Source organism: Flavobacterium fluviatile, from assembly GCF_010645065.1.
Taxonomy (GTDB): Bacteria; Bacteroidota; Bacteroidia; order Flavobacteriales; family Flavobacteriaceae; genus Flavobacterium; species Flavobacterium fluviatile.
On sequence record NZ_JAADZW010000023.1, the window covers coordinates 1 to 50,956 of the forward strand.

The window sequence follows — 50,956 nt, forward strand, 5'->3', positions numbered from 1 at the left end:
ATCGCAAGAAGTTTCCTCTCGGTCATACAAATATAAAAAAAATAGTAAAATAAATTAGGAACTAAAGATAGTACCTATGGCACTCGTTTTCAAAAGAACGTTCTTTCTTTTTTGTCATTTCGACCGGAGGGAGAAATCACACTAGAAGCTCCATAAAGTATGGTTCCAATCTTTGTCGAATCCCGAGTGTGATTTCTCCCTCCGGTCGAAATGACAAGATTGAGAAAAAATAGTGTAATTCATGCAATTTGTAGCAAGAACCTGAAACGTGAAACAAATAAAAACTTAAGAATAAACCTGAAACAAAAAAATATAAAATGAAAAACATAGCCATCATCATGGGCGGATATTCAAGCGAATATAAAATCTCTCTAATCAGCGGAAACGTAGTAAAACAATATCTTGACAAAACAAAATACAACGGATTCCGAATTCATATTTTCAAAGAAAAATGGGTTTATGTTGACGAAAATGAAGCTGAATTTCCAATTGACAGAAACGATTTTTCCGTAACCGTAAACGGCGATAAAATCAAATTTGACTGTGTTTTTAATGCTATTCACGGTTCTCCGGGCGAAGACGGACTTATGCAGGCGTATTTCGAATTACTCGGAATTCCGCAGACTTCATGCGATTATTATCAGGCAGCCGTAACCTTCAACAAACGTGATTTATTATCGGTTTTAAAACCATACGGAATCAAAACGGCTATCTCATATTACCTAAACAAAGGAGAAGAGATCAATACAGCCGAAATCGTCAAAAAGGTTGGTTTACCTTGTTTCGTAAAACCAAACAAAGCCGGATCAAGTTTTGGAATCTCAAAAGTAAAAACCGAAGCCGAATTGCCAATTGCCATTGAAGTAGCGTACAAAGAAGACAACGAAATCATCATCGAAAGTTTCCTTGACGGAACTGAGGTTTCTGTTGGCGTTATCAATTATAAAGGAGAAATCATCGTTTTACCCATTACAGAAATCGTCTCAGACAATGATTTCTTTGATTACGAAGCCAAATACGAAGGAAAATCACAGGAAATTACACCTGCGAGAATTTCAGACGAACTGACACAGAAAATTGGCGAAACAGCCAAACGCGCTTATGAGGTGTTGAAAATGAAAGGGTTCTCAAGAAGCGAATTCATTATCGTAAACAACGAACCGCACATGCTGGAAATGAATACCATCCCGGGATTAACAACCGAAAGCTTAATTCCACAGCAGGCAAAAGCAGCCGGAATAACCCTTGAAGATTTATTTACCAATGCAATTGAGCTGGCGCTGGCTTAAAAAGATGCTAAGATACTGAGGTGCTAAGATTCTAAGATTTTAGCACCTTTGTTTTTTTAATAGTCTTAATTCTAACTAAAACAAACAATATTGTCATTCCAACGAAGAAGTACACGAGTGATAGCGAACTGGCGAAGCAATCTCTACGATTATATTCGCTAAAGATTGAAATACTTTATAGAGCTTCTCACGAAGATTCCACCTTCGTCGGAATGACAAATCAAGAAAATTTAGGTTTCAGAGTGAAAAACTTAGTAACTTAGTTCCTCAGAACCTTAGCACCTCAACAAATGAAAGAAATATTTGAATGGGATAGATTGTTATTTAACGAACTGCCGGGAGTTTTCCTTCTGGAAGTAATCTTTCGTTCCTCCGTAATGTTCATAATTTTATTACTGACACTAAAACTGGCAGGAAAAAGAGGCGTAAAACAATTGTCTATTTTTGAAACTGTAATAATTATTGCGCTGGGCTCTGCTGCAGGAGACCCTATGTTTTATGAAGATGTAGGCATTGTACCGGCGATAACGGTTTTTGGAGTTATCATGATTTTGTACCGGACTGTCACCTGGCTAACCGGAAAAAGCAAAAAATTTGAAGAATTCATAGAAGGCAAAACCGAATGCCTTATTCAGGACGGAAAATTTTCTTTATCCTCTTTTGCAAAAGAAACGCTGGCACAGGATGAATTTTTTTCGGAACTCAGAGTACAATCCATCGAACATTTGGGACAGGTGAAACATGCTTTTATAGAACCCAGCGGTGAAATAAGTGTTTTTTATTATCCGGATGAAGAAGTTGGATACGGACTGCCGATTTTACCTGCTTTGTTTTCTAAAAAAAGTAAAATTATTCCAACTGACGGTACCTATTCCTGCAGCTTCTGTGGACATACTGAGAAACAAAAAGCAGGGACTGCAAAATGCAAAGTTTGTCAAAAAGAGGAATGGGTTGAATCCATAAATACAAAAAGGATAACGTAAAGAAATTTCAATACTTAAAATACCAAATTCCAAAGCTGCTGCTTTAAAAAAACTTAGAAGCTTAGTACCTCAAAACCTTAGAAAATTTAAAAAATGAAAAAAGCTATATTTCCGGGGTCGTTTGATCCTATTACTCTTGGACACGAAGATATTATCAAAAGAGGAATCCCTTTATTTGATGAAATCATAATAGCTATTGGTGTTAATGCCGAAAAAAAATACATGTTTTCACTGGAAGAAAGAAAACGCTTTATAGAGGAAACTTTTAAAAACGAACCTAAAGTTTCGGTGATTACTTACGAAGGCCTGACCATCGATCTGGCAAAAAAACTAAAAGCCAATTTTATTTTAAGAGGTTTGCGCAACCCAGCCGATTTTGAATTTGAAAAAGCCATCGCACATACTAACAGAAAACTATCTAAAATAGAAACCGTGTTTTTATTAACTGCGGCAGGTACTTCATTTATCAGTTCTAGTATTGTTCGTGATGTATTACGCCACGGCGGCGAATATGAAATGCTGGTTCCGGAGGCAGTGAGGGTGAAGAAATAAAATTCAATAATTTAAAAGATTATTACAATGAAAACTCATAAACGAACTGAAAACCAAACTAAAATTCTTGAAGGAATGGACAAAGTTTATGAAAAACTAATAGATTTCAAAAAGAAAATGAATAGCGAATTAGTTGTTCTAAAAGACGGTAAAATAGTACGTATTAAACCTTGATTTTGAACCAAACATAAATTTGTAACCCAGTCAAATTATAAGTAATTTCGGCGTTTCAAATAAAATCAAACCATGAGCATCGAAAGAGAATTAAGGAAACGCAGCGGATCTAAATGTGAACTTTGCGGCGCAGAAGAAAACCTGAAAGTATATACCATTTTACCCACTCAAAAAGGCGGAATTGACGAAAGTATATTAGCCTGCAATACCTGTATTGACCAAATTGAAAATCCGGACAAAGTTGATTTAAATCACTGGAGATGCCTTAACGACAGTATGTGGAATGAAAACATTCCGGTTCAGGTTGTGGCCTGGAGAATGTTAAGCCGTATGCGTGCTGCCGGCTGGCCTCAGGAATTACTGGACATGATGTACTTAGACGAAGATACTCTTACGTGGGCACAGGCAACCGGAGAAGGTGAAGATGACGAAAACAAACTGGTTCATCGTGATAGCAACGGCGTTGTTTTACAGCACGGAGATTCGGTAGTTTTAATTAAAGATCTGAAGGTAAAAGGATCAAGCATGGTTGCCAAACAAGGCACTGCTGTTCGCAATATTCGCTTAGATCATGAAAACGCTGAATATATTGAAGGAAAAGTCGATGGTCAGCAGATTGTTATTATTACACAATACGTTAAGAAGATATAATCTAAAAAAGTCACAGTTTTATTGCATTAACAAAACTGTGACTTAAAAATTAATTAACCTTATTTAATTTTACATTTTTGGCAACAATACGGTGTCAACTACATGAATAACACCATTTGATTGGTTGACATCTGCAATAGTAACTTTCGATTTGTTTCCGCTTTCATCAGAGATGTACAAATCTTTCCCGTCCATCCAGGCAGTTAAAGTTCCGCCGCTAACTGTTTTAAGAGTTGCTTTTCCCTTACCCATTTTTATTGCTTTTGCAATATCCAAAGCATTCATTTTTCCAGCTACAACGTGATAGGTTAATATTGTTTGTAGTGTTTTGATATTTTCCGGTTTTAATAATGTTTCAACAGTTCCAGCTGGAAGTTTGTCAAATGCAGCATTTGTGGGAGCAAAAACCGTAAAAGGTCCTTTTCCTTGTAATGTTTCTACCAATCCTGCCGCTTTTACTGCAGCAACCAATGTCGTATGATCTTTTGAGTTAACGGCATTTTCGACAATATTCTTATTTGGATACATGGCAGCTCCGCCAACCATTACTGTTTTTTGTGCAAATGATGCAAATCCGAATCCCAAAGCTAAAACTGCTGCTGCTAAAAATTTTGTAGTTTTCATAATGAATGTTTTAAGTTATAGATTCATTTACGCTTTAAGTCTTAATTTGGTTTTAGGATTGCTGAAATTAAAAATTAATAAAAAAAAGAGTTCGTAGTAAAGCGCTAGATTACAAACAACTACCTTTTATAAAAGGAAGAAAATTTAAACTTAATTTAAAATCAGGACCATTTCGTAAGATAAATTTACTACTAAGGGAACATTCTCTTTTATTGATTTTGCCTAATTTAATATGAAGACCTTAAAAATGATAATTTAACAAGTTATCAGAAAAATTGTATAAAATATCTTCATATCATAAAATGTACTTTTAATCTGTCCAATAAAGGTGGGCTATGATAAAAATACTAAAACTAAAAACTTATTGATATGGAATTTGATAATCAATTTTATTCGTCTGACGAATATACGAGCGATATGACACATTATGAAGAACAGCTGATATTAAATTACGATGATTACTTAGATGTCGCTTTTGAAGCAGAACTTACAGCCAGTAACCATTACAACTTAGAGCTTGGCGACCTGGAAGAATACCTTGAGGATGATCTGCATTCTGAATACGATGAAAATGACTGGGAAGAACTGGAATCTATTGGACTCGACGGTGAATTTGATAAGAATGAGGAAGAACCAGGAAGTTTTCTAATGAAGAACTAAAACTGAGTTGTTGTTGATAATAAAACATAAAAAAGTCCCCTTTTAAACATAAGGGAACTTTGTGTTTTATAATTTAACGCCAACCAAGTTCCGGGGCAACATATTTTAGTATAGCTGAGAGCACATGAATATTATAGTCAACGCCTAATGTGTTGGGTATTGTCAGCAATAATGTATCGGCTTCCTGAATAGCTTCATCCTGAGCTAATTCTGCGATGAGTTTATCCGGCTCAGCTGCATAACTTTTACCAAAGATTGCCCGTTTATCTCTTTCAATATTACCAAAGCTATCTGAGCCTTTACCCTGATCTGCAAAATAGTATCTGTCCTGGTCGTTGACCAGTGCAAAAATGGAACGGCTTACTGAAACCCTTGCTTCACGCTGATGTCCGGCTTTTTTCCAGGCTTCTTTGTATAACCGGATCTGCTCTGCCTGCTGGATATGGAAAGGTTTGCCATTTTCATCATACTTCAGGGTAGAACTTTGCAAATGCATTCCGTTTTCAGCCGCCCAGACAGCTGTAGCATTGGATGCAGCCCCCCACCAGATTCGCTCTCGGAGTCCTTCTGAATGTGGCTCCAGCCGCAATAAGCCCGGCGGATTTGGAAACATCGGATACGGATTGGGTTCAGCAAATCCTTCACCGTTGAGCCTTTTTAAAAATTCCAGCGCTTTTTTGCGCCCCATATCAGCATCTGTTTCACCCTTTACAGGTTCGTACCCAAATTCGCGCCAGCCATCAATCACCTGTTCCGGCGATCCCCTGCTGATTCCTAATTGTAAACGTCCTCCTGAAATTAAGTCGGCAGCACCGGCATCTTCCACCATATACAACGGATTCTCATACCGCATATCAATCACTCCTGTCCCAATCTCTATTTTGCTTGTTTTAGCACCAATAGCCGAAAGTAAAGGAAAAGGCGATGCCAGCTGGGTGGCAAAATGATGAACCCGGAAATAAGCACCATCCAAACCAATTTCCTCTGCAGCAACGGCCAAATCAATGGACTGAAGAAGCGTATCGCCTGCCGTACGGGTTTTATAAGAAGGATGATTCGCCCAATGCCCAAACGATAAAAATCCTATTTTCTTCATAGATAGCATTATTAGTAATTACTATTCCAAATATACGCATCATTATTGAGTAAGATTTCAATCGATAGACCGAAATTATCATCACCTTTGTTCATAAATAGTATATCTAAAAATCCTTTTAACTCTTCTGTTAATATTTATCTTTTTTTTAATAACTTTAAATCAAAATAGATTCATTATGGAAAATCTGCCTAAAAAAATAAGAAGCAAAAAGTTAAGTGCAAGAGTTGATTTGACTGCAATGGTCAGCGTTTCTTTTTTACTGATTATATTTTTTATGGTTGTTGGCGAATTGTCAAAGCCAAAGGCTATTGATTTAGCATTGCCCGATAATGGAGATATAACTTGTGGTTGGCATGGTAGCTGTGGCGAAAATAGATCTTTTACAATTTTATTAGGTGATGATGATAAATTGATTTATTATATGGGGATTTTAAGTTATCCAATAATTCCTGCTAAAGAAATTGAATATGGTAAAGAAGGAATTCGTAAAGAATTATTAAATAAAAATAAACAGATTCAGGAATATACAGGGAGCTCAAAAAATGGTTTAACAGTAATTATAAAACCCAGCAAAAAATGCAACTTCAAAAATTTAGTTGACATTCTGGATGAAATGGCAATTACTAAAATTCAAACTTATGCAATCGTAAATGATTTCACTCCCGAAGAAACTAAATTATTAGCAGACAACTAAAATTCAAAAGCAATGGAAATCAATAGAAAAGTCAGAAGCAGAAAACTAAATACAAGAGTTGACTTAACCGCCATGGTCAGCATTTCTTTTTTATTGATTATATTTTTTATGGTTGCGGCTGAATTGGCCAAACCGAAAATTATGGACTTTGGACACGGGGACAGTGGTTGTGGTCCTAAACCTGAATGCAACAAACCAGATGAAAACCGTATTTTAACCGTATTACTTGACGATAACGACAAGATGATTACTTATATGGGATTAATACATTCTCCTGTCCAGAATCCTAAACAAGTCAAATATGGAAGAGACGGAATACGTAGAGAGCTATTAAACATTGACAGAAAAGTTCATGAATATTCTGCCAGAATGGGAAAACCTGAAATAGGTGTTACAGTCATCATCAAACCCAGCAAAAAATCTAATTACGGCAATCTGGTTGATATTCTTGAAGAAATGAATATAACAGGAATTAATTCTTATGCTATTGTAGATTATTACACACCTGAAGAAACAAAATTACTTGCTTCAAATTAAATTCATTGTGAAAACGGTTGCCTAGCCCAGATAGAAGGGAAAATCCTTTTGTGCCGGAGTTCGGCATAAAAGATTTGGAATGATAGCTGGACACGAGCGATAGCGAATTGACGAAGTAAATAGCTTCTAAAACATAATAAAGAAATTTCAAATTCCAACTATGAGTTATCGACTTCGCTCCAACTTAGAAACTTGAAACCTTAAACAAAAAGACATAAAAAAAAGTCCCACACCACTGTGGAACTCTTTATATGGTTGTAGAGATGCACTGCAGTGCATCTCTACAACTAAGAATTATTTTTTCTCAGTTTTTTCCATTTTAGCTTTAAGAGCAGCCAATACATCATTGTTATCACCTAAAGTCGCAGCTGGTGCATTAGTAGTAGAGTTAGATGAAGTATTTTCAGCAGCAGCTTTTACATTTTTCTCTTCTTCTTCTCTGAAGATAGCAGTGTGAGAAGCAACTACTCTTTTGAATTCTTTGTTGAACTCGATTACTTTGAAATCAGCTGTATCACCTTTTTTCAATTTCTTTCCGTCTTCTTTTTCAAGGTGACGAGTAGGAATGAAAGCAACGATATCATCTCCGAATTCTACAGTAGCTCCTTTGTCAACGATTTCAGAAATTTCACCATTGTGGATAGTTCCTACAGCGAAAGAATCTTCGTATTGATCCCAAGGATTAGCAGTAGTTTGTTTGTGACCTAAAGATAATTTACGTCCTTCAACATCTAATTCTAATACTACAACATCAAGTTTTTCACCAACGTTTACAAACTCAGATGGGTGTTTGATTTTCTTAGTCCAGGATAAGTCAGAGATGTAGATTAATCCATCAATTCCTTCTTCTAATTCTACGAAAATACCAAAGTTTGTAAAGTTTCTAACGATACCTGTATGTTTAGAACCTACCGGGTATTTAGAAGTAATATCAGTCCATGGATCCTGAGTTAATTGCTTGATACCTAATGACATCTTACGATCTTCTCTGTCAAGAGTTAAGATAACTGCTTCAACAACATCTCCAACTTTCACGAAGTCCTGAGCAGAACGTAAGTGAGTTGACCATGACATTTCAGAAACGTGGATTAAACCTTCAACACCTTCAGCAACTTCGATAAATGCACCGTAATCAGCGATTACAACTACTTTACCTTTCACTTTATCACCAACAGTTAAATTAGCATCTAAAGCATCCCATGGGTGAGCGTTTAATTGTTTCAATCCTAATTGAATTCTTGTTTTCTCGTCATCGAAATCAAGGATTACAACGTTTAATTTTTGGTCTAATTCAAGAACTTCACTTGGGTGGTTGATTCTGCTCCAAGAAAGGTCAGTAATGTGAATTAATCCGTCAACACCACCTAAGTCAATGAACACACCATAAGAAGTAATGTTTTTAACAACACCTTCTAATACTTGTCCTTTTTGTAATTGACCGATGATTTCTTTTTTCTGTACCTCGATATCAGCTTCGATAAGCGCTTTGTGAGATACAACAACGTTTTTGAATTCGTGGTTGATTTTTACCACTTTGAATTCCATCATTTTGTTTACATATACATCGTAGTCTCTAATTGGCTTAACGTCAATTTGAGATCCTGGTAAGAACGCCTCGATACCGAATACGTCAACGATCATACCTCCTTTAGTTCTGCATTTAACAAAACCGTTAACGATTTCTCCGGTTTCATTAGCTGCAATAACTCTATCCCAAGACTTGATAGTACGTGCTTTTCTGTGAGATAATACTAACTGACCTGTTTTATCCTCACGGATGTCGATTAATACTTCTACTTTGTCACCTACTTTTAAGTTTGGGTTGTAACGGAATTCGTTTAAAGAAATAACACCTTCAGATTTAGCATTGATATCAACGATAACGTCTCTATCTGTAATTCTAACAACAACACCTTCAACTACTTCTTCCTGATCTGTAGCGATGAAAGTTTTTGATACTAGTTCTTCAAACTCTTGTAAGTTTTTCTCATCTACTGCGTCGATTCCTTCCTGGAAGTTGTGCCAGTTAAAATTTGCTAAAAACTCTTCTTGTGATTTTAATTGTTCAGACATGCTGATAAAAAATTTGTATTCTGTTTTCCTCGTGTTTCATAAAGCGGTAAAAAAACAGAAGTTGTTTTACTTAATTGTTTGATTCCTAATGGAAACGCTGACCGCCAAAAGGACTGCAAAATTAATACATTTATTTGTAACAGCCAACAAAAAAACACATGATTATCAGTTAATGGCTCTGAAGCAGGCATTTTTAGGGTTTTCAAGACCAAAAGTCCCGCTATTCGTTGCACACGAGCGATAGCGAACTGACGAAGTAATCTTTTATGCCGAACCCCGGCACAAAAGGATTTTCACTTCTATCGGGGCTAGGTTAGGAAATTCATATTTCCATAAGAACCAACAAACCCGACATGTTATGAAAACTTGTCGGGTCTAAACTTTACAATACCCCTAACCAGGTGTCAGGCTGAGCGGAGTCGAAGCCGTTTCTCGCCTAAAAGCCTTCGACTCCGCTCAGGATGACATCTTAACTTTAACTTACGAATTAAACCAACCCGCCACCAATTCATCTTCAAAAGAATTTGCATTTTTATGAACAAACTCATTCGTGTTTTTATCATACTCATAATCCAGTTTCCAGCTTTCGTGGTTTTCAGCCAATTCTTTAATACTTTGGCACACATAAGCAATTTCTTCATTAGTTGTCGTTGGGTGAATCGACATTCTGATCCAGCCCGGTTTTTTTATCAAATCGCCAATTGTAATTTCATCAACCAGTTTGCTTGAGGTTTCCTGATCCACGTGCAGCAAAAAGTGTCCATAAGTTCCGGCACAACTGCAGCCTCCTCTGGTCTGAATTCCGAATTTGTCATTCAGTAATTTTACACCTAAATTAAAATGCAAATCTTCAATAAAAAACGAAATAACACCCAAACGCTCCTGATGCTGTCCCGCCAGAATCTTGATATTTGAAATTGGATTCAGTTCATTAAAAATAAAATCTACAATTTCATGCTCGCGCTGCAGGATATTTTCAATTCCCATTTCTTCTTTTAATTCGATTGCAAGAGCCGTTTTAATCACTTGGAGAAAACCCGGAGTTCCACCATCTTCGCGGTCTTCGATATTATCGATATATTTATGCTCTCCCCACGGATTGGTCCAGCTAACGGTTCCTCCGCCCGGACAATCGGGAATCATATTATTGTATAATTTTTTATTGAAAATCAAAACTCCTGACGTTCCGGGACCTCCCAAAAATTTATGCGGCGAAAAGAAAATTGCATCCAGATACGCTTCTGGATCTTCAGGATGCATATTAATTTCTACATAAGGCCCTGAACAGGCAAAATCTACAAAACAGACACCGTTATACAGGTGCATCAGTTTTGCTGCTTCGTGAAAAGGTGTTTTTAATCCGGTTACATTAGAACATGCTGTAATCGACGCAATTTTTATCGTTCTGTCTTTATATTTTTCTAATAACTCTTTTAAATTGTCAAGGCTAAAAAGTCCCTTTTCAGTTTCAGAACACGGAATAATTTCAACATCTGCAATTGTTTCCAGCCACGAAGTCTGATTGGAATGATGCTCCATGTGCGAAATAAAAACAATTGGTTTTTTCTCAGCCGGAATATTGGTAAAAGCTTTCAGGTTTTCAGGCACTTTCAAACCTAAAATTCGCTGAAATTTATTGATAACTCCTGTCATTCCGGTACCATCTGTAATCAAAACATCATCAGAACTGGCATTTGTGTGACGTTTGATGATGTGGCGTGCATGGTGATACGCTTTGGTCATAGCAGTACCCGAAACAGTGGTTTCGGTATGGGTATTGGCTACAAAAGGGCCAAATTCATTTAAAAGCTTTTCTTCAATCGGGCGATACAATCTTCCACTGGCCGTCCAGTCGGTGTAAATAATTTGTTTTTTTCCATAAGGTGAATCAAATTCCTGATGAATTCCAACTATATTCTCTCTGAAACGTTCAAAATATAACTCTAATGAAGCGCTTTTAGCGGTAGTTTCCATTTGTACTTTTTTATTTGCGCACAAATATATTCCTTTTTTATAAAATTGTTAATTCATCAATAATAAACTTCAGATTTTAACTTATGCAATATTATAATTACAAAAACGTTTGGTTTTTAATTAATTTAATAATATTTCCTATATAACAAGTAGAGTAACTGGAAATTGTTAAATGCTAAAAAGTTTCTCCTGCATTAAGATAAAACCCTTCCGATTTTCGGCCCCAGGCATAATCAAAAATCAAATTTGTTTTAGTTGCCTTATCAATCAACAAACGCAGTCCAACTCCAGCAGCAGGCTGTATAGAATTAAAAAGGCGTACACTTTTATCGTCATTGCTTGCGGTAATAAAATTTGTAAACACCACGCCGCTCAAAAGCTGATTACATGTAATAGGAAATCTGAATTCTGTTGACAAATAAACCAGTCCCGGTCCGCGAAACAAACCTTGAGTATATCCTTCTCCGCTCCTGCTGCGCTGATCCCACCCCAATGCCGGCAAATTCAGATACGGAACTTTACCGTTTACAACAAACTGACCATAAGCCCAAAGTGCCAGTATATATCGTTTATGGGGATTAAAAAGCGGTATGAAATGACGGTATTCTCCATACAAAACACCGCTGTAATCCTGATTTTTAAAAAATACCGGATTTAAGCGATAGTTTAAGTTCGCATACCAACCTCTACTTGCATTTACCTGATTATCCCTGGAATCGTAAACTGCATTAAAATTAAATCCGTTTATAAAATATTCTGTATTGTCAAAATTGTATTTTTTACTGTAATTATAATGCTCAGTAAATTGCTCATTTTCAACATCGAGATTATAATCATTTATTGAAGAATACCAGTCAAAATTCAAACCTCCTCCCAAATAAAAATCCTTACTCACTCTCCAGGATGCCGTTTGATGAAATTTAAAATAATTATAATCCATCGGCTCGGCAATAGAGCTAATCTCAAAATCGGCATCTACAGTATGTCCCGGAATAATTCCTGTACCTAAACCATAATTGGGCTGCGAAAAAATATAAAACCTGTAGTCTCCGCTAAGGAAGATCTTGTTATTATTGAGTAAAATATTATTTTTAACGTTAATCATCCATTGCTTTTTGGTGGTATAAATGATTCCCACATTTGCTATAGAGTATTTATCTTCTGCGAGTTTTCCTTTAAAAGTATATTGAGCAACGGCCCCAAACATAAATCCCGTCGCAGGTTGAGAACCAATGACAGGAATCAGCAGAAAAAAATTATTCCTGACCGGTTTCATCACGAAAACGGAATCTTTCTTTTTAAAAATTTCAAATATCGTTTTTGGAGGACATAAAGTATCGGCATTTTCACTTTGGGCAGTCAAAATAGCGGAACTAAAAAGTAAACACCAAAAAGCGATCGAAACTATTTTGCGATATTTATTTTTAAAATAAGACAAATGGGATTGAGTTTAATGGTTATTTTCAGAAAATCATTCTTACAGTAAATATAACTATATATCACTCATTAACAAGAATATAACACAGAAAAAATCATTAGAAGCTTTTGAAATTTATACATCGTGCCTTATTCAGCTTTTATTTATAATTCAATTAACTTTTCTGGTGACCGGAATCCGTATAATTAGTTTTAAATTTGATAAAGCCATAATTTAATTCAAATTTTAGAAGTCAAAATCATAAAATATGAAAAATCAATCAATTGCAACCTTTGGTGGCGGCTGTTTCTGGTGCATAGAAGCCGTAATTCAACGTTTAAAAGGTGTAGAAACCATAAAGTCCGGATATTCTGACGGACAAATAAAAAATCCTGCTTACAGAGAAGTTTGCACCGGACGAACCGGTCATGCTGAAGTGGTACAGGTTATTTTTAATCCTGATGTCATATCATATCATGACCTGATTACCATTTTTATGACCAGCCATGATCCTACAACCTTAAACCGACAAGGCGCAGACAGCGGAACTCAATACCGTTCTATTATTTTATATCATGATGAAACGCAAAAAGAAATTGTAGAAAAGGTTTTTGAAGAATTAAAACCGGTTTATGCAAGCCCAATTGTAACACAGCTAAAACCTTTTCAGGTATTTTACGAAGCCGAAGAAGATCATCAAAATTATTACAATGATAATCCTGAAGCAGGTTATTGCCGTATGGTAATTGACCCAAAAGTGTACAAATTAAAAAAAATGTACGCTGACAAATTAATTGAATAATATTTCATGAAGAGCTTAAAAATAAATAATCGTTTTACTGCCGAATTACCGGCTGACCCTGATGAAACCAATGAAATCCGTCAGGTTTCAAAGGCGCTTTTTTCGTATGTTTATCCAACAAAACCATCCAATCCTAAACTAATTCATGCTTCAGAAGAAGTAGCTGAATTAGTCGGGATTTCAGCAGATGAAATCCAGTCCGAAGAGTTTTTAAATGTTTTTTCGGGAAAAGAAATTCTGCCGCAGACACATCCGTATGCCATGTGTTACGCAGGACATCAGTTTGGTAACTGGGCAGGACAATTAGGAGATGGCCGTGCAATCAATTTAACCGAAGTTGAACACAATAATCAGTTTTACACTTTACAGTTAAAAGGGGCAGGAAAAACTCCTTATTCAAGAACTGCAGATGGACTGGCTGTTCTGCGTTCTTCCATTCGTGAATATTTATGTGCTGAAGCGATGCATTATCTGCGTGTTCCCACCACGCGGTCACTTTCTTTGATTTTATCAGGCGATCAGGTACTTCGTGATATATTATACAATGGAAATCCTGCTTACGAAAAAGGCGCTATTGTATGCCGTGTAGCACCATCATTTATCCGTTTTGGAAGTTTTGAAATGCTTGCTGCGAGAAATGAACTTAAAAACCTGAAACAATTCGTAGAATACAACATCAGACATTATTTCCCTGAAATTAAGGGTGAGCCAAAAGAGCAATATTTACAGTTTTTTAAAACCGTTGCCGATAAAACGCGAGAAATGATTTTACACTGGCAGCGCGTAGGTTTTGTTCATGGCGTGATGAATACCGATAATATGTCAGTTCACGGAATCACGATTGATTACGGACCTTACGGATGGCTGGAAAATTACGACCCTAACTGGACACCTAATACAACGGATAGCCAAAACAGAAGATACCGTTTCGGGAACCAGCCTCAGGTTGCCCAATGGAATTTGTTTCAACTGGCCAATTCATTGTATCCTTTAATAAACGAAGCAGAGCCTTTGGAAAAAATATTAGAATCGTTTATGACCGATTTTGATACTGATTATAAAAAAATGATTTTAGAAAAATTGGGGATCATTACTCCAGCAGAAAATGATGACGAATTTATTGCTTATCTGGATTCAAATCTGCAATTATCGGAAACGGATATGACTATTTTTTATCGCAATCTGAATAGAATCCGAAAAGGCGATTCTGCAGAAAAAGCCTTAAAAGCGATTAAAGATGCTTTTTACAAACCGGAAGAAATCAAAGAGGCGATTGAAGAAAACTGGTTATTATGGTTTACCGATTATTTGAAGCGTCTGAATCTTGAAAACACTTCAGAAGAAGAAAGAATTGCACTTCAAAATTCTGTCAATCCAAAATATGTATTGAGAAACTACATGGCGCAGTTAGCAATTGATTCAGCTGATAATGAAGATTATTCGCTAATTGAAGAATTATATGAATTACTGAAAAAACCTTATGACGAACAGCCCGAATACGAAAAATGGTTTGCAAAGAGACCAGACTGGGCAAGATCTAAAGTTGGCTGTTCTATGCTTTCGTGTAGTTCTTAGTTTATAGCAATATAAAAGAGAAAAAGGATTAACAAAAATTAAAGCAATTTTAATGAATTCAAAACTTAATATAGCTGAATTTAGGAATAGATTAAAAGAAAATACAAAAATTGGCAGACCTGATATACAATTATCACTTGGAATATTCTCTCTCTTTTATCTAAATTCAAAAATTTTTTATGGAATATTTGACGATTCAACTTTTCGACTCACAATAAATTATAATTTCACTTCAGGCTTTTATATCTTAAAGGGTAAATATCAAAACATTGACAACAAACTAAAACTAAATTACATAATTGAACCTATGAGCAGAATAGGAATTACTTGGATAAAATACTTTCCATTCATTGCTCTGATTGGTTTTAATTGCTTTTACTTCTTTAATTTAAAAAACGTACCAAATGAAATAAATATAATTTTTAATTCATTCATCGTGTTTATAATATTCTTTTCACGATGGGATATAAAAAGGAAAAGAAAAAAATTGGAACAAAAATTCATTGAAATATTCGAAATAAATGAATAATACACAACTCCCAACAACCAATTTTTTAACCTATACACATTGAGCACATTCGAGAACCTTTTATCTCTAAAGCATTTCTACTCCGCTCAATGTGACACTTTTATTTATTTCGATGTAATATAATCCACAATCATATTCGCATGAACACGGGAGTTTTCAATAAACCATTTGTGAGTCTGCATTCCCCCGCAAACCACACCTGCTAAAAATAATCCTTTTACGTTCGTTTCCATCGTTTCATCATTGTAAGATGGTATTTTCAATTCGTCGTCAGACAATTCAATACCCATTTTTTCAAGGAAAGACAAATCAGGTTTATAGCCTGTTAAAGCCAGAACAAAATCATTTTTGATAGTTACTTTGCCATCCGGAGTTTCAATTTCTACTTCATCCTCCCGAATTTCAGTAATATTCGATTCAAAATACGCTTTTATACTGCCTTCGGCAATTCGGTTTTCAATATCCGGTTTTACCCAGTATTTTACCCGATTATTGATTTCGTTTTTACGAATAACCATCGTTATATTCGCTCCTTTTCTCCAGCATTCCAAAGCTGCATCCACAGAAGAATTATTTGCGCCCACAACCAAGACATCCCTAAAAGCATATTCATGGGCTTCTTTATAATAATGACGAACTTTAGGCAGCTTTTCGCCTTTGACATTCATTTCGATCGGAATATCATAAAATCCTGTTGCGATAATTACATTTTGGGCTTCATAAAGTTTTTTATCTGTAGTGATTTTAAAAAGCTGATTTTCGAGTTTCTGAACTTCAGTAACTTTTTCGAATAAATTAATATTGAAATTAAAATAACGATGAATGTTCCGGTAGTATTCCAAAGCCTCCTGACGACCCGGTTTAGGTGCGAGACAATTAAACGGAATATTGCCTATTTCAAGTCTTTCGGCTGTAGAAAAAAATGTCATATACAAAGGATAATTGAAAATACTGTTTACAATTGCCCCTTTTTCAATAATCAGATAATTCAGGTTTTTCTTTTGCGCTTCTATTGCACACGCCAGCCCAATCGGACCTCCTCCCACAATAATCAGATCGTACGGATGTGTCATAAAATTGTTATTTTTTCCAGTCTTTAAAAGGATTTTTACTCAAATAGGCATTGTAGTAGCGTTCATCATTTGTAACCTCATCACCCAGCCAGTCCGGTTTTTCAAAAGATTCTGTTTCAGATTCAAGTTCGATTTCCGCCATGACCAAACCTTCATTTTCTCCATAAAATTCATCCACTTCAAAAATATGTTTGCCGGATAGAATTTCAAAACGTGTTTTTTCAATCTTACCCTTCTCACATAATTTAAGTAATTCCTGCGCTTCATCAAGCGGAATCTCATTCTCCCATTCAAAACGGGACATTCCGCCCTGCTGGCTTATTCCCTTGATTGTCAGAAACCCTCTTTCACCTTTAATTCTGATACGTACCGTTCTTTCAGGAATTGAACTCAGGTAGCCCTGAGCGATTTTATTTTGGGCGAAAGCCTGTGCCTTGAAAGCATTTGATTTTACAAGAAACTTTCTTTCAGTCTCAATCATTAGTTCTGCTAATTAAATTTTATGCAAGTTACTTAATTTAGTGCTAAACTGAATGTGTATTCGGATTTTGAGAATACAAAAAGCAAGCCTTTATAATTTTTCTAAAAATGAAGTATCCCAGTTTTTAGTTTTGCTGTACCATAACTGTCCGTTCAAAACTTCCAATGGGCAATCAATATTATTGGTGTAAAGTGCGCCTGTTCCTAATCCCTGAGGCATCTGAGAATTCAGCAGAAATGTCCATTGTGCAATTGCATTTAACCCAATGTTGCTTTCCAGTGCAGAAGTAATCCACCAGCCGATATTGTATTTATCAGCTAATCCAATCCATTCCTGGGTTCCTCTGAAACCACCTACAAAACTTGGCTTCAAAATGATATATTGCGGCTTTATTTTTTGCAAAAGTGCTTCCTTTTCTTTATACGAAAACACTCCAATCAACTCTTCATCCAAAGCTATGGGAAACGGAGTGGTTTTACACAACTCTGCCATACTGTCAGTGTTGTTTTTTTGAATAGGCTGCTCAATACTATGTAATTCAAAACCAGACAATTGTTTTAATCTATCTAAAGCCTCGTTTGAAGAAAAAGCGCCATTAGCATCTACCCTGATTTCTATCTGCTTAGCTGAAAAATGAGTACGTATAAAACGTAATAACTCGAGTTCTTTTTGAAAATCTATAGCGCCGATCTTCAGTTTTATACAGGTAAATCCCTGCGCCAGTTTATCTTCAATCTGTTCTTTCATGAAAGCTTCTTCTCCCATCCAGACCAGACCATTTATCACAATAGATTTCGAATTATTCGTAAAATCTGAAGGAAATAAATGATACGGATTTTTACTTTTAAGAGACAAAAAAGCCATCTCGATTCCGAACTGAATTGAGGGAAATTCAGGTAATTTTTCCCAAAGTGCTTTTTCGCCTAAGTGAATGTTCTGGCAAGCCCAGTTTAATTTTTCCTCATAATCTTCTCTGTCGTCAGCACTCAAACCTCTTAAGATACCACACTCGCCTATTCCTTTTTTACCATTTTCTTCGAGAATTATAAACCAGGTTTCTTTTTCGGTCATAATTCCCCTGGACGTTCCGGATGGACGTTTAAATTCGAGCATGTATTTTTGGTAAGTAGCTTTCATGCGTGTGCTTTTTTAAACCATATAAGTGATTATAAGAAAATATAAGTTTCCCTTTGAGTAAATTTATAAAAAGGGCTTCGACTCCGCTCAGCGCGACAATTAATTTTAATTAAATTTAATGACAACTATAAACCATTCACACTTAAATGAACTTTATCACTTGTATGGTGAAAATATTTTTAGTTATACAATTTCAAAACCCTTTCAAAGTCTGATGAAGGCAATCCTGCTTTCTGAAAAAGAGCAAAATCCTGTTTGGTTTTGTCTATCCAGCTCAGGCTGTCAGTTACGTTTTGCGACTGGTATTTTTTATAAATCGGTTTTGCCTGACTGAAATCATCACTTACAAGATAAGCATGAGCTAAATTAAGTTTCACCAATAATTCTGTATCGTCCAGTTTTTCGCCTTCTTTTAAAAACTTTATAGCTTTTGCATATTGTTTGGTCAAAATATAACTGTACCCAATAGAACTGTAGTCCAGGGCTGTTGCTTTTCCTGCTGCTATAATTGTATTTAGCTTCTGGATTGCTTCGTTAAATTTTTGAAGTTTAATTAAAGTATTTGCCTGAGTACGCAAATCATTATAAACATTTTTAGAAATAGAAGCATCATTATAGCAGGTATTCCCAAAATCTTTATAAACCTTAGTTTTTTCTATGGCAAGCAGTTTTTGAAATTCAGTGTAGCGGTATTGTTTCATGATTTTCTCCAGAATACATACACAAAAATCGTCAGAGTTAGCCATTTTTTGTGCCATTGTAGAGGTTTTGCACAGACTAACAATCTCATTTTTATTATCAACGTTCCAGCCACGGTTTAATTTCGCATCAACCCAGGGTACTACTTCTAAAACTATCTTTTGTTTCAGCAGCCAGTTTTTGCTTTCGAAACCAAACCAGATTGTAGTCGTATTAGCATTTAAGCAAGAAGATTTATCAATTGATAAGCGCTTGGCATCTTTGCTTAGAGGTTGTGTCTGGGCATAACAGGCATCGTTTACTTTTCCGTTATCAATGTATTTTTTTGCATTTGCATCAGAAGTAAAAATTCCGTAGGTGCATTTGTCGTCGCCTGAAATTTTAGACATCAAAAATACAGCTCCCGCTGAGCCCTGCCCTATTCCGTAAGGATCTGGTATCGCTTTTAATACATTCACCAGGCTGTTTGCCATTTGCTGGTTTTCGTCTAAAAGTGTGATTCGGTAAACGATTTCGGTTGTACCAACAGGCAAATCCTCAGTTTTAACAGTTATCCTGTCGCCTGCAGAAACGATTATTTCTTTTGTTGTAGCACGCTCCTTGTCCCAATATCCGTCTTTTTGCGCAAAAGCATTATAAAAAGAACTTAATAAAAACAAAATAAATATTCTCTTCAAATTCATCTTTTATGGATTACACGTTATAGCCCTGATGGGAACGGCATCCTTTTGTGGCGGGGTTCGCCACAAAAGATACAGTGGACAGCAGGAAATTGCTTCTAAAAATTTTCAATATCAATTGCAATGTCAAAAAACAATTTCAATGCCAAAGTTTAATATGTTTCCGCTCAGCTTGACTTTGTCAACCTGAAACCTGAAACTAAAGATTATCAGTCCGGTTCGTTCATGATTTTCTCGCGATACTTTTTACCAATCAATAACGTCATGTTTTTCTTGTAATCATCAACGAGCCATTCGCGGTAGTTTTTACTGCACTGGCTCAGACATTTTGCATAACGTTTGATTCGGCATTCGATATCATCATCAAGTTCTTTAGCCAGTGCTTTTGCTTCCTGCAATGTTTCTGTATTGTCTACACACATTGCAGCATGCTGGTCCAGCGATTTATCTAATACAATTTTTGAACGTAAATTTTGCTTGATCGCTAATTTATGTTCTTCATCGACATCAAAAGTAACATCGGCTGTTTTGCTGAATTTGGAACGCAATTCAGGCGGCATACTGTATTTAAAAAACATTTCGATTTCGGTATCATCACGCAGGTTTTCCAGATAGAATTCCGGTGATTTAAAAATGTGCTGCCAGTTAACCGGTTCGCTCCACAAACCAAAACGGGCTGCGTTGTTACCTAAATCAATAACAGTAAACTCATCTTTACCAGGCAACTTTCGGGATCCACGCCCAATCATCTGGTAATATAATGTCAGGGATTTTGTTGCTCTGTTCAAAATAATAGTCTCAACAGTTGGCTCATCAAAGCCGGTAGTTAAGATTCCGACAGAGGTTAAGATAGCATCCGGTGTTTTTTTGAACCACGCCAAAATTTCTTTACGTTCTTCTGAACTGCTTGTATTGTCAAGATGCCTTATATCGTAACCTGCTTCTCTAAAAGTATCATATACGTATAATGAAGTATGGATTCCGTTATTAAAAATTAAAGTCTTTTTTCCTAAAGAACGTTCAGTATAAGCATGCAGCAATTTTTCCTGCATCAAGGTATTCGTATATAAATCATCTGAAGATTTTACCGTATAATCTCCGTTGATACCTACCTTTAAAGAGGTTAAACCCACATCATAACTGTAAGTTGTAGCCCTGGCAAGAAATCCTTTATCGATTAACGAACTAATGGTATCCCCTACAATAAGCTCATCATAACTCTGATGCATTGGTAATTTTATATTAGAGCTTAATGGTGTTGCGGTTACTCCAAGAATAAAAGCTTTTTTGAATGAGTTCAATAATTTTCTAAATGAATTGTAATGCGCTTCATCAATAATTACCAAACCAATATTATCAAGATGTAATTTCTCATCGTTAATACGGTTTTTTAAAGTCTCAACCATTGCCACAAAACATGAATAATCATTTTGATCCGGCAGCTCTTTTACTTTACTATTGATGATTTTATTGGAAACGCCAAAACCTTTCAGCATTTTAGAAGTCTGCTTACAAAGTTCAATACGGTGTGTCAGAACCACCACTTTTTTATCATTATTTGCTAAATAACGACGCACAATTTCTGAAAAAATCACTGTTTTTCCACCTCCTGTAGGCAACTGATATAATAAATGATGCTGAGGAGGAGCGTTATCTAAACGGTCAAAAATAGCGTCAATATCGCCTTTTTGGTATGCATAAAGTTCTTTTCTGTCTTCTCTTTCTATTTCTAAAGTATTTTGGGACATTGTAATTTTTGGATTTTTGCAAAAATACACTTAAAAAACAGTTTTTCAATCTTATTTTCCTCTAAAATAAATATTTTTTTAAATAAGATTTTTTATGAGAAATGCATTTATACTTCTATTTTGTCTAAAATTGCTTCAAATTCGTATTTATTTTTCCACTTTTGTTGCAGAGTTTCATGCTGTACAGCAATAATTCTTTCTTTAAATTCATTCAAAATACCATTCGATATTATAAAATTTACTGCCTGTTCAAAAGAATTCAGCATACTTTTATAAAACAATTCCTGCTTTATAAAATTACCTGCCGAATAGGTTTGTGCTATTTCTATATTATAGAGCATGATATCTGCAATAACAAATGAATCAACTCCTAATACAATGAAATGTTTGATAATTTTCTGAGCCACAGAACGGCGCATCTTTGCTTTTGGGCGCCATTTTGCACCGGGCTTCTTTACAGGAAAATATTCATGCGAAATCTTCGTCTTGCTTTCCTGCAAAAGCTTGTCTTCTTTAGGATTAAAAACAAAATCATAAAAGACCTTTACAGGACTAAATTTATCGTATAGCTCAATAATTTGTTCTTCGAGCTGTTCTTTATTTAGCTCTGCCAGATATTTTTTTAAATCACGCTTACTCATACTCAAAGTTTAAGAATACAAAAGTAAATTACTTTTAGTACATACTTCAATAACCAGGTATAATACTTAATTTTGCAAGCTATAATTTAAAAAAAAAGATATGCTTAAGATTTTTAAAGTTACCGCCATTTTAGAAGGAATTTCGTTTTTGGTTTTAATTGCCAACATGCTTATTTTAAAAAATAACAATCCAGAACTTTATCATACCATTGTAAGACCTTTTGGAATGGGTCATGGAGTTTTATTTATTGCATACGTTATTTTGGCTATTTTATTAAAGAAACCACTAAACTGGGACATGAAAACATTAGGAATAGTTTTGATTGCTTCTCTTATTCCGTTTGGAACTTTTTATGTAGAAAAAAAATATTTAGGCAACTCTGCTAATGCATAAGCTTTTGGATAAAACATTCAACTTTTTATATCCACTTTTCAGAGATTGTGGCATGAGCCGCAGTTTTGCATCTTATACCAGCCTGATGTTTAATATTGCGATCATGCTGGCATTGGCTTATGCTATCTATTACTTAGCCAGGTTTGTTCTGGTAACACTGACAGCTGTTTTTGCGCAGCGTACAAAGACCAAATTTGACGATTATCTGATTAACAACAAAACTACAAAATATACAGCCTATTTAATTCCGTTTTTCTTTATTTACAAGGCAGTTCCCATCATTTTAGAAAAATATGAATACTGGGAACTGATGTTCGGAAAAATAGTTGGTGTTTATATTGTTCTGATTAGTTTATGGATTATCAGGACCATTTTCAATGCTTTACGCGATTATTTAAAAAACAAACCAGAATACAGTGATAAGCCAATTGACAGCTTCGTTCAGGTTATTATGATAGTGCTCTGGATTTTTGGTATTGCATTGATAGTATCTACCATATTCGGTATAAAAAGAGGTGAACTCTTAACAATCTTAGGGACACTTTCAGCAATCATTATACTTATTTTCAGGGATACTATTTTAGGCTTTGTATCCAGTGTACAAGTGGCTATCAACGATATGGTACGTATTGGCGACTGGATAACTATGGATAAATTTGGTGCTGATGGTGATGTGATCGAAATTAACCTGACCACGGTAAAAGTCCGGAATTTTGATAATACCATTACGACAATACCCACGTATGCCTTAAGTTCAGACTCGTTTCAGAACTGGCGAGGCATGCAGAATTCTGAGGGCAGACGTATCAAAAGACATGTTTTAATCAAAAGCAGCAGTATTCGTTTTTTGAACGATGATGATTTAAATCAGATGAAAAAAATACAGCTGATAACTTCTTACATCGAATCCCGACAAGCTGAAATTGAAAAATACAATGACTTAAGGGGCATAGATAAAAGTCTGGCAATTAATGGGCGAAATATGACCAATTTAGGGTTGTTTCGAAAATACATTATTCAATATCTGGTAAATACCCCAAGCCTAAATAAAGACATGCATATCATCTGTCGTCAGTTACAATCGACCGCACATGGAGTTCCATTGGAAATTTATGTCTTTTCGAGTGATAAGCGCTGGGCAAATTACGAATATATCATGTCCGATATTTTTGATCATGTTATGGCTTCTGTAGGTTATTTTGATTTGGAAATATTCGAATTGCCTTCAAGTATCGGAAATTTCGATAAGTAAATTTTAGTTTCAGAGACTTGGAACCTGAAACTAAAATTTATTTCTTTACTTCTTCAAAAACAAACTCAGAGTCTTTATAACTAAGAGTTCCCGGCAAAAAACACGGAAGATTCATGTAAGTTCCTATTACGCCATTTCCTAAAAACAGTTTATTTTCTTCCTTTAATAAAGCAATCGGAACCCTTTTCCAGCCTCCGCCGCTGGAAATGTAATGAAAGTCACCTCTTAAAGTATCTCCTTTTATATCTCCCCTTACATCTCCTGAATCTTTACCATTTCTGTAATACGATCTTTCATAACGCCCGTAAAAACGTTTATCACTTATCTGGACGGCTAAAATCGCAGTATCCTTATTGTTTACTGCCCGATAGATAACCTCATTATATTTATCTTTTTGTTCTTTAGAATTGCAGGACATCTGAAAAACGACTAGTAAAGAAACCAGAATTATTTTTTTAGGCATTTTAAAATATATCGGTTTCATCCTACAAGAATTTATTACATCAAACGGTCTTTTACAAATTCGATTTGGGTTTTTCCGTGCGGTTTTGGTTTTCCGTCTTCCCCTAAGTTCACCATAGTAGTATTGTCAATCGTGATTATGATTTCGCGCGTCATCATATTTCTTACGGCACATTTAAGAACGAGGGAAGTTGTTCCAAATTTCACCACATCAATTCCAATTTCTACAATATCACCTTGTCTGGCAGAGCTTTTAAAATTGATTTCAGACATGTGCTTGGTCACTACTTTCGGATTTTCTAATTGAACAATGGAGTACAAAGCAAGTTCTTCGTCAATCCAGGCTAATAACTGTCCGCCGAATAAAGTTCCGTTCGGATTTAAATCTTCGGGTTTAACCCATTTTCTGGTATGGAATCTCATATTTTTATTTTATACGGGGTAAAAATAGTTTTTTACTCTGATAGTCGGATTATGTTTTTTTATTAATTCTTACGATTTCAATATTTCGAAAATTTGCTGCTGAATTATTTCAAAAAAATCATTTCTAAAACTCAAAAAATTAATTCAACTAAATATTTAAATTACGAATTATTATTTGCTGTATTTGTCAGTAACTAAATCCGGGAAGTTATTTTTATAAAAGATATTTTTATAACTTTAAATAAAAACCATGAGCGACAGAGACACTTTTTTAAGAGAATTCAGAGGCGAAACTTTAGGAACAGTAAGCGCTCAATCATCAGCTGATGAAATATTTCAAAATCAAACCATTAGGCCTATTTTGAAACTTCAGAATGATTTATTTATTGCTGTTTTTATTAATTATGTCAATAAAAACAAAGCTGATTTTTATTCGTATTCTGTCGAAAAGAAACTCCAGACTATTGAAAATTCTATTCAAAAAGATATCAAATTCAGAAATTCTTTGAAAGGGATTGTCATGGCATTGTTTACTGTTGAAGAATATGAAACTTATATTAAGAATTCTTCTGACCTGAATAAACGAATGATGAATTTACTGATTGACAGATTGAAAAATCAGGTGCAGTTATTTGAAGTTCAGACCAGAAATTAAATTTTTTAAAATTTATGTAATAACAAAAAACCTGAAAAATCATGATTTTTCAGGTTTTTTGTTATTTAAAATCAATTAATAAATCCTTTATCTTTGTTTAAAAAGTTTATCAACTCAGCTTAAATATTTATAGTATTTTTTTAGTTTAGTGACTCATTTAATTTCCGCCACCCCTTTTAAGCTGCTCTTCAATTTTTGTTAAGTTGAAAGAACCTGGAGTTTGGCTAGGTGGATAATCTTTCATAGTTTGTAAAAACTTGCCTGCTAACTGTTGTATAGGTACCAGTATAAATGCACGATCCAGGAACCAGTTGTTATAAGCGTTGGCATTATGTTGTGCTTTTTCAAAAGGATCTCTTCTCAAATGGAACAACAACGGAACTCTTAATTCAGTAAAAGGTTCACGCCATACTTCAAATGCCTTACCTCTATTTTCAAGAAAAACAGCTTTCCAGTCATCATATCGCGCAGCTACAACTTGTCCGTCATCATTTACATACCAAAATTCATGACGCGGAGACTCTTTTGTTTTTCCAGTAATATAATCTAATTGATTGTAACCATCGATATAATTTTTATATGAACGCCCATTAAGAGAAACACCTTTTAATAATTTTTCTTTAATATCTGGAGCTCCCGCAATCGCTGCAAATGTTGGTAACCAATCTTCGTGAGCTACAATACCGTTCAATACCGTGCCTGCAGGGATTTTGCCCGGCCATTTTACATAACAAGGTACACGGTAAGCCCCTTCCCAGTTTGAGTTTTTCTCACTTCTAAAAGGTACTGTACCTCCATCAGGCCAAGTATTAAAGTGAGGAGCATTGTCAGTTGAATACATCACAATTGTATTTTCTTCTAAGCCATTATCTTTAAGAAATTTTAATATATCCCCTACCATGTTATCATGCTCAATCATACCATCGGTATATTCATCATTCCCTTTGTGACGGTGCTCCTTTTTAACATGAGTATGAAAGTGCATGCGGGTTGAATTGTACCAGACAAAAAATGGTTTGTCGGCACTTTTTTGTTTTTTTATAAATTCTTTGGTTGCCGCTAATGTTTCTTCATCAACAGTTTCCATTCTTTTTTTAGTTAATGGTCCTGTATCCTCAATTTTTCCTCCAGCATAAGAGTGAATTACACCCCGAGGACCATATTGATCTCTAAAAGTCTTACCGCTAGCTAAAACCATATCTCCAGGATAATCTTCATTTTCTGGTTCTTCTTCGGCATTTAAATGGTATAAATTTCCAAAAAATTCGTCAAAACCATGTTGAGTTGGAAGATGTTCATCCAGGTCTCCTTGATGATTTTTACCAAACTGTCCGGTAGCATAACCTTGTGACTTAAGTACAGTCGCCATAGTTACATCAGTTTTTTGCCAGCCTTCTTTGGCTCCTGGCAAACCTACTTTAGTCATTCCTGTTCGTACCGGAACATTTCCGCCAATGAATGCCGCACGACCAGCAGTACAACTTTGTTGGCCGTAGTAATCAGTAAAAGCGACACCATCTTTGGCAATTTGATCAATGTTTGGCGTTTGATACCCCATCATACCCCGGCTCCAAAAACTGGTGTTCCATGTACCTATGTCGTCTCCCCAAATTACTAAAATGTTTGGTTTTTTTTGGGCTGAAACAGAGATAGAAATAAAGAAGAATAATAACAGCAATGTAATACTTACTTTTTTCATTTTTTAAGATTTTAATGTTTTACTTACTAATCTTTTATAAAAATTAAGGCATTTAAATATTTGTAAAAAAACCTTTAATTAACATCTTATAAATTTAAAAGAATTGAATAATTATGCTTTAAAAAAGAGGTTTCAGATTATAATCTGAAACCTCTTTTTAAACAACACAAAGCATAAAACAGCAAAAAAATATAAAAAATCCCAATAGAGTCTTATAAGTTATATTAGAAAATGAGTAGTTATTGCAATGTCAACGAATAACCATAATTCATTTTTACAGCAAAGGCTGTTTTAGCTATAGAAATCTTCATCGCAAAATATATCAAATTGAATTTAATATTTTAGCAATTCAAATAAAGCTTCTTCAAAACGATTTTTAGGCAAAAACTGATCTTCCAGCGCTTTATTAAACGGAATCGGAGAGTCCAGACTCGCAACCCTTTTTACAGGTCCGTCAAGAAATTCAAAACACTGCTCCATAATCAATGCTGAGATATCGCTGGCAACTCCGCCAAACAGAGTGTCTTCCTGATAAATAATTACTTTCCCGGTTTTTTTTACCGATGCAAAAATTGTTTCGGTATCTAAAGGCTGCAACGTTCTTAAATCAATTAAATCAGCTTCAATATCCGGATTTTTCTCTAAGGTTTCCAATGCCCAGTGTACCGTTGCACCAAAAGCAATAATGGTTATCTTTTTCCCCTCTTTAATGAGTGCCGCTTTACCAAACGGTATTGTATAATAATCCTTTGGGACATCCTGATAAATATTTCTGTATAAAAGCTTATGCTCAAAAAACAAAACCGGATTCGGGTCGTTTATAGCTGTATTCAGTAATCCTTTTGCATCATACGGAAATGCAGGGTAAACCACTTTTAATCCCGGCGTTTTGGTAAACCATGCTTCATTGGTCTGCGAATGAAAAGGTCCTGCCTGAGTTCCGCCTCCACAAGGCATTCTGACTACAACATCAGCTTTTTCGCCCCAACGGTAATGTGTTTTTGCCAGTAAATTTACAACCGGATTAAAACCTGTTGAAACAAAATCGGCAAACTGCATTTCTACAATCGCTTTATAACCATTTATTGACAAACCCATAGCTGCTGATACGACAGCACTCTCACAAATAGGCGTATTTCTGACACGGTCTTTACCATAAAACTCAACAAAACCGTCTGTAATCTTAAATGCACCTCCATACTCTGCAATGTCCTGCCCCATGATTACAAGGTTTCGATGACGCTGCATTGATTCATTTAAACCATTTCGTATGGCATCAATAAAACGAATATTTTCACTTGGTGAATCTGCTGCAATAAACTCCTCAAACTCATAAGGCTTATAAACATCTGCCAATTCTCCTTGATATGTCGGAATAATTTCCGGTTCTGCATTTGCTACGTTTAAATTATCCTCGATTTCCTGTTTGATCTCGTTGTGAAACTGTTCATCTAATTCTGCTGTCAGAACTCCGGTTTCTGTGAGGAATTTTTGATAATTTGCAACCGGATCTTTGGCACTCCATTCATCCCTTAATTCCTGCGGAACATACTTGATACCGCTTGCCTCTTCATGACCACGCATTCTGAAAGTCTTAAATTCCAACAAAACAGGCCGTGGATTTTCCTGCATTTCCTCTTTCAATTCTGAAAGCTTATTGTAAACTTCCAAAATATTATTCCCATCAATAATATGGCTTTCCATACCATATCCAATTCCTTTATCTGCAAGATTTTCGCATAAATACTGTTCCTTTGTCGGAGTAGAGAGCCCATAACCATTATTTTCAATGATAAACATCACAGGCAATTTCCAGACTGCTGCTATGTTTAAAGCTTCATGAAAGTCGCCTTCACTGGTAGCTCCTTCTCCGGTAAAAACGGCTGTAATTTTTTTATTATTCTGAAGTTTATTGGCCAAAGCGATTCCGTCTGCAATTCCCAGTTGCGGTCCCAGATGCGAAATCATTCCTATAATTTTATATTCCTGGGTTCCAAAATGAAAACTTCGGTCCCTGCCTTTTGTAAAACCATTTGCTTTTCCCTGCCATTGTGAAAACAATCTGTGCAGAGGAATATCCCTTGAGGTAAAAACCCCAAGATTTCTATGCATTGGCAAAACATATTCCGACTCATCCAATACAGCTGTAACACCAACGGCAATTGCTTCCTGCCCAATTCCTGAAAACCATTTGGATACTTTTCCCTGTCTGATCAGGATGAGCATTTTTTCTTCGATTAACCGGGGCTTCAGTAATTTTTTATACAAATCTAATAATTGATTGTCGGTCAGGTCTTGTCTGTAAAAGATCATTTTGTTTGGGTTTTAGCATTTCAAATATATTAAAATATAACAACGCAAATAACCTGAAACGAATAAATACATTCAAAAAATAAATTGGAAGTTCAACTAAAACAGAAATGCAAATTATAATAACCCAGTTGGGTAATAATAGTTTTGGGATTTTAATTGTCGTCAGTTTGGGTTAATTTTCGATATAAAATTGTCTCGGGAACAAGAAATTAGAATTAAAACGCTTCCCGGTACATGTCATTTGCGTGCGGAGTGTATGAGCAGTTTAGTTCTTTTTCTTTACACAAAAATCGAATTGACGTTTTAAATAAATTACATCAAACGGATTATATTAAGTATTTTTTAGCAAATTTATTGAGTAACAAAATAAGGAGACAAAATATCTTCAAAATTATATAAACCTTCCTGCTTATCTTTTAAATTTTCGGCTACAAATACAACCCCGCTGCCAAAGGCTTCACGGGAAATACTTTCATGAATTAACCTGACAGTCTGAAAAGGAAACCCGAAAACAACTTCATGTTTGCCTACAATTCCGCCCGCTCTGACCGAATTTATATCATTTTCCTCTACATCCAGTATTTCAGCAATCTTCAGCGCTGTTCCTGAAACACCATCTTTTCCTTTAAAATGTTCTTCAATAATTTCAATATCAACCCAGGGAGCAATTCTCTTCAAAAATTTAGAAGCAAATAACAAATAATTTACACCAAGTGTGATGTTTGGGCTCCAAAATACCGTTGTGAGTTTTGAAAGTGATATTAAAAACTCTTTTTCTTTGGTAGAATAATGCGAAATAGCAGAAATAATTTTTACTTTTCTGATACTTGCTTCTTCTCCATAATTATAAATCCCTGAGGCTGATGAAAAATCAATTATTGCATCAACGGGCTGGGTATCTAAAAGTTCTGCAATTGGAGTCGTTTCACTGGAATATATTTTTCCAGGTTCATCAGAATCGATTCCCAGATATTCAGCAGTAGTGCGATTCTCTAAAATATGGCTTCTTTTTACCACCCATTTCAGAGAAAAATTTTTGTTTTGCAATAAAACCGATGCTACTGCTTTCCCCGTTTTTCCAAATCCGATTAGTCCTATTTTCATATTGCTCTTTTTTATAAAAATAGAATTTTCAATTTATAAAGAGGATGTTTTTAAAATTATTAACATGTTTTTAAAGAAAAAGTAGCCTAAAATTAAATTTTAATCAAATTATTAACTCTTGTTTTAATGTTAAATTATTGTACAAAACTATCAATTTTATAATAAGTTTTAAAATTCAAAACTAAAATATTCTCTACCTTTGTTACAGAAGGTTTGGAAACCTTTTTCTTAAAATAAAAATGTAAAGTATGCAAAACATTCCTAGTGTAGACTTACGTGATTTCCTTTCGGACGACCCGAAACGTAAACAAAAATTTGTAAATGAAATCGGCAGTGCATTTGAAAACATTGGCTTCGTTGCCTTAAAAGGTCATTTTTTGGATGACAAACTGGTAAACGAACTTTATAGTGAAATAAGAAAATTTTTCGCTTTGCCAGTAGAAACCAAGCATAAATATGAAATTCCCGGAATAGGCGGACAAAGAGGATATGTTTCTTTTGGAAAAGAACATGCCAAAGGTCGTAAAGAGGGAGATTTAAAAGAATTCTGGCATTTTGGCCAGTATGTTGACAAAGATTCCAAATGGGTCTCTGAATATCCTGATAATGTTGAAGTTAAAGAATTACCACGTTTTAATGAAGTTGGAAAAGAGGCGTATCAAATGCTTGAAAAAACAGGTGTTTATGTATTGAGGGCACTTGCATTGCATCTTGGTCTTGATGAATTTTATTTTGATGAATATGCCAAAGAAGGAAATTCTATTTTAAGACCAATCCATTACCCGCCTATTACTACTGAACCTGAAAACGCCATTCGTGCAGCTGCTCATGGTGATATTAACCTGATTACGCTTCTGATGGGTGCCCAGGGTAAAGGACTTCAGGTCCAAAATCATGACGGTGAATGGATTGACGCCATTGCTGCTGATGACGAATTAGTGATTAATGTTGGAGATATGTTATCAAGGCATACCAACAATAAATTAAAATCTACTATTCATCAGGTTGTAAATCCGCCAAGGGAATTATGGGGAACTTCGCGTTATTCTATTCCGTTTTTTATGCATCCCGTTAGCGATATGCGTCTGGATTGTCTCGAAAACTGTATTGACCCAGAAAATCCTAAGAAATATGACGATATTTCGGCTGGCGAGTTTTTACATGAACGTTTAGTAGATTTAGGTTTAATCAAAAAATAAACTTTTAAATCTCAATTTTTTAAATTCCAAATTCCAAACAATTCAATTGGAATTTGGAATTTAGTTTTTAGAAACTATAAATCATTTTAATAAAATGGACTTTAAAGATCAGTTAAAAAATTTATTCCCGGATCACGTAGAATCCAATGAACCTGAAGAAGTTCATAAAGAAGATCATGTGCTTTACGTTCAGAAAGAACCTATGATCTGCAAATTCGAAAAGCGAAAAGGAAAAGCTACAACCATAATCGAAGGTTACGAAGGATCTGATGAAGATTTTAAAATACTGGCCAAAGAAATCAAGACAAAATTGAGTGTTGGCGGAACTTTCAAAGATGATTCTATTATCATTCAGGGTGATTACCGTGATAAAATTATGGCTATTTTAAAAGAAAAAGGCTTTAAAACAAAAAGAGTTGGAGGTTAAAATTTAAATCTCAATTATTACATCCCAAATTCCAATAAATTGAGATCGAACTAAAAATCACAAAAACTCTTGTTTAAGTTTACCAATTGGAATTTAGAATTTAAAAAATTGGAATTTTAGAAAAAACTTAGTACCTTAAAAATGATAAAAGCATCAGAATTAATACTCAACCCGGACGGAAGTGTTTATCATTTAAACCTTCGTCCTGAACATATTGCACACGATATAATTTTTGTAGGCGACCAAAACAGAGTTGAAAAAATTACCCAGCTTTTTGATTCTATTGAATATTCGACTCAAAAAAGAGAATTTAAAACCCAGACCGGAATTTATAAAGGCAAAAGAATCACAGTAATGTCAACCGGAATTGGACCTGACAATATCGATATTGTCCTAAATGAATTAGATGCTTTGGTTAATATTGATCTGGAAACCCGTCTTCCCAAAAAAAAACTTACGTCTTTAAATATTATACGAATTGGAACTTCGGGTTCACTGCACGCTGATATACCTGTTGATAGCTTTGTGATGTCTAAATTCGGATTAGGATTAGACAATATGCTTCGCTCCTATCTGATTGATGAAGTATCGAATGCAGCAATTGAAGAGGCTTATGTAGCACACACCAATTGGGATATCCGAAAAGGAAAACCTTACGCTATTGTATGTTCTGAAAAACTGGAAAAAATTATAGAATCTGATGAAATATTCAAAGGAATTACTGCTACAGCCGGAGGCTTTTACGGACCTCAGGGAAGAGTATTGCGTTTGAATATCCAGGACGAGGATTTAAATAACAAAATGGATAATTTTAATTTTAATGGTGAACGAATTACCAATTTAGAAATGGAAACTGCTGCCATTTATGGACTTTCAGCATTATTAGGACATAATGCTTTATCATTGAATGCCATCATTGCTAATCGTGCTTCGGGTACATTCAGTGAAGATCCGTATAAAGCTGTTAATGAGTTGATTGCCTATACATTGAACAAACTGACTGGTCATTAATTAGAGAATTTGTCAATTTGAAAATTAGATAATATATGCATTTAAGAGTAGCAAGACATACAAATAATCTGAAAGCAATTGAAAATTTCTATGTTAATATTCTGGGATTTGAAACATTGGGAGGGTTTCAAAATCACAATAATTACAATGGTATTTTTATTGGAAAACCTGAATTAGACTGGCATTTTGAATTCACACAATCTCAAACAAAAGCGAATAATAAATTTGATGAAGACGATATAATTGTACTTTACCCGGATACAATTAAAAAATACAATACGTTACTGAAAAGTCTTTTAGAGAATAATATTCCGCAGATAACCGCAAAAAATCCGTATTGGAATGAAAATGGTAAAATGTTTCAGGATCCTGACGGTTATCGCATCGTAATATCTCCTTTAAAAGCAGAAAAATTGAATTAAATAATGGAACAGGAAACACATAAAAAAATACTTTTCAGATACTACAGCGATTTGCTGGAAGATACAGTTGTAGAAACAATGTGGGCAGAGATTATTGATTTGGAAAAAGGAATTTTTAAATTAGATAACATACCTTTTTTTGGACCTCTAATTGCCACTGATGATATTTTTTACGCCGAATTTGATGAGACTGAACAAGCTCTGGTTTATAAAAAAACGATAGAAAGTTTTGGAAACTCAATACTTCAGGTTGTAATTTTAGAAAAAGGATTTGATAAAGAAATCATCAGGGAAGAATTGAAATCATTAAATTGTGCTTCAGAAGGTTTAAATGAAACTTTATTTGCTGTTGAAGTTCTAAAAGATATGGATTATTCGATTGTACAAAATCTATTAAGCCAATATGAAATGCAGGAAATTATTGAATTTGCAGAACCTTGTCTTTCTGAAAAACACAGAACGGATTTATTGAAGAATTAGAGAATGTGTCAATTTTGATAATGAGATTATTTTTAAATCTAATAATTAACAAATCTAAAATCTAAACAGCCTAAAAAACATACCAAACAACTTAACTTAAACTTTAACCTAATGAAAACAGTAAAGATTGCTGGTGTTCCTGAACACTTCAATTTGCCATGGCAGTTATGTATCGAAAATGGCGAATTCGAAGCTGAGAACATCGATTTACAATGGAAAAATATTCCCGAAGGTACCGGCAAAATGTGCCAGATGCTGCGTGATGGCGAAACAGACATAGCTGTGATACTAACCGAAGGAATCATAAAAGATATCGTTGCCGGTAATCCCAGTAAAATTGTCCAGATTTATGTACAGTCCCCTTTAGTATGGGGTATCCATGTAGCTGCAAAATCTGATTTTAAGACGGTGAAAGACCTTGAAAATAAAAAAGCAGCTATTTCACGATTAGGCTCAGGATCGCAGTTAATGGTGTATGTGAATGCACATGAACAGGGATGGAAAACTGATAATTTAGAATTTGAAATTATCAATACAATCGACGGAGCCGTTGAAGCCCTGACAAACGGTACTGCAGATTACTTTATGTGGGAACGTTTTATGACAAAACCTCTTGTTGATAAAGGCATTTTCAGACGTGTAGGCGACTGCCCTACTCCATGGCCGTCTTTTGTAATTGCGGTTCGGGATGAATTTTTGAAAAAAAATGCTAAAACCGTTGAAAAAATCCTTGATATAATTAATAGCACCACGCAGGATTTTACCCAAATTCCGGATATTGCTCAGACATTAGCGGATATTTTTAATCAAAAGCCTGAAGATATCCAGGAGTGGCTGAAACTTACACAATGGTCTCAGAAAAATTTAACCGAAAAAGCCTTCCTTAAAATTCAAAATCAGTTATTTGATCTGGGAATTATTGATAAAAAAAGTACTTTTGTTGAAACCGTAAAAGCAATGTAATAAACACTGCTTTTTAATGCTATGATAAAATTTCCAAAAATTGACTTTCCACAATTAAAATCCAAATTACAGGTTAAATCTCCCTGGGATAGGATTATTATTATGATATTAAGTCTTTTGATTACCATTCCGGTTTTTATCATACTGCATCAAAACCTGATTGACTTAAAATGGTCTTTCAATTTAGACAGGGTAATTATTTTTATACTCGTTTTTATTGTTCTCTTCTTTCTTCTGATGTTGTTGCGCACCATTATCATCATTTGTATTATCCTTTACTTATTGGTTTTATTTTACGGAACAGTTATAGGAAATTATGGTTTTACTGAGATATCCGAAGATTATAATTCCATGATTTACACCATGTCTGACAATCCTTTTCCTCAGGATATTATTGTAGCAAAATTGCTGCCTTTTCCTAATAAATCCAAAATCATCAATGCGATAGAATATCAGGACCCAAAAGTCCGAAACTTTGCTGTGATGTCAACCACAAAGCATTTTAAGAAGATTAGAGGATATTCTGATTACAGGACAATTATTCAGTGTTTTGCTGTGTTTAAGGAAATCAACGAAAAGTGGAATTACGTTAACGACCCAAAAGAAGGCGATTATATAGCTACAGCCAGTGAATCCTTACAATATTTTTCGGGTGATTGCGACGATCATTCAATTTTAATGGCTGCAGCAGTTCGTTCTATTGGAGGAACACCGAGATTAATTCACACCAAAGGGCACATTTACCCGGAAATACTAATTGGATCTTTAATCGATCTGGAAAAAGTCAATTATCTGATTAAAAATGTGCTTTTTGTGAAAGAAAGTAAGGGGAAAATAATTCACTATCATATCGATGAACGCGGTCAGGTCTGGATGAATCTGGATTACACCGCCAAATATCCAGGTGGTCCTTTTATGTACGAAGAAATTTTAGGCGCTTTAACGCTTAATTAGGAGATTGAACTTCTTTCTATTTTTCATTAACCAAGAGTGAATAACATTTTGACTTTGAAGACTTATTTTTCATTCTGTATAATTAAATAATCAACTTCGTCTTTTAATTTTGGAAGATGGTTTATAAGTATTGACCAAATATTCTCATCGGAAATATTATCGTAAGCATGAATAACTTGATTTCTTAATCCAATAATTGCTTTTGCATTACTTATTCTCTCTTCAAAAGAATTGTCACGAGTGATTATTCTGTTTACGGCTTCACCAATTATTTCAAGATTCCTTTCAACGGCTCTCTTGAGCATCAAATTATTTTTGTACCTGAAAAAAACTTTTTCTTCTTCTTTGAAAAAGCTATCAATTTCATCGATACAAAGTTTAATATCATAAAGCCATTTAAGAATTCTTTCATCCATAAATTAGCTCTTTAGATTTGTTTATTGAATTAATTAAAATTGGATTTCTTAAAGTTTGTTCTTCAACTAAATCAACTTCACGTCCAAATAACTTTTCTAAATTATATTTGAAATCCATGTAATTGTCAAAATACTTAGACAATTCAATAGATTTGAATCTTACGAGTAAATCAATATCGCTTTCTTTATTAAAGTTGGAATTCACAGTTGAGCCAAATAAATACATTTTTTCCACATTGTAGATTGCACAAAGTCTTTTTAAATCTTCTATATTTCTGTCATCTATTCCCATTAATACAAATTTATGCAAAAAATATCTTTTTATATAGGTTTCAAAATAATTAACGGAAGTCTTTTACTACATTGAGTGTGTGACCGAATCTCCATGAGTCAATTTATTACAAGCTTATTTTTAACTTTATACTTTTGTAATGTAATTGCGTTTGTCTAAAATATCTCAAAATCTAAATACTGACAGACTTTGCTTCTTTATTACAGAAACTACTTCTGACGTTTCTTCAAAACTTCAATCACATCGTTTAGCTGATATCCTTTTGCCTGCAATAAAATCAGGTAATGAAAAAGCAAATCGGCACTTTCGCTCAGAAATAAGTCATCATTATTGTCTTTCGCTTCAATGACTACTTCTACCGCTTCTTCACCTACTTTTTGAGCAATTTTGTTAATTCCTTTTTCGAATAACGATGCTACATAACTTTTCTCAGAATCAGCATTCTCCCTGCGGGTTTTGATTGTATTTTCTAACTGGGAAATAAAACCATAATTATCACTATTAGGTTCCTGCCAGCAGGTATCTGCACCGGTATGACATGTTGGTCCAACAGGTTTTGCCTGAATTAAAAGCGTGTCACCATCGCAGTCATTTTTAATGCTTACCAGATTCAAAAAGTTACCACTCTCTTCCCCCTTTGTCCAAAGTCTTTGTTTGGATCTGCTGAAAAATGTCACTTTTTGAGTCTCTATTGTCTTTTGAAGCGATTCTTCATTCATATATCCCAGCATCAGGACGTTTTTAGTTTCCGAATCCTGAATAATGGCCGGAATTAATCCGTGTGCGCTTTTGATATCTATTTCCATAATTAGTTTAAAGTTGTAAAGCCTAAAGTCTTAAAGTTAAAACTACATTGGACTTCTATATTGTTATTTTTATTATTTAAATCTTTCCTCCTGACTCTATTCTAAAGTCTAACTTCAATATCGTTTTTCCTAAGTTCCTGTTTCAAAGCTTTAATCTCGATTTCCTTAAAGTGAAAAACACTCGCTGCCAAAGCCGCATCTGCTTTTCCTTCTTTAAATGAATCCACGAAATGCTGAATATTTCCTGCGCCTCCAGAAGCAATAATCGGAATATTGATTAATGTTGACAATTTTGCCAAAGCTTCATTTGCAAAACCATTTTTAGTTCCGTCATTATCCATTGAAGTGAATAAAATTTCTCCCGCTCCGCGTTCAGCTACTTCAACTGCCCAATCAAACAAATTCAATTCGGTTGGTACTTTTCCGCCCACCAAATGTACGATCCATTGTCCGTCAATTTGTTTGGCATCAATAGCTACCACAACGCACTGGCTTCCAAATTTCTGAGCCAGATCATTAATCAATTGTGGATTTTTTACTGCCGATGAATTGATCGAAACTTTATCAGCTCCGTTATTCAACAGGATTTCAACGTCTTCAACAGATGAAATTCCGCCGCCAACGGTAAATGGAATGTTGATTTTCTCCGCAACACTTCGCACCATATTTACAAGTGTTTTTCTACGTTCTTCAGTAGCCGAAATATCCAGGAAAACCAGTTCATCCGCACCTTCTGCTGAGTAAATTTCAGCTAGTTCAACCGGATCACCCGCATCACGCAGGTCAACAAAGTTAACTCCTTTTACGGTTCTTCCGTTTTTTATATCTAAGCAGGGTATAATTCTTTTTGCAAGCATTCTTTTAGTTATTTCACAGAGATTCGCAAAACCTTCACAGAGATTCACAAAGATTATTTAGTGAATCTCTGTCTTTTTCTTTGTGCAACTTTGCGAAATAATCTATTTATTTAAAATATAATTCTCTAATTGCTTTAATGTAATCCTTCCCTCGTAAATCGCCTTACCGATAATTGTTCCTTCACACCCTAATTCAGCTAATTTTGGCAATTCATCAAAAGTTGAAATTCCTCCTGAAGCGATTAGTTTTACTCCTTTAGCTTCAGCTAACTTCTCGACTCCGCTCGAAGTGACAGTACATAGATTAATGATTTTTTTATACAAATCAAAACTTGGTCCTTCGAGCATTCCGTCTTTGACAATATCGGTACAAATCACATACTGAATTCCTTTGGTTTGATACTGCTGAATAAACGGAATCAATTCTTCATCTGAATCTTCCAGCCAGCCTGAAACCGCAATTTTTTCGTCTTTTGCATCAGCTCCTAAAATGATTTTATCCGAACCATATTCTAAAATCCATTTTTCGAAAATTGCTCTGTTTTTTACAGCAATACTTCCGCCGGTAATTTGGTTGGCTCCGCTTTCAAATGCAATTCTCAAATCATCATCCGATTTTAATCCTCCGCCAAAATCAATTTTTAAACCGGTTTGTGTTGCAATTTGTTCCAAAATTTTATAATTGACAATTTTGCTCGATTTCGCACCGTCAAGATCCACTAAATGCAGGTATTCGATTCCGTGTGCTTCAAATGATTTCGCTACTTCAAGCGGATTTTCATTGTAAATTATCTTGGTATCATAATCACCTTTGGACAAACGAACGCATTTTCCGTCAATGATATCTATGGCTGGTATTATTCTCATCTTCTATTTTAGATTTATGATTTTAGAATTTAGATTTTCTAAAATTGATATTTTGATTGAATTTGATTTTGAAATTGAAAATATTTACATTTTCAGGAAATTCCCTAAAATCTTCTCTCCCACATCCCCGCTTTTTTCCGGGTGAAATTGTGTTCCGTAAAAATTATCCTTTTGCAAAGCCGATGCATATTCTACTTCATAATTTGTTACAGCAATGGCTTCAGCGCATTTTGGAGCATAAAAACTGTGTACCAGATACATGAATTCTTTTTCAGAAACCCCTTTAAACAAATCGGTTTTTAAATCATAAATCTGATTCCAGCCCATTTGCGGTACTTTTACCTTATTTGAAAATTTGATTACATCCACATCAAAAATCCCTAAGCCTTCAGTGTTTCCTTCTTCAGTTTTATTGCACATCAACTGCATTCCGAGACAGATTCCAAAAACAGGCTGTTTCAAATTCGGAATCAAAGTATCCAAACCGCTTGCTTTCAGTTTTTTCATGGCATAACTTGCTTCTCCCACACCCGGAAAAATCACTTTATCTGCCGCCTGAATTTCTTCCGGATTATTACTCAGAACAGCTTTAAAACCCAGTCTTTCAATAGCAAACATAATGCTCTGAATATTTCCTGCCCCGTAATTTATAATTACTATTTTCATTTAATTTCGTTTGAAAGTTTCAGGTTTCAGGTTTCAGGTTTCAGGTTTCAGGTTTCAGGTTAACAACGAACTTGAAACTTTAAACTTGAAACAATTTTTATTTTTTTACAAATCAGTATAATGAGCGATCATTTTATTTACCAATCCGTTTTCATCAAAAAACATAACTTCGACTGCCATTTTATTCATAACCGACTTATAGTAAAGCGCCACCGAATCAATACCTGATGTAACTTCTATCAGTTCAAAATGCAAATCCGGAATTTTGGTTAAAGCTTTCTGCCAATATGCCCTTACCTGTTCTTTCCCCTGCAGCGAGCCGCTTTCGATTCCGGCAGCCAATTTTAACATTGGCGTTGTAATTTCAATTTCTTCCGAATAATGCTTCATGATATCGTCTAAATCATGAGAATTCCAGGAATCAATCCATTCTTTGGCAAACTTTTTCGCGTCCATTTCTTTTTGTTTGAATTTGTTTCAGATTTCACGTTTCAAGTTACACAACAGAACGTGAAACCTGAAACTTTAAACAATTTTTAAACCTTCTACAACATTCCTTTAGTACTTGGCAAAATCATTTTCTCAGTATCTCTTTTTACGGCCACTTTTATTGCTTTCGCGAAAGCTTTAAAAATCGCTTCAATTTTATGATGCTCATTATCGCCTTCCGCTTTGATGTTGATGTTTGCTTTTGCACCGTCAGAGAACGATTTAAAGAAGTGGAAAAACATCTCTGTTGGCATTTTGCCTACCATTTCACGTTTGAATTCGGTTTCCCAAATCAGCCAGTTTCTTCCGCCAAAATCAATAGCAACCTGAGCTAAACAATCGTCCATTGGCAAACAGAAACCGTAACGCTCGATACCTAATTTATTTCCTAACGCTTTTGCAAAAACTTCTCCAAGCGCAATCGCTGTATCTTCAATCGTATGATGTTCATCAACTTCCAAATCGCCTTTTACCAAAATTTCCAAATCCATTTGACCGTGACGTGAAATCTGATCTAACATATGATCAAAAAAAGCAATTCCGGTATCGATTTTACTTTTTCCTGTTCCGTCTAAATTTAAATTGATAAAAATATCCGTTTCATGCGTTTTACGGGTAATCGAAGCTGAACGGGCTTCTAATTTCAAAAACTTATAAATCGTTTTCCAGTCCGTTGTCTGCAGGATAATCGTTTCATCTAATTCTTCACGCTTTGATGAAATTTCGGTACTACCTGCTCCATCAGTCAAATTCATGAAAATCGCTTTTGCTCCTAAGTTTTTCGCCAGTTCAACATCTGTCAAACGATCTCCCAGTACAAACGAATTTGCCAGATCGTAATTCGGATTGTCAATATATTTTGTCAGCATTCCGGTTCTTGGCTTGCGCGTTGGTGCATTATCTTCCGGAAATGATCTGTCTATAAAAATGTCATCAAACAAAACGCCTTCGTTTTCAAAAGCTCTCAGGATAAAATTCTGTGTTGGCCAAAACGTATCTTCCGGAAAACTATCCGTTCCCAGTCCGTCCTGATTGGTAACCATTGCCAGTTCGTAATCCAGTTCATTGGCGATTTTAGCCAGATACTGAAATACTTTTGGGTAAAATTCCAGTTTGTCCAGACTATCCAGTTGTAAATTTTCAGGTTCTAAAACAATCGTTCCGTCACGATCGATAAAAAGTACTTTTTTCATATTTTTAATTCTATTTTGGGCGTGTCCCTCCGGGTCGGGCTTTCGGCTATATCTTTTGTTCCGTTTCTCTTCACAAAAGGATACCGCCTCTATCCCTCACGCAAAACGGTTTCCGGAAATTTATAATTTCTAAAAAAATCTATTACAAAGACTTCAATTCCTTAATTAATACAGCATTTTCCTCAGGAATACCAATCGTAAAACGAAGACAGTTTTCGCATAAAGGCTGCGTTGTTCTGTTTCTGATAACAATTCCCTTTTCAATCAACTGATCATATCTTTTATTGGCATCGTCCACTTTTACCAGCACAAAATTAGCTTCGGTAGGATATACTTCTTCAACAAAGGCAACATCTGACAAAACTTTAAGCAGTTCTTCTCGTTGTTCGATGATAGAAGCAATTTCCTGTTTTATTTTATCGCCATCCTTCAAACGCTCAATCGCTCTTTGCTGCGTCAGTTCGTTTACATTATAGGGAGGTTTGATTTTGTTTAAAATTGAAATCACAGCTTCAGAAGCATAACAAACTCCCAAACGAATTCCGGCCAGACCATACGCTTTTGAAAGTGTCTGAGTGATTACCAGATTTGGATACTCATCCATTTCAACCAGCCAGCTTTCCTTCTCCGAAAAGTCAATATAGGCTTCATCAATTACTACTAAACCATCAAAGTTTTGAAGCAATTTCACTACACTTTCATCCGAAAATGAATTTCCGGTTGGATTGTTTGGCGAGCATAAAAAGATAATTTTGGTATTATTATCAACCGCTTCTAAGATTTTCTCAACCTGTGGCTGAAAATCTGTCGAAAGCAAAACTTCCCTGTTTTCTACGGCATTAATATTCGCCAGAACACTGTACATTCCGTAAGTGGGCGGTAATGAAATAATATTATCTTTTTTCGGTTCACAAAAAGCCCTGAAAAGCAAATCCAGAACCTCATCACTTCCGTTTCCTAATAAAATCCGGTTTTGTTTTACGTTATTATTTTTGGCTAAAATTGCCTTAACCGAATTCTGCTGGGGATCCGGATAACGGTTCACTCCGTTTTGAAACGGATTTTCATTCGCATCCAGAAAAATCATTTCGGCAGTATCAAAATCTTCAAATTCATCACGTGCAGACGAATATGGTTTTAAAGATTTTACGTTTTCACGTGTTATTGTATTTATATCGAAGGTTCTCATTGTTTTAATTTTTATCCTGCAAGGTTTAGAAAACCTTATAGGTATATTTTCTATAGATTCAGAAATAATGATTCAAACCTACGAGGTTTTCGAAACCTCGCAGGACTGCAGACGTAAAGTCACAGCATTTTTATGCGCCTGTAACCCTTCTGCTTCAGCCATACATTCAATAGCCGGTCCGATATTCCGGATTCCTTTTTCTGAAATTTTCTGAAACGTCATTGATTTCATAAAACTGTCCAGATTTACGCCACTGTAATTTTTGGCATAACCATTTGTCGGCAATGTATGATTGGTTCCCGAAGCATAATCGCCGGCACTTTCCGGCGTGTAATTCCCTATAAAAACAGAACCCGCATTTACGATTCCGTTACAGTAAAAATCATCGTATTCTGAACAGATAATAAAGTGTTCCGGACCGTATTCATTGATTAGTTCCAAAGCAATTTTATCATTTTCAACAAAAATCAATTTAGAATTGGCAATGGCTTTTTTAGCAATTTCTTTTCTTGGAAGTGCTTCAAGTTGTATTTGAATTTCCTCTTCGACTGCTGCAATAAGTTTTTTGGAAGTCGAAACTAAAATTACCTGACTGTCTGCCCCGTGTTCAGCCTGAGATAATAAATCTGAAGCTACGAAAGCAGGAACAGCAGTGTCATCCGCCACCACCAATAACTCTGATGGACCCGCAGGCATATCAATCGCAACGCCAAATTGTGTTGCCAATTGCTTAGCCACGGTTACAAACTGGTTTCCGGGACCGAAAATCTTATACACTTTCGGAATTGATTCTGTTCCAAACGTCATTCCCGCAATAGCCTGAATTCCGCCTACTTTCAATATTTTTGTTACTCCGCATAAATTTGCGGCATATAAAATGGCAGGATTAATTTTTCCGTTCTTATCAGGAGGTGAACACAAAACAATTTCTTTAGAACCGGCAATTTCAGCAGGAACAGCCAGCATTAAAACTGTTGAAAACAAAGGGGCTGTTCCGCCCGGGATATACAAGCCAATTTTTTGAATAGGTCTTTTTTCCTGCCAGCAGTTTACGCCTTCAATCGTTTCAATTGAAATTCTTTCTGTTTTTTGTGCCTTATGAAACTTATAAATATTGTTTTTAGCCAGCTGAATCGCTTCTTTCAATTCGGCTGAAACTAAATTAATCGCTTCCTGAATTTCTTCTGAAGTAACTTCATAATTGTCTAAAGCAATTCCGTCAAAGATAGAAGTGTATTTCGCAACTGCTTCATCTCCTTTTTTTTGAACTTCTTTAAATATTTCTTTAACCGTAACTTCGATATCATCGATTGTTTTCGTAGGTCTTTTTAATATTTCTGACCATGTATCCGGTTTTGGGTTATTTATTTTATTCATTGTTGATGTTTTTTAACCGCAAAGAGCGCAAAGTTCTTTTTATATTCTTTGTCTTGAAAATTGCAAGGTTCGCAAAGTTTGGAATTTGGACTCGAGCGATAGCGAACATGCGAAGCAATTTAAAAATTTGTAAATTCTTTTTAAAGTACCATTTTCTCAATTGGACAAACCAAAATACCTTCGGCTCCGGCTTCTTTCAACTGATCGATTACATCCCAAAAAGTATCTTTGTCAATTACTGAGTGCACGCTGCTCCACCCTTCTTCGGCCAATGGCAGAACGGTAAGACTTCTTAAAACCGGTAAAATCCTGCCAATTTCATCAATCTTGTCGTTTGGCACATTCATCAAAATATATTTTGAATTTCGGGCTCTTAATACCGACTGGATTCTGAATTTTAAAGTATCAATATGTTTTTGGATTTCAGGGGAAACTTTTGGTGAAACTGCTAAAACGGCTTCACTTTTCAAAATCACTTCTACTTCTTTCAAATTGTTTTTAAACAAAGTACTTCCGCTGGAAACAATATCAACAATTGCATCGGCAAGGCCAATATTTGGTGCAATTTCTACTGATCCCGAAATCTGGTGAATATCTACTGTCAATCCGAATGAACCAAAATATTCGTTAACCGTATTTGGATACGAAGTTGCAATTCTCAAACCTGCCAAATCCTGAACCGAATTGTACTCAAAAGTTTTAGGAACGGCTACAGAAACTTTACATTTTGAAAAACCTAACTTCTGAACCACTTCAATTCCTTTTCCTTTTTCAACCAAAAGATTATCTCCAACAATTGCCAAATCTACCACTCCGTCAATTAAATACTGGGGGATATCCGAATTTCTTAAGTATAAAACTTCAAGAGGAAAGTTTGAAGCTTCGGCTTTTAACTGATCGATGCCGTTGTTAATTGAAATACCGCAGTCTTTTAAAATCTGAATGCTGTCTTCGTTTAAACGACCTGATTTCTGAATTGCAATTTTTAAAGTACTCATTTTTCTTTTTTTGTTTAATTAATAGTTTGAGTACAAAGAATAGGGAATAAAAAACCCGTTTGATGTACTCAAACGGGTTTTAAAATATGATGATTTACATCCATACATTAACACATCGCCTGAGAGCAATTATGAAAATGATGATGATGTAATTGGTTTGTAAACATTGTTGTTTTATTCTTTGATTCGGTTGCAAATATACAGGTTAATTTCATAAAAAAACAATTTTTATTTTAACTTAACAACAGTTTATTGTTAAAAAAAGATTTCATGATCTTTCAATACATCTTTTAATTAAAAAAGGGCTTCGACTCCGTTCAGCCTGACATTTATTTCTTTTCTTCATTAAATTCTAAAATAACTGTAGTACCTATATTAATTTCACTTTCTATCTGAAATTTAATATCGAGCAGTTCTGTAAAACGTTTAACAATAGACAATCCCAGACCAGTTCCTTTGATTTCCGGGTGAACTGTCGAATCTGACCTGAAAAAAGGATTAAAAACAGCTTCTAAATCTTTTTTGGCAATTCCGATTCCGTTGTCTGAAATTTTACAACGTATTTTATTTTGGTTTTTAGAAAGAGAAACAGTCACCTCACCGCCTTCATTTGTATATTTGACAGCATTGGAAATGATATTTCTTAAAATAGTTGCAACAAGATAATTATCTGAATTGATGTAAAAGTCTTCACTTGCATCAAATTTCATATTGATGTTCCTGCTGTTTATTTTTGCTGAATTTAAAGTTATAATATCCAGAATCACAGCATTCAGATAAACAGATTCATGCAAAATATTTTGCCTTTGGTTCTCAAACCTGGCAAGCATAAGAAGCTGATCAACCAACATATTTAAATGATCGACTTCATTGATGCAATAATTTATTTTTTTTTCGTATTCCTTATTATCACGGGGCTTTCTGATGAGTACTTCTAAAGTTCCTTTGATGACTGTTAAAGGTGTCCTAAGTTCATGAGAAGCATCTGATGTAAATTGTTTTTCGCGTTCCACCGCATCTTGAATACGATTTAATAAGCTGTTTATCGTTTCTGAAAGGGTATATAATTCGTCTCTTTGTTTAGGCAAAGGAATCCTTGTTTTTAGATTATCCCTTGTAATCATTCCTGAGATATTTGTAATTGCATTGATTGGCTTAATGCTTCGTCCGGCGAAAAAACGTGCGATTAAAAACAGGATCACTAAAATTACAGGAAATGCAATTAACAAGGTTTCGAAAAGATTGTGCAAAACATTTGCCGAATCGGTTAGCGGCATTGCAATTATCAGATAACCTATTTGCTTTGATTTTATATGAAGCGGAACCTGAATCTGCCTCACTTTGTCGCTTGATAATTTGGCATCAAACGTCTTAAAATACGCTACATCCTCTTGAAATATCAGGACTTCATTCTTTAGATTAGGTGATTTTTCGATTATTTTTTTATTCACATCCAAAAACTGGACAAATACCGGATTTACATCAACCGAATTGTGTTCACGCTCTTCCCATTCTTCAGCGTCCATTAAAATTACTACATTGTTCTCGACTTTGATTTCCTTTAAATGATCCTCGATTTCAATCATTAAATTTTGATCCAGACGTTTGTAAACCGTAAATTTTACTGTCGAATAAATAGCCGAAAAAACAACCAGAATCAACAAACCGGTTATGAGAATATAGTTTAAAGCAATTCTGTTTCTAAAGGAGAGCTGTATCATGTTTAATCGTTTGCAATATATCCAACTCCGCGGATTGTTTTAATGTAATTTTCTTCGATTTTTAAGTTCAGTTTTTTTCTGATGGCATTAATAAAAACATCGATTACGCCGGTATCATATTCAAAACTGATGCCCCAGACATCTTTTAAAATCTGGTTTCGGGTACACACCTTTCCTTTGTTCTCAATGAGATAACACAGCAATTCAAATTCTCTTTGCGTAAGTGCAATTTCTATATTGTTTTTTAAAACAGTATATTTCGACAAATCAATTTTAATAGCTCCCAATGACAGATTTCCTGAACCTTTCTGATTCCTGAAATGAACTTTGATGCGTTCTGCCAGTTCCTCAAAACTAAATGGCTTTTTGATATAATCATTAGCCCCTGCTTTCAAACCTTCAACAGTTTCTTTGACAGTATCTTTTGCGGTCAGGAAAATAATGGGAGTTGTCTCGTTTTTAATCCTGATAGCCCTGCAAAGATCTATTCCGCTTATTTTAGGCAGCATCCAATCCAGTAAAATCAGGTCAAACTGATGGCTCTGAGTCAGTTCAAAACCCTGTAATCCGTCATTGGCTGTGGTTACCTGATATCCTTCTTCCTGTAGTCCCTGCTGCAAAAACTGGACAATTCCTAATTCATCTTCTACTATTAAAATATGCATTGCTACTGTTGGTAATTAAGATTCTTTTTTTCAAAGATAAATGTTTTTCACTAATGATCTTATGAAAACCAAAGCACTAACCCTGATGGGAGCGGCATCCTTTTTCCTGCTTCTTTAGCAGGGAAAAGATACAGCGGACAGCAGGAAATTGCTCTTTAAAAAATATCTGTTCACATTGTAAAGCACTGTATTTTAAAACCTTAAATTTATGTATCTTTAGAGAAGAGCTATTTAAAACCTATCGAAAATGAAAGACTTTTTAAAAAAATACAGCAACAAAACAAAAGCAGCTTTTATTTTACTGATTGTAATGCTGATTATCGTACTGAGCAACTTTAATACGCTGCGAAATTCTAAAAATGCCAATGAAAACATTAATACAATTTATAATGACAGGCTGGTTGTGGCGTACTATATTTTTCAGTATGCGAATGAGCTTCATTACATAAAAACGGAATCGCAGAAAGAGAATCTGAATGATATCACGAAAAATAACGAGATCAAAAATGCCCTGAAAATAATTCATACGATTGATGATTTGTATTTTAAAACGGTGCTGACTCCGAAAGAAAAAATTCATTTTGACAGCTTTCTGGCTTCCTGTTCGGCAATTAATAATGAGGTGCAAAATAAAAACTGGAATGATATTGTGCATTTGTGCAATAAGGCATTGGATACACTAAATGAACTTTCTGAAATTCAGGTGAAAGAAGGAAAAGCCAAACTAGCCAGTGCCAATGCGATGCACAGCGGCAACAATACGCTCGGGCAGCTGGAGATTGCTTTACTGATTATTTTGGGCGGTATTGTTTTTTATTTATTGCTTATAAAAAAGCATAAAAGAAACATTAAAATTCCAGTATCACCGAGTCTTAATTAAAACAAAAAAACCTGTGAAGTACTAATATCACAGGTTTTTTGTTTTATTGAATGATGAAGATTTTTAATCGTTCTGATTCTGCATTCCGAAAAGATTTCCTTTTTTAAATAATTTCAAATCTTCTTTTAAGGCTTTGCTGTTGCGTTTTGTAAGATCTTTTGAATCCAAATCACTCAAATCCGGTTTCCCTGCATTTACCCAGGCAGTGTACCAAAAACTTGCAGTTGCTGTGATGGCTTTTTTCATCTGGCTTTCTACCATTCCGTTTAACTCTGTGTGCAATTTGGCAGCATACTCATCTGAGAATTTAGCCGAATTGTATTTATTTTTTACAATTTTACCTTCAGCATCGACAACAAAAACCTGATTTTCGGGAATTGAAGTTCTTAGCTTTTTATCCACTGCCAATAGTGGCTGCACCAAACTGTGAGTATCTTTGATCATGTCCCAGGTTGCTTTATGAACATCTTCATAATACTTTGCTTCCGGAACATTTAATTTATAATTTTTAACGAATAGCTCAGGCAATCTGCTTTCCCAAAGTGAATGGATTCCTTTTTGATCGCTCAATTGTCCGTCATGATTGGCAGAAGTATGCAAAGGCATGTGTGCATCTCCGATGTAATGACCTAAATCTGCAGCCAGAAATAAGATTTCGGCCCTGTTTTTTTCTTTGAAGGCTTTGGTTAATTTGATCATCATGTCTTCGATGTACCACGGTAAAATTCCGTTGTCGTTCAGAAATTTAGCATCATATTTTTTAGTTGCTTCTTCTAATGTTTCAGGCAGACTGTCAATTGGTGTTTTGAAATTTTCCAGATCGATATAATGCCTTGGGTTTTCATCTTTGTATTTTAAGGCATATTTACGAATATCCGGAACAGAAGCTTCCTGTGTAATAAAATCAATATGATTGTAAAAAAAGACTTGTAGCTGCTGAGGCAGTGCCATTACAGCTGCTTTATTGATTCGTTCGTGACCTACGATTCCCCATGAAAGGGTTAAAAATCCAATTATAACTGCAAAAAATGCAATCAATTTTGGTTTCAGTTTAAAGTTTTTCATTTGAAGTTTTATTTGAACTGCAAATTTATTTCATTTAAAGATAATTCAAAAGAATACCAATTAATATTGTGTTAATTTAATTTTTATGATTTTTTAAACCATATAAGTAATATAAGTTCATTTAAAAAGTTTCTTTGTAAATTCGTATCACTTTTACTAAAAATTAAATATGCGCCTGATTCAATCTATTCTTTTTTCGATGATTTATATATCTACTTGTATCGCACAAGATGACATTATACAATTAAAAAACGTTAGTGATACGATTTTAAATACTAAACGTACATTAAAAACAACTGAGCCTTTTGATCCTTTAAAAACAACTCAAAAATTATTTCCTGGAAAATTATATAAACTGGCAGACCATAATACTTTTTTGAGCTGGAAATGCAAAAACTGCAAAACCATAGCTTACACAGATGTAAACGGTGTTGAAGGAGACCAGTTATTTCCTTATTCAGAAGGTGTTGCAACACGTCTTGATACTACAATTAGTTATTCAGACTCAAAAGGAAATCAATTCAAAATGTTGGTTTTCAATCAGTCTGTTTACGATACTGATGGGGCTCAAACCGGCCGTTTTAGCGGAGGGCTTTTGGGATTAGCCAAGTTTTCAAAAACCGGAAATGTATGGGAAATGAAATCTTTTCAGCCTGCAATTGCTGCTTTTGGAGCGTTTTCCAGAATTCCTTCTTTGAAACTTTTAGAAATTGGAGAAGATCAGTATGCTTTTACACTAGTACATTCAAATGGTGGTGCGGGAGCTCCTTATTATGATTATTTGTACCTTATTGCAGGTTTCGATGGAAAATATCAGCCTTTACTGGAATTGGATAATTACGGCGTATCCAATACTGGCGGTGGCACAAACTGGTCTAGTGCTTACAAGGTTGTTACCGATAACAACAAAAAATATTTTAGGGATATTATTGTTACAACCACGGGACACTATAAAAAAACAAAACTTGGTGATGATGAATTTGAAGCTGAACTTCCGCCAGAAGTAGCTGAGATGAAAAAGACGAAGAAGCAATTTAGTTTTACAATTGAAAAGCGCCTTTCTTTTAAAGGAAAATGGTACAATATTGTTGGCAAGCCTGTTGTGAAATTCTCTAATGTTAAATAAGCTTTAGTAATTCTTTTTTTTTTAAAGTTTAATTTAAACACATAGATTATATAGTTTTTTTTTCTTTTCAAAAGAGTTCAAAATAGAAACATATTTCTCAACACATAGCTATTTTTTTTAAATAAGTAAAATGCTTTTTTTTATACGCTTACAAAAACTATTTTCTATGTGTTTAAAATAATTATTTCAAATAGAGAATTGACAGCAAACCTAAACCCGCTATAAATATCCAAAGCAAAATCCCCTGCAATAAAGGCCTTATTCCCACTGATTTTATAGCATTACTGTTTAAAGTTGCTCCAATTAGAAACAAAGTAATGGTTAAACCAATTTTAGCAACTCCCACAATATTTGGGGCAAAAATGGCTATTTGAGGTACGTAAGAATTTAAAAGCATTGCCAAAACAAACAATCCGATAAAGTATAATCGCAAAAATGAAATGTACACAAATTTAAAATGAAATGTACATTTTTACAGACAAATATAACAAAAGCCAAT

The 50,956-nt window shown here is 34.8% G+C and carries 54 protein-coding genes; 23 read left to right on the forward strand and 31 right to left on the reverse strand.

The genetic code is table 11. The annotated features are described in order from the left end of the window. Nucleotides 1-317: 317 nt before the first annotated feature. The 5 genes from GXM17_RS17895 (at nt 318) to GXM17_RS17910 (ending at nt 3,649) form a co-directional block, all read left to right on the forward strand. Nucleotides 318-1,289 (forward strand): D-alanine--D-alanine ligase, encoded by a 972-nt coding sequence (locus GXM17_RS17895; RefSeq protein WP_163400831.1) that lies wholly within the window; start codon nt 318-320, stop codon nt 1,287-1,289. A 290-nt stretch (nt 1,290-1,579) separates the two neighbouring features. After that, a complete protein-coding gene (locus GXM17_RS17900; RefSeq protein WP_163400833.1) occupies nt 1,580-2,272 on the forward strand; it encodes a DUF421 domain-containing protein in 693 nt (230 codons plus the stop codon). Between the two features lie 93 nt (nt 2,273-2,365). Beyond that, complete coding sequence (coaD, locus tag GXM17_RS17905; RefSeq protein ID WP_163400835.1) at nt 2,366-2,824, forward strand: pantetheine-phosphate adenylyltransferase; 459 nt, start codon at nt 2,366-2,368, stop codon at nt 2,822-2,824. Nucleotides 2,825-2,851: 27 nt separating this feature from the next. Further along, entirely contained in the window at nt 2,852-2,998 is a 147-nt protein-coding gene (locus tag GXM17_RS21595; RefSeq protein WP_167522129.1) for a hypothetical protein, read from the forward strand. Between the two features lie 72 nt (nt 2,999-3,070). Then, the gene (locus GXM17_RS17910; protein WP_163400837.1) at nt 3,071-3,649 is read left to right on the forward strand and encodes a PhnA domain-containing protein; all 579 of its coding nucleotides are present in this window, start codon (nt 3,071-3,073) and stop codon (nt 3,647-3,649) included. 69 nt (nt 3,650-3,718) lie between these two features. Here the strand turns inward: GXM17_RS17910 and GXM17_RS17915 are convergent, their stop codons facing one another. Continuing rightward, complete coding sequence (locus tag GXM17_RS17915) at nt 3,719-4,273, reverse strand: fasciclin domain-containing protein (protein WP_163400839.1); 555 nt, start codon at nt 4,271-4,273, stop codon at nt 3,719-3,721. A gap of 369 nt (nt 4,274-4,642) precedes the next feature. On the opposite strand from GXM17_RS17915, the gene GXM17_RS17920 reads away from it, so the two are divergent. Then, nucleotides 4,643-4,933, forward strand: coding sequence for a hypothetical protein (locus tag GXM17_RS17920; protein WP_163400841.1), 291 nt, complete (start codon nt 4,643-4,645; stop codon nt 4,931-4,933). Between the two features lie 73 nt (nt 4,934-5,006). Here GXM17_RS17920 and GXM17_RS17925 read toward each other — a convergent pair whose 3' ends face one another. Continuing rightward, nucleotides 5,007-6,029, reverse strand: a complete 1,023-nt coding sequence (locus tag GXM17_RS17925; protein ID WP_163400843.1) for an LLM class flavin-dependent oxidoreductase — start codon at nt 6,027-6,029, stop codon at nt 5,007-5,009. Between the two features lie 178 nt (nt 6,030-6,207). Here GXM17_RS17925 and GXM17_RS17930 point away from each other — a divergent pair, with 178 nt between their 5' ends. Both GXM17_RS17930 and GXM17_RS17935 read left to right on the forward strand, forming a co-directional pair. Further along, complete coding sequence (locus GXM17_RS17930) at nt 6,208-6,726, forward strand: ExbD/TolR family protein (protein ID WP_163400845.1); 519 nt, start codon at nt 6,208-6,210, stop codon at nt 6,724-6,726. 12 nt (nt 6,727-6,738) lie between these two features. Further along, a complete protein-coding gene (locus GXM17_RS17935) occupies nt 6,739-7,263 on the forward strand; it encodes an ExbD/TolR family protein (protein ID WP_163400847.1) in 525 nt (174 codons plus the stop codon). Between the two features lie 294 nt (nt 7,264-7,557). Here the strand turns inward: GXM17_RS17935 and rpsA are convergent, their stop codons facing one another. From rpsA to GXM17_RS17950, 3 genes are all read right to left on the reverse strand, one after another. After that, entirely contained in the window at nt 7,558-9,336 is a 1,779-nt protein-coding gene (gene rpsA, locus GXM17_RS17940) for a 30S ribosomal protein S1 (protein WP_163400849.1), read from the reverse strand. Nucleotides 9,337-9,816: 480 nt separating this feature from the next. Then, nucleotides 9,817-11,310, reverse strand: a complete 1,494-nt coding sequence (locus GXM17_RS17945; RefSeq protein ID WP_163400851.1) for an aminotransferase class V-fold PLP-dependent enzyme — start codon at nt 11,308-11,310, stop codon at nt 9,817-9,819. Nucleotides 11,311-11,485: 175 nt separating this feature from the next. Beyond that, nucleotides 11,486-12,673 (reverse strand): BamA/TamA family outer membrane protein, encoded by a 1,188-nt coding sequence (locus GXM17_RS17950; RefSeq protein WP_244307437.1) that lies wholly within the window; start codon nt 12,671-12,673, stop codon nt 11,486-11,488. Between the two features lie 322 nt (nt 12,674-12,995). On the opposite strand from GXM17_RS17950, the gene msrA reads away from it, so the two are divergent. The 3 genes from msrA to GXM17_RS17965 are packed head-to-tail and all read left to right on the forward strand — an operon-like array spanning nt 12,996 to nt 15,633. Then, nucleotides 12,996-13,529 carry a peptide-methionine (S)-S-oxide reductase MsrA gene (gene msrA, locus GXM17_RS17955; protein WP_163400855.1) on the forward strand — a complete coding sequence of 178 codons (534 nt, stop codon included), beginning with the start codon at nt 12,996-12,998 and terminating at the stop codon, nt 13,527-13,529. Between the two features lie 6 nt (nt 13,530-13,535). Beyond that, a complete protein-coding gene (locus GXM17_RS17960; RefSeq protein WP_163400857.1) occupies nt 13,536-15,104 on the forward strand; it encodes a protein adenylyltransferase SelO in 1,569 nt (522 codons plus the stop codon). A gap of 52 nt (nt 15,105-15,156) precedes the next feature. Further along, nucleotides 15,157-15,633 (forward strand): hypothetical protein, encoded by a 477-nt coding sequence (locus GXM17_RS17965; RefSeq protein WP_163400859.1) that lies wholly within the window; start codon nt 15,157-15,159, stop codon nt 15,631-15,633. Between the two features lie 104 nt (nt 15,634-15,737). Here GXM17_RS17965 and GXM17_RS17970 read toward each other — a convergent pair whose 3' ends face one another. The 6 genes from GXM17_RS17970 to GXM17_RS17995 all read right to left on the reverse strand — a co-directional run bounded on the left by GXM17_RS17970 (nt 15,738) and on the right by GXM17_RS17995 (nt 22,092). Then, nucleotides 15,738-16,706, reverse strand: coding sequence for a YpdA family putative bacillithiol disulfide reductase (locus GXM17_RS17970; RefSeq protein ID WP_163400861.1), 969 nt, complete (start codon nt 16,704-16,706; stop codon nt 15,738-15,740). A 7-nt stretch (nt 16,707-16,713) separates the two neighbouring features. Then, nucleotides 16,714-17,187, reverse strand: a complete 474-nt coding sequence (locus GXM17_RS17975) for a CYTH domain-containing protein (protein ID WP_163400864.1) — start codon at nt 17,185-17,187, stop codon at nt 16,714-16,716. Between the two features lie 90 nt (nt 17,188-17,277). Then, a complete protein-coding gene (locus GXM17_RS17980) occupies nt 17,278-18,324 on the reverse strand; it encodes an o-succinylbenzoate synthase (RefSeq protein ID WP_163400866.1) in 1,047 nt (348 codons plus the stop codon). A gap of 179 nt (nt 18,325-18,503) precedes the next feature. After that, the gene (locus GXM17_RS17985) at nt 18,504-19,706 is read right to left on the reverse strand and encodes a tetratricopeptide repeat protein (RefSeq protein WP_163400868.1); all 1,203 of its coding nucleotides are present in this window, start codon (nt 19,704-19,706) and stop codon (nt 18,504-18,506) included. 206 nt (nt 19,707-19,912) lie between these two features. Continuing rightward, complete coding sequence (locus tag GXM17_RS17990; protein WP_163400870.1) at nt 19,913-21,451, reverse strand: DEAD/DEAH box helicase; 1,539 nt, start codon at nt 21,449-21,451, stop codon at nt 19,913-19,915. Nucleotides 21,452-21,558: 107 nt separating this feature from the next. Continuing rightward, nucleotides 21,559-22,092 carry a DUF6155 family protein gene (locus GXM17_RS17995; protein WP_163400872.1) on the reverse strand — a complete coding sequence of 178 codons (534 nt, stop codon included), beginning with the start codon at nt 22,090-22,092 and terminating at the stop codon, nt 21,559-21,561. A 100-nt stretch (nt 22,093-22,192) separates the two neighbouring features. Between GXM17_RS17995 and GXM17_RS18000 the strand changes: the two genes are divergently transcribed. Further along, a complete protein-coding gene (locus GXM17_RS18000; protein WP_163400874.1) occupies nt 22,193-22,486 on the forward strand; it encodes a DUF3817 domain-containing protein in 294 nt (97 codons plus the stop codon). Then, nucleotides 22,479-23,738: a mechanosensitive ion channel family protein gene (locus tag GXM17_RS18005; protein ID WP_163400876.1), complete on the forward strand. Its 1,260-nt coding sequence runs from the start codon at nt 22,479-22,481 to the stop codon at nt 23,736-23,738. The genes GXM17_RS18000 and GXM17_RS18005 overlap by 8 nt, the downstream gene beginning before the upstream one ends. Nucleotides 23,739-23,775: 37 nt before the next feature. Here the strand turns inward: GXM17_RS18005 and GXM17_RS18010 are convergent, their stop codons facing one another. Both GXM17_RS18010 and GXM17_RS18015 read right to left on the reverse strand, forming a co-directional pair. Further along, a complete protein-coding gene (locus GXM17_RS18010) occupies nt 23,776-24,201 on the reverse strand; it encodes a hypothetical protein (RefSeq protein ID WP_163400877.1) in 426 nt (141 codons plus the stop codon). 35 nt (nt 24,202-24,236) lie between these two features. After that, nucleotides 24,237-24,623, reverse strand: coding sequence for an acyl-CoA thioesterase (locus GXM17_RS18015; RefSeq protein WP_163400879.1), 387 nt, complete (start codon nt 24,621-24,623; stop codon nt 24,237-24,239). A gap of 250 nt (nt 24,624-24,873) precedes the next feature. On the opposite strand from GXM17_RS18015, the gene GXM17_RS18020 reads away from it, so the two are divergent. Further along, the gene (locus tag GXM17_RS18020; protein WP_163400881.1) at nt 24,874-25,278 is read left to right on the forward strand and encodes a glyoxalase; all 405 of its coding nucleotides are present in this window, start codon (nt 24,874-24,876) and stop codon (nt 25,276-25,278) included. A gap of 157 nt (nt 25,279-25,435) precedes the next feature. Here GXM17_RS18020 and GXM17_RS18025 read toward each other — a convergent pair whose 3' ends face one another. The 3 genes from GXM17_RS18025 to GXM17_RS18035 form a co-directional block, all read right to left on the reverse strand. Further along, nucleotides 25,436-26,977 carry an arylsulfatase gene (locus tag GXM17_RS18025; protein WP_163400883.1) on the reverse strand — a complete coding sequence of 514 codons (1,542 nt, stop codon included), beginning with the start codon at nt 26,975-26,977 and terminating at the stop codon, nt 25,436-25,438. Nucleotides 26,978-27,310: 333 nt separating this feature from the next. Beyond that, on the reverse strand, nt 27,311-29,290 hold the full coding sequence (locus tag GXM17_RS18030) for an alpha-ketoacid dehydrogenase subunit alpha/beta (RefSeq protein ID WP_163400885.1): 1,980 nt from the start codon (nt 29,288-29,290) through the stop codon (nt 27,311-27,313). 351 nt (nt 29,291-29,641) lie between these two features. Next, entirely contained in the window at nt 29,642-30,394 is a 753-nt protein-coding gene (locus GXM17_RS18035) for a 4-hydroxy-tetrahydrodipicolinate reductase (RefSeq protein WP_163400887.1), read from the reverse strand. Nucleotides 30,395-30,642: 248 nt separating this feature from the next. On the opposite strand from GXM17_RS18035, the gene GXM17_RS18040 reads away from it, so the two are divergent. The 7 genes from GXM17_RS18040 (at nt 30,643) to GXM17_RS18070 (ending at nt 35,850) form a co-directional block, all read left to right on the forward strand. Next, nucleotides 30,643-31,593, forward strand: a complete 951-nt coding sequence (locus GXM17_RS18040; protein ID WP_163400889.1) for an isopenicillin N synthase family dioxygenase — start codon at nt 30,643-30,645, stop codon at nt 31,591-31,593. A gap of 94 nt (nt 31,594-31,687) precedes the next feature. After that, entirely contained in the window at nt 31,688-32,020 is a 333-nt protein-coding gene (locus tag GXM17_RS18045) for a translation initiation factor (RefSeq protein ID WP_163400891.1), read from the forward strand. 141 nt (nt 32,021-32,161) lie between these two features. After that, nucleotides 32,162-33,031: a nucleoside phosphorylase gene (locus GXM17_RS18050; RefSeq protein WP_163400893.1), complete on the forward strand. Its 870-nt coding sequence runs from the start codon at nt 32,162-32,164 to the stop codon at nt 33,029-33,031. Between the two features lie 35 nt (nt 33,032-33,066). Next, nucleotides 33,067-33,453 carry a VOC family protein gene (locus GXM17_RS18055; protein WP_163400894.1) on the forward strand — a complete coding sequence of 129 codons (387 nt, stop codon included), beginning with the start codon at nt 33,067-33,069 and terminating at the stop codon, nt 33,451-33,453. Nucleotides 33,454-33,456: 3 nt separating this feature from the next. Beyond that, nucleotides 33,457-33,933, forward strand: coding sequence for a DUF4265 domain-containing protein (locus GXM17_RS18060; RefSeq protein WP_163400896.1), 477 nt, complete (start codon nt 33,457-33,459; stop codon nt 33,931-33,933). A gap of 111 nt (nt 33,934-34,044) precedes the next feature. Further along, complete coding sequence (locus GXM17_RS18065) at nt 34,045-34,896, forward strand: substrate-binding domain-containing protein (protein ID WP_163400898.1); 852 nt, start codon at nt 34,045-34,047, stop codon at nt 34,894-34,896. Between the two features lie 21 nt (nt 34,897-34,917). After that, nucleotides 34,918-35,850, forward strand: coding sequence for a transglutaminase-like domain-containing protein (locus GXM17_RS18070; RefSeq protein ID WP_163400900.1), 933 nt, complete (start codon nt 34,918-34,920; stop codon nt 35,848-35,850). A gap of 62 nt (nt 35,851-35,912) precedes the next feature. Here GXM17_RS18070 and GXM17_RS18075 read toward each other — a convergent pair whose 3' ends face one another. The 13 genes from GXM17_RS18075 to GXM17_RS18135 all read right to left on the reverse strand — a co-directional run bounded on the left by GXM17_RS18075 (nt 35,913) and on the right by GXM17_RS18135 (nt 47,386). Next, complete coding sequence (locus GXM17_RS18075) at nt 35,913-36,266, reverse strand: HepT-like ribonuclease domain-containing protein (RefSeq protein ID WP_163400902.1); 354 nt, start codon at nt 36,264-36,266, stop codon at nt 35,913-35,915. After that, nucleotides 36,259-36,558 (reverse strand): nucleotidyltransferase family protein, encoded by a 300-nt coding sequence (locus tag GXM17_RS18080; protein WP_163400903.1) that lies wholly within the window; start codon nt 36,556-36,558, stop codon nt 36,259-36,261. Before GXM17_RS18080 ends, GXM17_RS18075 begins: the two co-directional genes overlap by 8 nt. A 209-nt stretch (nt 36,559-36,767) precedes the next feature. Then, nucleotides 36,768-37,364: a bifunctional phosphoribosyl-AMP cyclohydrolase/phosphoribosyl-ATP diphosphatase HisIE gene (hisIE, locus tag GXM17_RS18085; RefSeq protein WP_163400905.1), complete on the reverse strand. Its 597-nt coding sequence runs from the start codon at nt 37,362-37,364 to the stop codon at nt 36,768-36,770. A gap of 101 nt (nt 37,365-37,465) precedes the next feature. Continuing rightward, the gene (gene hisF / locus GXM17_RS18090; protein WP_163400907.1) at nt 37,466-38,221 is read right to left on the reverse strand and encodes an imidazole glycerol phosphate synthase subunit HisF; all 756 of its coding nucleotides are present in this window, start codon (nt 38,219-38,221) and stop codon (nt 37,466-37,468) included. 102 nt (nt 38,222-38,323) lie between these two features. Continuing rightward, nucleotides 38,324-39,088: a 1-(5-phosphoribosyl)-5-[(5-phosphoribosylamino)methylideneamino]imidazole-4-carboxamide isomerase gene (gene hisA / locus GXM17_RS18095; RefSeq protein ID WP_163400909.1), complete on the reverse strand. Its 765-nt coding sequence runs from the start codon at nt 39,086-39,088 to the stop codon at nt 38,324-38,326. An 84-nt stretch (nt 39,089-39,172) separates the two neighbouring features. After that, on the reverse strand, nt 39,173-39,754 hold the full coding sequence (gene hisH / locus GXM17_RS18100) for an imidazole glycerol phosphate synthase subunit HisH (RefSeq protein WP_163400911.1): 582 nt from the start codon (nt 39,752-39,754) through the stop codon (nt 39,173-39,175). 105 nt (nt 39,755-39,859) lie between these two features. Continuing rightward, complete coding sequence (locus GXM17_RS18105) at nt 39,860-40,210, reverse strand: nuclear transport factor 2 family protein (RefSeq protein WP_163400913.1); 351 nt, start codon at nt 40,208-40,210, stop codon at nt 39,860-39,862. Nucleotides 40,211-40,299: 89 nt separating this feature from the next. Further along, on the reverse strand, nt 40,300-41,436 hold the full coding sequence (gene hisB, locus GXM17_RS18110) for a bifunctional histidinol-phosphatase/imidazoleglycerol-phosphate dehydratase HisB (RefSeq protein WP_163400914.1): 1,137 nt from the start codon (nt 41,434-41,436) through the stop codon (nt 40,300-40,302). Between the two features lie 142 nt (nt 41,437-41,578). Further along, entirely contained in the window at nt 41,579-42,625 is a 1,047-nt protein-coding gene (gene hisC / locus GXM17_RS18115; protein ID WP_163400916.1) for a histidinol-phosphate transaminase, read from the reverse strand. 78 nt (nt 42,626-42,703) lie between these two features. Continuing rightward, the gene (gene hisD / locus GXM17_RS18120; protein ID WP_163400918.1) at nt 42,704-44,002 is read right to left on the reverse strand and encodes a histidinol dehydrogenase; all 1,299 of its coding nucleotides are present in this window, start codon (nt 44,000-44,002) and stop codon (nt 42,704-42,706) included. Nucleotides 44,003-44,142: 140 nt separating this feature from the next. Further along, the gene (hisG, locus tag GXM17_RS18125) at nt 44,143-45,000 is read right to left on the reverse strand and encodes an ATP phosphoribosyltransferase (RefSeq protein WP_163394602.1); all 858 of its coding nucleotides are present in this window, start codon (nt 44,998-45,000) and stop codon (nt 44,143-44,145) included. A 329-nt stretch (nt 45,001-45,329) separates the two neighbouring features. Further along, on the reverse strand, nt 45,330-46,721 hold the full coding sequence (locus GXM17_RS18130) for a sensor histidine kinase (protein ID WP_163400920.1): 1,392 nt from the start codon (nt 46,719-46,721) through the stop codon (nt 45,330-45,332). A 2-nt stretch (nt 46,722-46,723) separates the two neighbouring features. Further along, nucleotides 46,724-47,386 (reverse strand): response regulator transcription factor, encoded by a 663-nt coding sequence (locus GXM17_RS18135; protein WP_163400922.1) that lies wholly within the window; start codon nt 47,384-47,386, stop codon nt 46,724-46,726. A 247-nt stretch (nt 47,387-47,633) separates the two neighbouring features. On the opposite strand from GXM17_RS18135, the gene GXM17_RS18140 reads away from it, so the two are divergent. Then, nucleotides 47,634-48,266 carry an MCP four helix bundle domain-containing protein gene (locus GXM17_RS18140; protein WP_163400924.1) on the forward strand — a complete coding sequence of 211 codons (633 nt, stop codon included), beginning with the start codon at nt 47,634-47,636 and terminating at the stop codon, nt 48,264-48,266. A gap of 63 nt (nt 48,267-48,329) precedes the next feature. Here the strand turns inward: GXM17_RS18140 and GXM17_RS18145 are convergent, their stop codons facing one another. After that, nucleotides 48,330-49,331 carry a zinc dependent phospholipase C family protein gene (locus GXM17_RS18145; protein WP_163400925.1) on the reverse strand — a complete coding sequence of 334 codons (1,002 nt, stop codon included), beginning with the start codon at nt 49,329-49,331 and terminating at the stop codon, nt 48,330-48,332. A 199-nt stretch (nt 49,332-49,530) separates the two neighbouring features. Between GXM17_RS18145 and GXM17_RS18150 the strand changes: the two genes are divergently transcribed. Then, nucleotides 49,531-50,457: a hypothetical protein gene (locus tag GXM17_RS18150; RefSeq protein ID WP_244307438.1), complete on the forward strand. Its 927-nt coding sequence runs from the start codon at nt 49,531-49,533 to the stop codon at nt 50,455-50,457. A gap of 181 nt (nt 50,458-50,638) precedes the next feature. Here the strand turns inward: GXM17_RS18150 and GXM17_RS18155 are convergent, their stop codons facing one another. After that, on the reverse strand, nt 50,639-50,905 hold the full coding sequence (locus tag GXM17_RS18155; RefSeq protein ID WP_244307439.1) for a YeiH family protein: 267 nt from the start codon (nt 50,903-50,905) through the stop codon (nt 50,639-50,641). Nucleotides 50,906-50,956: the final 51 nt, after the last annotated feature.

Bases quoted from the DNA above. Each gene is read 5' to 3' on its own strand.
- GXM17_RS17895 (WP_163400831.1), top strand. From the start codon at position 318: ATGAAAAACATAGCCATCATCATGGGCGGATATTCAAGCGAATATAAA.
- GXM17_RS17900 (WP_163400833.1), top strand. From the start codon at position 1,580: ATGAAAGAAATATTTGAATGGGATAGATTGTTATTTAACGAACTGCCG.
- coaD (WP_163400835.1), top strand. From the start codon at position 2,366: ATGAAAAAAGCTATATTTCCGGGGTCGTTTGATCCTATTACTCTTGGA.
- GXM17_RS21595 (WP_167522129.1), top strand. From the start codon at position 2,852: ATGAAAACTCATAAACGAACTGAAAACCAAACTAAAATTCTTGAAGGA.
- GXM17_RS17910 (WP_163400837.1), top strand. From the start codon at position 3,071: ATGAGCATCGAAAGAGAATTAAGGAAACGCAGCGGATCTAAATGTGAA.
- GXM17_RS17915 (WP_163400839.1), bottom strand. From the start codon at position 4,273: ATGAAAACTACAAAATTTTTAGCAGCAGCAGTTTTAGCTTTGGGATTC.
- GXM17_RS17920 (WP_163400841.1), top strand. From the start codon at position 4,643: ATGGAATTTGATAATCAATTTTATTCGTCTGACGAATATACGAGCGAT.
- GXM17_RS17925 (WP_163400843.1), bottom strand. From the start codon at position 6,029: ATGAAGAAAATAGGATTTTTATCGTTTGGGCATTGGGCGAATCATCCT.
- GXM17_RS17930 (WP_163400845.1), top strand. From the start codon at position 6,208: ATGGAAAATCTGCCTAAAAAAATAAGAAGCAAAAAGTTAAGTGCAAGA.
- GXM17_RS17935 (WP_163400847.1), top strand. From the start codon at position 6,739: ATGGAAATCAATAGAAAAGTCAGAAGCAGAAAACTAAATACAAGAGTT.
- rpsA (WP_163400849.1), bottom strand. From the start codon at position 9,336: ATGTCTGAACAATTAAAATCACAAGAAGAGTTTTTAGCAAATTTTAAC.
- GXM17_RS17945 (WP_163400851.1), bottom strand. From the start codon at position 11,310: ATGGAAACTACCGCTAAAAGCGCTTCATTAGAGTTATATTTTGAACGT.
- msrA (WP_163400855.1), top strand. From the start codon at position 12,996: ATGAAAAATCAATCAATTGCAACCTTTGGTGGCGGCTGTTTCTGGTGC.
- GXM17_RS17960 (WP_163400857.1), top strand. From the start codon at position 13,536: ATGAAGAGCTTAAAAATAAATAATCGTTTTACTGCCGAATTACCGGCT.
- GXM17_RS17965 (WP_163400859.1), top strand. From the start codon at position 15,157: ATGAATTCAAAACTTAATATAGCTGAATTTAGGAATAGATTAAAAGAA.
- GXM17_RS17970 (WP_163400861.1), bottom strand. From the start codon at position 16,706: ATGACACATCCGTACGATCTGATTATTGTGGGAGGAGGTCCGATTGGG.
- GXM17_RS17975 (WP_163400864.1), bottom strand. From the start codon at position 17,187: ATGATTGAGACTGAAAGAAAGTTTCTTGTAAAATCAAATGCTTTCAAG.
- GXM17_RS17980 (WP_163400866.1), bottom strand. From the start codon at position 18,324: ATGAAAGCTACTTACCAAAAATACATGCTCGAATTTAAACGTCCATCC.
- GXM17_RS17985 (WP_163400868.1), bottom strand. From the start codon at position 19,706: ATGAATTTGAAGAGAATATTTATTTTGTTTTTATTAAGTTCTTTTTAT.
- GXM17_RS17990 (WP_163400870.1), bottom strand. From the start codon at position 21,451: ATGTCCCAAAATACTTTAGAAATAGAAAGAGAAGACAGAAAAGAACTT.
- GXM17_RS17995 (WP_163400872.1), bottom strand. From the start codon at position 22,092: ATGAGTAAGCGTGATTTAAAAAAATATCTGGCAGAGCTAAATAAAGAA.
- GXM17_RS18000 (WP_163400874.1), top strand. From the start codon at position 22,193: ATGCTTAAGATTTTTAAAGTTACCGCCATTTTAGAAGGAATTTCGTTT.
- GXM17_RS18005 (WP_163400876.1), top strand. From the start codon at position 22,479: ATGCATAAGCTTTTGGATAAAACATTCAACTTTTTATATCCACTTTTC.
- GXM17_RS18010 (WP_163400877.1), bottom strand. From the start codon at position 24,201: ATGCCTAAAAAAATAATTCTGGTTTCTTTACTAGTCGTTTTTCAGATG.
- GXM17_RS18015 (WP_163400879.1), bottom strand. From the start codon at position 24,623: ATGAGATTCCATACCAGAAAATGGGTTAAACCCGAAGATTTAAATCCG.
- GXM17_RS18020 (WP_163400881.1), top strand. From the start codon at position 24,874: ATGAGCGACAGAGACACTTTTTTAAGAGAATTCAGAGGCGAAACTTTA.
- GXM17_RS18025 (WP_163400883.1), bottom strand. From the start codon at position 26,977: ATGAAAAAAGTAAGTATTACATTGCTGTTATTATTCTTCTTTATTTCT.
- GXM17_RS18030 (WP_163400885.1), bottom strand. From the start codon at position 29,290: ATGATCTTTTACAGACAAGACCTGACCGACAATCAATTATTAGATTTG.
- GXM17_RS18035 (WP_163400887.1), bottom strand. From the start codon at position 30,394: ATGAAAATAGGACTAATCGGATTTGGAAAAACGGGGAAAGCAGTAGCA.
- GXM17_RS18040 (WP_163400889.1), top strand. From the start codon at position 30,643: ATGCAAAACATTCCTAGTGTAGACTTACGTGATTTCCTTTCGGACGAC.
- GXM17_RS18045 (WP_163400891.1), top strand. From the start codon at position 31,688: ATGGACTTTAAAGATCAGTTAAAAAATTTATTCCCGGATCACGTAGAA.
- GXM17_RS18050 (WP_163400893.1), top strand. From the start codon at position 32,162: ATGATAAAAGCATCAGAATTAATACTCAACCCGGACGGAAGTGTTTAT.
- GXM17_RS18055 (WP_163400894.1), top strand. From the start codon at position 33,067: ATGCATTTAAGAGTAGCAAGACATACAAATAATCTGAAAGCAATTGAA.
- GXM17_RS18060 (WP_163400896.1), top strand. From the start codon at position 33,457: ATGGAACAGGAAACACATAAAAAAATACTTTTCAGATACTACAGCGAT.
- GXM17_RS18065 (WP_163400898.1), top strand. From the start codon at position 34,045: ATGAAAACAGTAAAGATTGCTGGTGTTCCTGAACACTTCAATTTGCCA.
- GXM17_RS18070 (WP_163400900.1), top strand. From the start codon at position 34,918: ATGATAAAATTTCCAAAAATTGACTTTCCACAATTAAAATCCAAATTA.
- GXM17_RS18075 (WP_163400902.1), bottom strand. From the start codon at position 36,266: ATGGATGAAAGAATTCTTAAATGGCTTTATGATATTAAACTTTGTATC.
- GXM17_RS18080 (WP_163400903.1), bottom strand. From the start codon at position 36,558: ATGGGAATAGATGACAGAAATATAGAAGATTTAAAAAGACTTTGTGCA.
- hisIE (WP_163400905.1), bottom strand. From the start codon at position 37,364: ATGGAAATAGATATCAAAAGCGCACACGGATTAATTCCGGCCATTATT.
- hisF (WP_163400907.1), bottom strand. From the start codon at position 38,221: ATGCTTGCAAAAAGAATTATACCCTGCTTAGATATAAAAAACGGAAGA.
- hisA (WP_163400909.1), bottom strand. From the start codon at position 39,088: ATGAGAATAATACCAGCCATAGATATCATTGACGGAAAATGCGTTCGT.
- hisH (WP_163400911.1), bottom strand. From the start codon at position 39,754: ATGAAAATAGTAATTATAAATTACGGGGCAGGAAATATTCAGAGCATT.
- GXM17_RS18105 (WP_163400913.1), bottom strand. From the start codon at position 40,210: ATGGACGCGAAAAAGTTTGCCAAAGAATGGATTGATTCCTGGAATTCT.
- hisB (WP_163400914.1), bottom strand. From the start codon at position 41,436: ATGAAAAAAGTACTTTTTATCGATCGTGACGGAACGATTGTTTTAGAA.
- hisC (WP_163400916.1), bottom strand. From the start codon at position 42,625: ATGAGAACCTTCGATATAAATACAATAACACGTGAAAACGTAAAATCT.
- hisD (WP_163400918.1), bottom strand. From the start codon at position 44,002: ATGAATAAAATAAATAACCCAAAACCGGATACATGGTCAGAAATATTA.
- hisG (WP_163394602.1), bottom strand. From the start codon at position 45,000: ATGAGTACTTTAAAAATTGCAATTCAGAAATCAGGTCGTTTAAACGAA.
- GXM17_RS18130 (WP_163400920.1), bottom strand. From the start codon at position 46,721: ATGATACAGCTCTCCTTTAGAAACAGAATTGCTTTAAACTATATTCTC.
- GXM17_RS18135 (WP_163400922.1), bottom strand. From the start codon at position 47,386: ATGCATATTTTAATAGTAGAAGATGAATTAGGAATTGTCCAGTTTTTG.
- GXM17_RS18140 (WP_163400924.1), top strand. From the start codon at position 47,634: ATGAAAGACTTTTTAAAAAAATACAGCAACAAAACAAAAGCAGCTTTT.
- GXM17_RS18145 (WP_163400925.1), bottom strand. From the start codon at position 49,331: ATGAAAAACTTTAAACTGAAACCAAAATTGATTGCATTTTTTGCAGTT.
- GXM17_RS18150 (WP_244307438.1), top strand. From the start codon at position 49,531: ATGATTTATATATCTACTTGTATCGCACAAGATGACATTATACAATTA.